Consider the following 46,388-nt stretch of genomic DNA (forward strand, 5'->3'; position numbering starts at 1 on the left):
CGATCCCCTCCGCGCCGCCGTGCCCGAGGACCCCGGCGACCTCCGCCTTCACCGCCTCGACGACGATCCGCAACCGCTCGTCGCCGGCGAGCCCGGCGAGCCGCTTCGCCAGCGGCTCGGCCGCCTGCGTGTCCTGGGCGGCCCGGCGGCGCGTGGTGCGGACGAGCTCCCGGAACAACGGCGGAACCTGAGGCTGTTCGCGTACGGCGGCCAGGTCGAGCGGCGAGGCGACCAGGGCCGGACGGCCGAGACCGAGTGCCAGATCGAGCACGGCCGGACCCGACGCCTCCGACAGCGGGAGGAAGCCGCCCCGGGCGATGCGCCGCAGGTCCCGCTCGCTCAGATCGGCGGACATGCCGCCGTCCTGGGTCCACAGACCCCACGCGACCGAGGTGGCGGGCAGCCCGAGGACCGCCCGCTTCTCGGCGAGACCGTCGAGGAAGGAGTTGGCGGCCGCGTACGTGGACTGCCCCGGGCCGCCGACGAGCGCCGCGACCGAGGAGAACAGCACGAACGCCGCGAGGTCCGTCCCCGCCGTCAGCTCGTGCAGATGCCAGGCGGCGTCGGCCTTCGCACGGAACACGTCCGCGAGCCGCTCCGGCGTCTGGGAACCGATCAGGCCGTCGTCGCGCACACCGGCCAGATGGATCACGGCCGTCAGCGGATGCTCGGCCGGTACGCCCGCCAGCAGCGCGGCCACGTCCGCCCGGTCGCCCACGTCGCACACCTCGATGGCGACCTGCGCCCCCGACTCCTTCAGCTCGGCGACGAGTTCGCTCGCTCCGGGCGCCTGCTCACCACGCCGACTGGCCAGCAGAAGCTGCCGCACCCCGTGCCGACGGACCAGATGCCGGGCGAACAGCGCGCCGAGCGAGCCGGTGCCACCGGTGATGAGCACGGTGCCATGGGGGCCGATCTTCGGAGCGGGGGCGGTCGGTGCGGCCGGTGGAGCCAGAGTGGTCGAAGCGCTCGGTGTGGCCGGTGTGGCCGAAGCCGGTACGGCCGGAGAACCCGGTGCGGTCACGGGACCCGAGGCCACCGAAGCAGGCCTCAAGCGAGGAACATGCGTCCGCCCCTCCCGTACCGCCGCCTGCGGCTCGTCCAGGCCCCACACCGTCTCCACGGCCGCCGTCGGATCGTCCTCGTCGGTGTCGACGAGCAGGACCCGGCCCGGCGCCTCCGACTGGGCCGACCGCAGCAGTCCCCAGACCGCCCGTACGCCGGGATCGCACACGTCCTCGTCCCGCACCCGGACCGCGTCGCGCGTCACGACCACCAGGGGTACGTCCGAGAGCCGCTCCTCCGCGAGGTGGCGCCGCACCGTCTCAAGGACCTCGCCCGCCGCCCGGTGCACCGCCGCCATGTCCTCGGCGCGCGGCGGCCGGTGGACGAGCACCAGGGCGTCCAGGGGAGTGCCCGCGAGCGCGTCTGCCGCCTCCTCGACCTCGGCGAACCGGGGCCCCGGCAGCCCCTGGGGCGCATCGCCGAGCAGGCCCCAGCGCACCGGCCGGCCGGACGGCACGCCGGGCAGGGCGGTCCAGCCGACCTCGAAGAGACTGTCGGCGGGCCTGGCCGCCGCCTCGGCGATCTCGCCCGGCGCCAGCGGACGCACGGTGACGGAGTCGACCGAGGCGACGGGCAGCCCCGCCCGGTCGGTCAGCGCCAGCGAGGCCGTCCCGTCACCGGTCACGGCGAGCCGGGCCCGTACGGCACCGGCCCCGTGCGCCAGCAGCCGTACGCCCTGCCATCGCGTCACGGTCCCCGGCCCGGCTTCCGGCCCGTCGTGCGCGAGCGTGCGCCCGGCGTGCAGGGCGGCGTCGAGCAGCGCAGGATGCAGCAGGTACTCCGCCGCCGCCGAGGGCTCGGGCAACGCGGCCTCGGCGAACACGGCTTCGGCGTTCCGCCAGACCGCGCTCACCTCCTGGTACACCGGCCCGTACCACTCGTCGCCCGGTGCGAGGAGCACCCTGGCGTCCGCCGGGTCGACGCGCTCGGCGCCGGTCGGAGGCCAGGTCGCGGAGGTCGCGGAGGTCTCGGCGGGGCCGGGCGGGCGCGTGCCGAGCCGCCCGTGGGCGTATCGCGTCCACGGCACGTCGGCACCGTCGGGCCGGGCGTGCACGGTCACGGCGCGTCCGTCCGGCCGCTCGCCGCCCACCCGGACCTGCACCTGGAGTCCCGAACCCGTGGGCAGGACGAGGGGCGGTGCGGTCTCCAGCTCCTCCAGGACGGTGCAGCCCACCTCGTCACCCGCGCGGACCGCGAGTTCCACGAGCACCGACGACGGCAGCACCTCGGCCCCCTCCACGAGGTGGCGGGCCGGCCAGGGGCGTACGTGCGGCGAGAGACGGCCGGTGAACAGCACCTCGTCGGAGCCCGCCGGTCGCACCGCGGCGCCCAGGAGCGGGTGTCCGCCGGGGTGCAGCCCCAGTCCCGCCGCGTCCTGTCCGTTCTGTGCCTGCGGCTCCACCCAGTAGCGGCGGCGCTCGAAGGCGTACGTGGGCAGGGTCGTGCGCCGGGCCCCGGTGCCCGCGAAGAACGCCGCCCAGTCCACCGGCACGCCCCGGTTGTGGAGCCGGGCCAGGCCCGCGACGGCGGTCTCCGCCTCGGCGTGCCCCCGCCGCAGCAGGGACGGTCCGGTCAGACCGTCGTCGGTCTGGGCGGCCAGCGGTACGAGCACCGCGTCCGGGCCCAGTTCGACCAGGGTGGCGGCGCCCTCGGCACGCAGCGCCCGTACGGCGTCGGCGTAGCGCACCGTGCCGCGCAGCTGCGCGGTCCAGTAGCCGGGGCTGCGCAGGTCGTCGCCGCGGGCCGGTTCGCCGGTGAGGGTGGAGATCACCGGGATGCGCGGGGCGTGGAAGGTCACGCGTGCGGCCACCGCGCGGAACTCGTCGAGGACGGCGTCCATGTGCGGGGAGTGGAAGGCGTGGCTGACGTCCAGGAGGCTGGTCCGGTGACCGCGCTCGGCGAGCACGGCGCGGACCTCGGCCGCCTCCTCGGCGTCCCCGGCGATCACCACGGACGTGGGGCCGTTGACCGCGGCGAGCGCGAGGCCCGGCCGCCCGGCGAGGAGTGCGGTGACTTCCGCCTCCCCGGCCTGCACCGCCACCATGACGCCGCCGCGCGGCGCGGACTGCATCAGGCGGCCTCGGGCGGCCACCAGCGCCGCCGCGTCCGCCAGGTCGAGGACACCCGCCGCGTGGGCGGCGGCCAGCTCGCCCACCGAGTGCCCGGCCACCAGGTCGGGCCGTATCCCGAGGGATTCGAGGAGGCGGTGGAGGGCCACTTCGACGGCGAAGAGCGCGGGCTGGGCGGCCTCCGTCTCCGTGAGGCCCCGGCCGTCGCGGATCGTCTCCGCCACCGGTCGCGCGAGATGCGGGTCGAGGGCGGCGGCCACCTCGTCGAAGGCGGCGGCGAAGGCGGGGAAGGCCTCGTACAACTCCCGCCCCATGCCGACGCGTTGCGATCCCTGGCCGGTGAAGACATAGGCCAGCCGGCCGTGGCCTCGGCTGTCCCGCAGCAGGCGCGGGTCCTGCCCGCCGGAGGCGAGGGCCGTCAGACCGGCCACCAGGTCCTCGCGGCCGGTCCCGACGACGGCGGCGCGGTGGGCGTGGGCGGCGCGGGTGGTGGCGAGCGAGTGGGCGAGGTCGAGATCGCGGGCGGGGTGGGTGTCGAGGTGGGCGAGGAGGCGTTCGGCCTGGGCGCGCAGGGCCGTCTCGGTCTCGGCGGAGAGCAGCCACGGCAGGACGGGCGGCGCGCTCGCCTCAGTCGCCTGAGCCGTCCCGGTGGTCCCGGTCGCCTCGGTCTCCTCGCCGGTCGGGGACGCGGGGAGGTCGGGGGCTTGTTCCAGGATCACGTGCGCGTTGGTGCCGCTCACCCCGAAGGCGGAGACGGCGGCGCGGCGGGGGCGTCCGGTCTCGGGCCAGTCGCGCTGCTCGGTGAGGAGTTCCACCGCGCCGGAGTCCCAGTCGACCATGGGGGTGGGCTCGTCGATGTGGAGGGTGCGGGGGAGGACCCCGTGGCGCATGGCCTCCACCATCTTGATCACACCGCCGACCCCGGCCGCCGCGACCGTGTGCCCGATGTTGGATTTGAGGGAGCCGAGGTGGAGGGGGTGGGGGGTGGTGCGTTGGCCGTAGGTGTTGAGGAGGGCTTGGGCTTCGATGGGGTCGCCGAGGCGGGTGCCGGTGCCGTGGGCTTCGACGGCGTCGATGTCGTCGGGGTGGAGTTGTGCGTCGTCGAGTGCTTGGCGGATGACGCGTTCCTGGGCGGGTCCGTTGGGTGCGGTGAGTCCGTTGCTTGCGCCGTCTTGGTTGACGGCGGATCCTCGGAGGAGGGCGAGGACGGGGTGGCCGTTGCGTTGGGCGTCGCTGAGTCGTTCGAGGACGAGGATGCCGACGCCTTCGGACCAGGAGGTGCCGTCGGCGGTGGCGGAGAAGGACTTGATCCGTCCGTCCGGCGCGAGCCCCCGCAACCGCGAGAAGTCGACGAATCCGCTCGGCGTCGCCGTCACGGTCGCTCCACCCGCGAGCGCGAGGGTGGATTCGCCGGAACGCAGCGAGCGCGCGGCGAGGTGGAGCGAGACCAGGGACGAGGAGCAGGCGGTGTCCACCGAGACGGCCGGTCCCTCGAAACCGAACGTGTAGGAGAGGCGCCCCGAGGCGACGCTGGACAGCTTGCCGGTGAGCAGATGGCCCTCCAGCTCCTGCGGCCCCTCAAGCCCCAGATAGCTCTGCTCGATCACCCCCGCGAACACACCGGTGAGGCTGCCCCGCAGGGTCGCCGGATCGATCCCGGCGTCCTCCAGGGCCTCCCATGCCGTTTCGAGGAGCAGCCGCTGCTGCGGGTCCATGGCCTGGGCCTCGCGAGGCGAGATGCCGAAGAACGGCGCGTCGAACAGGGGCGCGTCGTGCAGGAACCCGGCCTCCTTGGTGTACGTGGTGCCCGGCCGGTCCGGGTCGGGGTCCCAGAGCCGGTCCAGGTCCCAGCCCCGGTCGGTGGGGAACGGCGAGATGGCGTCGACGCCGTCGGCGACCAGCCGCCACAGATCGTGCCGGGAGGCGACACCGCCGGGAAAACGGCAGGCCATGCCGACGACGGCGATGGGCTCGCTCGCGCCCTCCTCCAGTTCCGCGATGCGCTGCCGGGCCTTGTGGAGGTCGGCGGTCACCCACTTGAGGTACTCGACGAGTTTCTTTTCACTGGGCTCGTGGGACATGCGTGAACGATTCTCCTCGGCAGACATGGGGGGTGGACTCGGGACGAGGTCAGGACGAGGACCGGCCGAGTTGGGAGTCGATGAAGGAGAAGAGCTCGTCGGTGGAGGCGGACTCGATCGCCGCCGAGGCGTCCGCCGGGCCGGCGGCTCCATCGACGCCCTCCGTGCGGGAACCCCCGCCGGGACCGTCCGAACGGAACGCTCCTGAGCCGTCCGCACCGCCCGCCGGAGCGTGCAGGTTCGCGGCGAGGGCGCGGAGCCGCTCGGCGATCTCCACCCGCCGGGCGGCCTGCCGGGGCGGTGCGGCGAGCAGGGACGCCAGCCGGTCGAGCCCTGCCTCCAGCTCCCCGGCCGAGCCGTCGTCCTGATGCGCCGCCAGTTCGAGCAGCCGGGCCGCGAGCGCGGCCGGTGTCGGGTGGTCGAAGACGGTGGTCGCCGGCAGCGGGATCCCGGCCGAAGCGCTGAGCCGGTTGCGCAGCTCGACCGCCGTCACCGAGTCGAAGCCCAGCTCCTGGAAGGGCCGCTCCGGTGCGACGGTCCCGGCCGAGGAGTGGCCGAGGACGGCGGCCACCTCCGTACGCACCAGGTCGAGCGCCCGGCGCTCCCGCTCCGCCAGGGGCAGCGCGGCCAGCCCGCCGCCCGACGGCCGGTCGCTCTCCGAGGCGGCCCGGGGCCGCACCGGACGGGCCGCTCCCGCCGCCGTCTCCCGGGAGACGTGGAACTCCTCGGCCCCCAGATCGGCGAAGCGGACCCCGTCCACCGTGGCCACCAGCGCCCCTGCGGGGTCGGTGAGCCGGACGGAGACCGCGCCCGCCTCCCGCTCGACGACCTCGGCGCGTACGACGGTGGCGCCCTCGGCGAGCAGCTGCACGCCCTGCCAGACGACCGGCGCGGCGACGCTGTCCGGGGCGGTGCGCAGCGGTACGGACCGCAGGGCGACATCGAGCAGATACGGGTGGACGCCGTAGAGACCGGCTTCCTCGGCCCGCTCCTCGGGCAGCCGGATCTCCGTCCCTCCGGAGGAGACGGCCCACAGCTCGGCGACGGGCGCCTCCGGCAGCAGGACGCCCTCGGCGTGCAGGGTCCACGGCGCCCCGGCCGCACCCGCGGGCCGCGCGTGCACGGTCAGTTCGCGTCCGCCGTCCGGACCCGGCCGCCCCGCCCGCACCTGGACCTCCACCGCACCATCGGGCGGCAGCACCAGGGGGGCGCGCAGACGCAGCTCCCCGACCCCCGCGAGGCCGGTCTCGTCGGCGACGCGCAGGGCGAGTTCCACGAGCGCGGGCGCCGCGACGACCTCCGCGCCGAACACCTCGTGCCGGTACGGCGACGGGCTCGTGCGCCCGGAGACGCGCCGGGTGAAGAGGACCTCGTCCTGCCCCGCGACGGCCGTCGCGGGTCCCAGGAGCGGATGGCCGGTGGCCCGCCCGGTGGAGACGGTCCCGTCGTCGGCCACCGGTTCGAGCCAGTGCCGTTCGCTGTCGAAGGCGTACGTGGGCAGGTCCACCCGCTGCGCCCCGGTGCCGTCGAACAAGGCCGCCCAGTCCACCGCGCCACCCTGGACGGACACTTCCGCCAGAGCGGTCAGCAGGGCCGGGGCCTCGGGCCTGTTCCGGCGCAGCGAGGGCGCCGTCACCCGGCCCGCCGGCTCGCGGAGGCAGTCGGCCGCGAGGGCGGCGCAGACGTTGTCGGGTCCCACTTCGAGGAAGGTGGTGACGCCCGCCTCCTCCAGGGTGCGCACCGCGTCCAGGAAACGGACGGGCTTGCGGATCTGCTCGGTCCAGTAGTCGGGCGAGGTCCACTGCCCCGGTGCGACGGCTCGCCCGGTCACCGTGGAGACGGCCGCGATCCGGGGCTCGTGGTAGGTCAGCCCGGCGGCCACCGTGCGGAACTCGTCGAGGACGCCGTCCATGTGCGGGGAGTGGAAGGCATGGCTGACGGTCAGACGGCTGGTCCGGTGGCCTGCGGCGCGGAGCCGGAGCGCCACCTCCTCGGCGGCCTCGGCGTCCCCGGCCAGGACCACGGCGCGCGGCCCGTTGACGGCGGCGACGGCGAGACGGCCCGCGTGCTCCGCGACGAGGGAGAGGACTTCCTCCTCGCTCGCCTGTACGGCGATCATCGCGCCGCCGGGCGGGGCGCTCTGCATGAGCCGGCCCCGCGCGGCGACCAGGGCGGCGGCGTCGGGCAGGTCGAGGACTCCGGCGACGTGGGCGGCGGCGAGTTCGCCGATGGAGTGCCCGGCCACGAAGTCCGGCCGTACCCCGAGGGATTCGAGGAGGCGGTGGAGGGCCACTTCGACGGCGAAGAGCGCGGGCTGGGTGACCGCCGTCTCGTCGAGCCGGTGCCCGGTGCGCAGCGCCTCGTCCAGGGGGCCGTCCAGGTGCGGTGCGAGCGCGGCCGCCACGGCGTCGAAGGCATGGGCGTAGACGGGGAAAGCCTCGTACAACTCCCGTCCCATGCCGATGCGTTGGGCGCCCTGCCCGGTGAAGAGGAGGGCGGTGCGGCCGGTGCCGGCCTCGGCCCGGACGAGTCCGGGCGCCGTGCCGCCCGAGGCCAGCGCCCGTACGCCCGCCGTCAGGGCGTCGCGGTCCGGGGCCAGGACCACGGCCCGGTGCCGGAAGAGGCTCCGGGTGGTGGCGAGCGAGTGGGCGAGGTCGAGATCGCGGGCGGGGTGGGTGTCGAGGTGGGCGAGGAGGCGTTCGGCCTGGGCGCGCAGGGCCGTCTCGGACTTGGCGGAGAGCAGCCAGGGCAGGATGGGCGGCGCGGGCCTGGGCGGCGCGGCGAGGGGGGCGGCGGTGAGGGTGTCGGGGGCGGTGGTGAGGGTGACGGAGGTCCGCTCCGGCTCCCGTGCCGCGTCGGACTCGGCGGCGGCGGAGGTCCGTTCGGGCTCCGGCTCCCGCGTCGTGCCGGGCTCGCCCTCGGTGGTGGGGGCCTGCTCCAGGACGACATGGGCGTTGGTCCCGCCGAAACCGAAGGCGGAGACGGCGGCGCGGCGGGGGCGTCCGGTCTCGGGCCAGTCGCGCTGCTCGGTGAGGAGTCGCACCGCGCCGGAGTCCCAGTCGGCCATGGGCGTCGGCTCGTCGACATGCAGGGTCCGGGGGAGGACCCCGTGGCGCATCGCCTCCACCATCTTGATGACTCCACCCACCCCGGCGGCGGCCTGGGCGTGCCCGATGTTGGATTTGAGGGAGCCGAGGTGGAGGGGGTGGGGGGTGGTGCGTTGGCCGTAGGTGTTGAGGAGGGCTTGGGCTTCGATGGGGTCGCCGAGGCGGGTGCCGGTGCCGTGGGCTTCGACGGCGTCGATGTCGTCGGGGTGGAGGTGTGCGTCGTCGAGTGCTTGGCGGATGACGCGTTCCTGGGCGGGTCCGTTGGGTGCGGTGAGTCCGTTGCTTGCGCCGTCTTGGTTGACGGCGGATCCTCGGAGGAGGGCGAGGACGGGGTGGCCGTTGCGTTGGGCGTCGCTGAGTCGTTCGAGGACGAGGATGCCGACGCCTTCGGACCAGGAGGTGCCGTCGGCGGTGGCGGAGAAGGACTTGATCCGTCCGTCCGGCGCGAGCCCCCGCAACCGCGAGAACTCCGTGAACGCCACAGGCGTCGCCATCACGGTCGCTCCACCCGCGAGTGCGAGGGTGGATTCGCCGGAACGCAGCGAGCGCGCGGCGAGATGCAGGGCGACAAGCGACGAGGAGCAGGCCGTGTCCACCGACACGGAGGGCCCCTCGAAACCGAACGTGTAGGAGAGCCGCCCCGAGGCGATGCTGCCCGCGCTCCCGCTGAACAGGTAGCCCTCGGTGTTCCGCGCCGCCAACCCCGGCCGGGAACCGTAGTCGTTGTACATGAGACCCGTGAACACGCCCGTACGGCTGCCCTGGAGATCGCGCGGAGCGATCCCGGCCCGCTCCAGCGCCTCCCAGGAGGTCTGCAACAGCAGGCGCTGCTGCGGATCGGTCGTCAGCGCCTCACGGGGCGACATGTCGAAGAACGCCGGGTCGAAACGGTCGGCGTCGTGCAGGAACCCGCCCTCGCGGGTATGGCTGGTGCCCGGCAGGTCGGGGTCCGGTGCGCCGAGCGCGTCCAGGTCCCAGCCCCGGTTCTCCGGGAACGGCGTCACCGCGTCGACACCGTCGGTCACCAGCCGCCACAGGTCGGCGGGGGAGGAGACGCCGCCCGGATAGCGGCACGCCATCGCCACCACGGCGATCGGCTCCCGCTGTCTGTCCTCCACCTCGCGCAGCCGTTCGCGTGCCTCGCGTGCCTCGACGATGGCTCGCTTGAGGTAGTCCCGAAGTCTTTCCTCGCCCGCCATGGTGTTCAGCTCCCGAGGTGAAGTGAGTGTGCACGACTATTACGTGGTACCGGGTTGCCGACCCTAATGAACGCCCGATAATGCGCCGGTAATTGAAAGACGCGTGAGGGCTGCCGGGCGTCGATTACCTGACAGTGAGCGTCCGGTTGTTCGCTCCTCGTTACCCTTCGGCGGGAGTTACGGAAAGTGAAGATGTCCGGCCGACGCGGAAAATGAAGGAGACAGCGAACATGGCGCAACTCACGCAGGCCGTGGAAAAGCACACCGCTCTCTACGTCGAGGCGTTCAACGCCGGCGACGTCGACGCGGTCAATGCCATGTACACGGAAGAAGCCGTCGCCATCTGGGAGCCCGGCAAGCCGCTGACCGGGCAGGCCCGTATCGACTCGGTGCGCGAGTTCCTCGCCCACGGGCCGCGGATGACGGCCGTGCCGCGGCAGACGTTCGTCACGGGCGACACCGCCCTGCTGGTCGTGGACTGGACGATCGACACCACCGACGGCGACGGCAACACCGAACACCTCGCGGGCGTGGGCCTCGACGTGCTGCGGCGCGGCACGGACGGCAACTGGCGCTACGCGATCGACGAACCGTACGGCCAGAAGTGAGCCGTACCGCCCGGCCCATCGACCAGCCAAGCCAACCGGAGGTTTTCCCGTCATGAGCTTCACCGTCGACATCGACTTCGACAAGCCGGACCTCACCGACGACACCTACACGCAGAACGAGATCTTCCTCCAGGTGTTCAACTCGGGCGACGGCGAACTCTTCGACCGGCTCTACCGCGCCGACGCCATCTCGAACTTCTCGGGCGAGCCCCTCACCGGCGAGGCCCGCAAGACGTTCTTCAAGGAGTTCCTCGCCCCCAAGCCCGTGCTCCAGGCGGAGGTCACCCACTCCTGGGTGGCCGGTGACGTGGCCCTGATCGGCGTGCGCTTCGTCATCGACGGCACCGACGGCGACGGCGAGCCGCTGCACATCGAAGGCACCTGCACCGACGTTCTGCGCCGGGTCGAGGACGGCAGGTGGCTGATGGCCATCGACCGTCCCGTCGACGGCGGTCTGGTCGCCGGCTGACACCCGGCGCGGAAGAACCCCCCCCGGAGACCGGTCGCCCTCCGGCCCGGGGGCCCGGTGGGGCCGTCCGCCCGCCCCCCGTCGGGCGGACGGCCCGCCACCCTCACCAGGGACGGCCGATTCCGCACTCCGCATAGGGACCGGCCGTTTGTGAACGGGTGGTTTCGCAAGAGTGAAAACATATTCCCATGGAGGCAGAGTGAGCCCGCTCGGCACGGAAGAACAGCAGGTTCTGGAAGCGGTCAAGGAAGCGGTTCCCACGCTTCGCCGCAATGGAATGGAAACCGAGAAGCAGCGCTGGCTCCTCGAAGAGAACATCGAGCTGCTTGAAAAGGCCGGAGTTTTCCGCGCGGCGGTTCCCGAGCGATTCGGCGGGCTCGACCTGCCCCTGGCCGAACAGGCCGAGATCCTCCAGACGATCGCGCGGGGCTGCGGCTCCACGGGCTGGGTGTCCATGGTGTGGCTCTCCAGCACCTGGATCGTCAGCCTCTACCCCGACCGCGCCCAGGAGGAGGTCTTCGCGGGCGGCTCGGTGCGCGTCTCCGGCGGCTTCACCCCGTCCGGCACCCTCACCCCCGTCGAGGGCGGCTACCGGCTCAGCGGCAGCTGGCGGTTCAACACCGGTGTGCCCGGGGCCCAGTGGAACATCCACGCGGCCGTGGCCGAGCACCCCGACGGCACGCACGAGGAACTCTTCGCACTGGTCCCCGCCGAGGACATCACCATCGCGGACGACTGGGACGTCTTCGGCGCCGCGGGCACCGGCAGCGCCACCTCCACGGTGAAGGACGTCTTCGTCCCCGCGCACCGCGTGGTCGACGCCTCCGTCTACGAGGCGGCCACCGGCGACCGCTGGAACGCCGAGGCCAAGGGCCGCAACTACAACCTGCTCAGCTACATCGTGGCCACCTGCGCCCCCGTGTACCTGGGCATCGCCGACTCCGCCCTTGAGCTGTTCGCCGAGCGGGTCGCCGGCAAGCCCATCACGTACACCAACTGGACCGACCAGCGCGAACACCCCTACACCCAGGTCACGGTGGGCCGCGCGGCGAACCAGATCGCCGCCTGTGAGGCGCTGTCCCGGGACTGGCTGCGGGTGATCCAGGAGCGTGCCGACCGCGGCGAGCGGCTGACCGTGGAGGAGAAGGCGACCATCCGCGGACAGGTCGGATACGTCGTGGAGGCCACCAAGGACGCGGTGCAGATGCTCTTCGACATCAGCTCGGCCTCCACCATCGTGCGCAGCAACCACTTCCAGCGCGCGTTCCGCGACATCTCGGCCCTGTCGCTGCACGGACTGCTGGCCCCGACCGGCTCCCTTGAGGCGCACGGTCGCGTTCTCCTCGGTCTCGAACCCGGGACCGACTACCTCTGAGCCGCCGTCTGGAGGCCACCATGGGCACTCTCTCCGATGCTCCCGCGCTCTTCGATTCCGCGTACTACCGCGATCCTTACGCGGTCTACGACTGGCTGCGCGTGCACGACCCGGTCCACCGCTTCCGGTTCCCCGTCGGTGACGTGCCGATGGTGTTCCTCTCCCGCTACGACGACGTCAAGACCCTGCTCAGCGACCAGCGTTTCAGCAACGACGGCGGTGCCTGGGGCAGCGAGGAGTTCCGCCGCTCCGGCATGATCTTCGGCGCCGGAACGCTGATCGGGCGCATCCTCACCGTGCTCGACCCGCCGGACCACACCCGGGTGCGGCGGCTCGCGATGGGTGCCTTCACCCCGCGCCGGGTGGCGACCTGGAAGGAGCCGGTGGACCGGATCGTCGCCGAGTGTCTGGCGCGCCTGGAGAAGTCGGACGCGCCGGACGTCATGGAGTACGCCGGCCGTATCCCCGCCGACGTCACGGGCGAGATCCTCGGATTCCCGCTCAAGCGGTTCGGCGACATGCTCGACGCCATCGAGCGCGCGTTCCACGCCGACCCCGACAACCCCGACCACGAGGCGGAGGTCGCCGCGGCGTTCGAGGAACTCGTCGACTACGGCCGTGAGCTGATCGTCGAGAAGCGCCGCAACCCGGGCGACGACCTCACCTCCCACTTCGTCCACGCCAGGGACGGGGAGGACCAGCTGACGGAGGACGAACTCGTCTCGCTGGTGGCCGTGATGATCATGGCGGGGATCGACACCACCCGCAATCTGATCGGATCGGCGGTCCTCGCCCTCCTCGACCACCCCGACCAGCTGCGGCTGCTGCGCGAGCGCCCCGAGCACGCGCCGACCGCCGTCGAGGAGTTCCTCCGTTACGACGGGGCCTTCTGCGTCGGGCTGTTCCGGCTCGCGAAGGAGGACCTGGAGATCGGCGGGGTCCACGTGCCCGCGGGGACACCCGTGGTGGCCGGTCTCCAGTCGGCCAACAACGACCCGGAGAAGTACGCCGATCCCCGGCGGCTCGACATCACCCGCTCCGGCCAGCGGCACCTGGCCCTGGGGCACGGGCTGCACAACTGCATGGGGGCGGCGCTGGCCCGCCTGGAGACCGGTGTCGCGGTCCCCGCGCTGCTCGAACGGTTCCCGCGGATGCGCCTCGCGGTGCCCCGCGAGGAGATCCTGTTCGAGGAGAACTGGCTGCTGCGCAGCCTGCCGTCCCTGCCGGTGGAACTGTGAGCGGACGGAGCGGGGACGTGTCCGGCACGCGGGAGACCGGGGAGCGGGGCAGGCGGCTGCTCCTGTCGATCGACGCGGCGGCGTGCACCGGCGCGGGGACCTGCGAGGCGATGCACCCGGAGCTGTTCCGGGTGGGCGCCGAGGGCTACGCGGTGGTGAGCCGTACGGAGCTGACGGACCCCGGGGACATCGAGGCGGCGTCCGGCGTCCTGGACGTGTGTCCGACGGAAGCGGTCCGGCTGAGACGGGCCGACGCGGCGGGGGAACAGGAGGAGAGGGCGCGGTAGTCGCCCGGATCCGAGCGCCGTGAGGGGCGCCGTACGTGCTGTCGGCTCAGGGCGGCGGCACGTACGGCGCCCCTTGTACGTGCCGTACGCCCTGCCGGGGAAGCTCCGGGGTCTGCTGTAGGGCCTGCTCCGGGACTTGCTCCGGAGCGGTCTCCGAGGGCCGCCGTTCTAGAAGCCACCGTTCTAGGACGGTCGTTCTTTTTGGTGAAATGAGCCGGTTCTTGCGGAAACACCCAGAGTTCGATGAAGCGTGCCCAGGGTCTGGTGAAACGCCCAGGGCCCTCCTGGCCCAGGCGACGACGGTCGGGACGTCGCCAGGGTCGGAAGGGCTCGGGGGCGGTGCTGTCAGGCCGGGGCCTGAACGGTCACGCGGACTTCTTCAGCAGCTCGACGATGCTGGAGAAGCTGTCGGCGGCGTGGCCCGCGTCCATCGCGCGGCGGAACAGGTCCACCACCGCGTCCTGGAAGGAGGTGTCCACGCCCGCGTCGCCGATGGTGTGCTTGACGTGCTCGACGCTCGCCAGGCCCATGGCCAGACGGTCGACGTCGCCCGCGTGGTTGCCCGCGTCGATGCGCTCCGCGTAGAAGCCGAGGAAGTGCGGCATCGCGAGCATCGTGTCGTTGGCGTGGGACAGGATGTCCGCGGCCTTGAGCCCGTTCGCCTCGGCCAGGGCGATCGCCTGCCAGTAGCTGAGCATCGACGGCCAGAACATGGCCATGCCGATCTGGTACATGAGGGCCGCGAGGCCCGGCTCCTCGCCGCGGAAGTCGGTGCCGGTGAGCACCTCCAGGCTGGTGCGGTGCCGGTCGAAGGAGGCACGGGGGCCGCTGTAGAAGGTCTTCGACTCGGGCTTGCCGATGCCCGCCGGCGGAACCGTCACGCCGCCGGTCAGGTGCACGCCGCCGCGCTCGGTGATCCAGCGGGAACCGGCCCGCGTCTTCTCCGGGGTGTCGGAGCTGAGGTTCACGAAGACGTGGCCGCCCAGGACGTCGGCCGCGGGCTCCAGGACGGTGTACATGGCGTCGTAGTCAGTCAGGCTGAGGATCACCAGCTCGTTGGCCTGGACGGCGTCCTCGACGCTCTTGGCCAGAACGGCGCCACGGGCCACCAGGGCGTCGGCCCGGGAGGCGGTGCGGTTCCAGAGGGTGACCTCGTGTCCGTTCTCGAGGAAGGCGTCGGCCATCGCCTGTCCCATGGGACCGAGGCCTATGACGGTGACGGACTGGCTGCTGCTCATGAGAGGGGAACCTCCGTTGGTCCGGCTGTAACGAGCGCTCTAGATGCGCGCGAGAAGAACGTAGCACAGTTCCTAGGATGAACGCTCTAATTAGTTGAAGGCTTGTTAGATCGTCATCCCGGAGCAGAGGGAGACGGCGAGGAAGTACGGGAGAAGCCCGGCTCGGCCCGGATGTGAGCGTGCGGAACGGGTCCGCCCGGGGTGTCGTGGGCGGGCCCGTTCCGGGGGAGGTCGCGAGGCTAGGCCAGGACTCCGCCGAGCACCTGGTCCACGAGGCTCATCGCGTCGGGCTCCGTCATCACCTGGCGGAACAGGGCCGACCGTGCCAACACGGGCCCGATCAGGGCGTCGACGACCAGCCTCGGGTGGGTGTCGGCCCGCAACCGGCCGGTCCTGATGTCGTTTTGCTATCGCAAGGAACTGGCGGGGGTGTTGCGGGGGCACGCCGGAAGCCTGGACTTCGTGGGCTCGCTCCGGCACGGCGACGGCGATTTCGACGGTGACCACGAGGGCCACTCGGGCTGACGGATCGACGAGTTGACCGACAACGGATACCCGGCCGGAGACCTCGACGGCTGGCTCCCCGCCGCGAAACCCAACGTGATCACGCTGATCGCGGGCACCAACGACCTCAACCGGGGTGAGCCCACGACACCCGAGCAGGCCCGGGACCGGATGGACAGGCTCCTCGGCAAGATCCACGCGATGTCACCGGACATGACGGTGCTGCATCGCCGCTGCCTGCGCCGAAGGGCTCGCGCGGGCGGCCGAGGACGAATGGGTCCATCAGACCGACGTGGACGGCGACGGCAAGGCGGACTACGTGGTCGTGGGCGACCACGTAGAGGTGACGGCCTATCTGAACAGGGGCGGCGACGGCAACGGCGGGTTCGTCGAGTCCGAGTTCGCCTCCGGTCCCGCCGGAAACGGCTCGGGACACCGGGTCCGCTTCGCCGACATCGACGGCGACGGCCGGGCCGACTACCTCTCTGGTGGGCGACGGCGGCTCGGTGCAGGCCTGGCTGAACAACGGTGGAAACAGCGGAGGCTGGATCGATCGGGGTGCCTTCGCCGCAGGCGTCGCACCCGCGGACCGAGTCCACCTCTAGTACGGCGACGGCGCACACCGTGGTGAGTAGTACGGCGATGGTGTGCGCCGTGGTGAGGCCGCAGCGCTCCGGCCGCGGCCTCACCACGCGTCAACGAGGCGCGGTCACCGGCTTGAAGACCACCGATCCGAACCGCAGACGCTCCCTGGCGAGACGCCACCCCAGCTCACCGGCCAGCTCGTCGAGCCCTCCGAGTCCCAGTCCGCGATAGGCGCTGACAGGGAGCGTGATCGTCCCGTCGGGGTGACCAGGGCCCTGTGCGATAGCCCGCCGCAGGGCGAAGCCCGCACGTTCCCGCCACTGTTCGGGGGTCCCGGTCAGTTCCAGTCGGTACTGACGCCGGGACAGAATCACGCTGTCACCGTACGGATCCTTCGGCACGCCCTTCCGCGTACCACCGAACGGCCCCGCCCCGGCGCCGCCGAGGAGAGACACGGCCAAACCCACGGCGACACCGACGGGCACATAGACCCACTGAAGGAAGAACTGGCAGCGCAACCCCAGGACCGAGCGCGGCGGCAGCGGTCCGTACACGATCTCGTCCGATGCCCTCGCCCGCACATCCCCACCCTTGAACAGCCTCTGCTTCCCACCCGGCGCACCGCTCCCTGCGCACATCGTGCCCGGCGCAGGGCGAAGCGGAGAGCCGGTGCCCTCGGCCGCTCGACGACGAGGAGCATCCCGCGATCGTACGGGAGGGGTCCCGGCCATTCTGCCTGTTGGCGGCTGCGACGGGAGACCTGGAGTGGCACGGGAGACGCTTGAACGAAGTACGCGGGGGCGGGGAGGGCCGTGCGGTGGGGCCGTCACGGAAGAGGACCGGCACATCGAAGCTGTCGGCGTAGGTGAGCGGCGCCTGGTCGGGGGATGCTCTCGGGGAACATGGGGCTCATAGGGGGCCACCCTGGCACTGGCCCGGAGCCTCCCGGGCGCGGGGTGGTGGAACGCTGCTCGGTACGGCGCCCGGCGTCGGGGCGCGATCGCGCCACGCACGTCGGCGACAGGCGTCGTCGGACAGGCGCCCGCTCACACCCGGCTCGCACCCGCTCACACCCGATCAGGTCCGGTCAGGCCCGCTCGGGCCAGAAGATCGACGAGGGGAGCCGGACGGAGGGCAGGCGTACCGTCCGGACCGGTCCGAGAGCGGCCGCGACGGCATCGAGGGCTTCGTCGTGGGTCCCGCTTCCGAGGACCTCGGCAGTACAGGCAGGGCAGTCTCCCGGGCGGCGGATGTGGCCGGCGCTACGGTCCCCGGAGCCCCGGACGTGTGCGAAGGCGTCGTCCGGGAAGTCGGCCCGCACGGCATGCCACACCCCGCCGCGTTCGTCTTCGGGCAGTCCGGCCGCCACCGCCGGTCGCATCGGCGGCAGCAGACGCCCCCGGTCCTGGACGAGGAACACCCGATCGGTGAAGTCGACGCTGTCCCCCTCGGGGCGCTCCTGCTCCAGCCAGGCTCTGGCCTCCTCGCGGGATCCCGGCCCCCACAGATAGTCCGTCGGGAACCGCGTGGTCTCGTAACGGGTGTCGAACTCGGCCCAGTGCTCGTCATCCCAGCGACCACCCGGCCCGAAGGGGACGGCCCGCACCACGACGTGCTGGTAGTCGTCGCTCTCCCGACCTTCCGCCGGACCGGGAACGGTGAGCGCTTCGGCGGGCTCCATCCGCGACCGGCCGGAACCGTTCCAGCTCAGCACGGCGATCTCCCGGCGCAGAGGTGCCGGGTACAGGCGCCCGTCGCGCGTGGGCTGCCCCCACAGCTGGTTGATCAGCTCCGCCAGATCGCGCACCGTCCGGGCCGCCTCGACGGGAGTGTCGACATGGTGGCCGGAGGGGTGGGTGACATGGTTGCGCAGCTTGGCCAACGCGTCTTCGACCGGGCGGCTGCGCCGCCCGCGGAGCAGACCTGCCGCACGAGCCCACAGGCGGAGGCCGTGCAGCATCCCGTTGAACTCGATGGTGCGGGCGGCGACGACCAGCTTCGCGCGTTGGCGCGACATCTTGTCCGCACGCTTCTTGACGTCGTCGTACGAGGTGACGGCGGAGGAGACGTCCGAGCCGGCGGGGAGACGGAAGGTGACGGTGCCGGCGCACCACTCCATGAAGCGGTCGCGCAAGGCCTGCTCGTAGATCAGGAGCGTCTGGTCGCCGACCATGGTGTACACGTCGTAGCACAGCACGCCGTAGGCGAAGACGGTGCGCAGTCGCTCGAAGGAGTCGCGCGTTCCCGCCGCGACACCGTCCACCAGGTCGCAGTCGGCGATCTGTCGCTGCTGGAACTCCGCGGCGTCCTCGGGCCTCATACGGCCGCCGAGCCCGTACGGGTTGAACGCCAGCGACAGATCGTCTGCGGCGCGCAACTCCTCAAGCGGCCGGATCTCCATGCACTTCTCCTCACGGTGGGAAACAGGCCAGGATGCCCTGGCGGGCCCCGGTCGGCCACCTCTTTCCTTCCGGTGCCCTCGCGAGGTCGACCCGAGATGCCTCGGGACAGGGAGCGGGCCGGGAACGGCCCTGCCGGACCGCGCCTCGTCCCTGCGTCTCGTACCCGCGCCTCGTACCCCCGCCTCCACCGCGCCGGGAGCCGGGGCGTCCGTCGTGACCTTGGCGAGGCGATAGCGGGCACGCGTTCCCTGTGATCACCCTGAGTTACTATGCTGACTTCATGCCGTAGGTCGGCAGAGCGGGGGAGCGGCGCCCATGGGGGACTGCCGGGGAAACAGGGGGAGCGGCGTTTCGGTGGAGACTCCCCGGATTCTCCCCGGCGTCGTCCGCCGTGATTCTCCCCGCCGCACCCTCAAGGCGGCGGCCATGGATTGCGATATTGAAGAGAAGGGTGGCCTGGGAAAGTGCTGCAAGAGGTCGTAGCGACCCGCTATGTCACGCCCCTGCGTGAAGGCGGCTCGCTTCCCGGGATCGTCGAGGCCGACGATCTCGGCACGTACGTCATGAAATTCACCGGCGCGGGGCAGGGGCGCAAGACCCTGGTCGCCGAGGTGATCTGCGGGCAGCTCGGGCGGAAGCTCGGGCTGCGGGTGCCCGAGCTGGTCACGATCCAGCTCGACCCGGTCATCGGGCTCTCCGAACCCGACCAGGAGGTGCAGGAGCTGCTCAAGGCGAGCGGCGGGCTCAACCTGGGGATGGACTTCCTGCCCGGCTCGCTGGGCTTCGACCCGCTGGCGTACGAGGTCGACCCGGCGGAGGCGGGCCGGGTCGTCTGGTTCGACGCGGTGATCAACAACGTCGACCGGTCCTGGCGCAACCCGAACACGCTGGTCTGGCACGGCGACCTGTGGCTGATCGACCACGGCGCCACCATGATCTGGCACCACAACTGGCCCGGGGCCCAGGCGTCCGCCGCCAAGCCGTACGACGCCTCCGACCACGTGCTGGCCCCCTTCGCGCCGGACATCGCCGCTGCCGCCGCCGAGCTGGCACCGCTCGTCACCCGCGAGCTGCTCGACGAGGTCGCCGCCGACGTCCCCGACGAGTGGCTCGTCGACGAGCCCGGGTTCGCCGGCACCGACGAGCTGCGCGCCGCGTACGTCGAGGCGCTCCTGCCGCGCGCCGCGACCATCCACGAGCGGATCACGCTCGGACCGCGCAAGGAGAACCGGCCGCAGCAGCCGCCCGGCTGGCTCGCCGAGCGTCTCGCGCCCCGGACGCACCCCATTGAGAAGGCCAGCACCGAGAAGGACAGCACCCCGTGACCGACCGCGATGTCTTCGAGTACGCGCTGCTGCGCGTGGTGCCGCGGGTCGAGCGCGGCGAATGCTTCAACGCGGGAGTGGTCGTCTACTGCCGTGCCCGTTCCTACGTCGCCGCCCGCATCCATCTGGACGAGACGAAGCTGACGGCGCTCGACCCGGCGGCCGACACGGCGGGGGTCCGCGCCGCGCTGCGGGCGATCGAAGGGGTCTGCCTCGGGGGAGAGGCGGCGGGCCAGGCGGCGGGGGACGACGCCGGGCGGCGCTTCCGCTGGCTGATCGCGCCGCGCTCCACGGTCGTTCAGCCGGGCCCCGTCCACACGGGTCTCACGGCCGACCCCGAGGCGGAGGTGGAACGCCTCCTGGGGCTGCTGGTGCGCTGAGCCTCGCCCGGAGGACGCTCGGCGCCCCCGTCCGGGGACAGGGAGTGACCAGGTGCACCCGGTGGGCCGTTGACACCGGGTGCCCGTGCTTCTAGCGTCTCGTTCTGCGGACGATACTAAGCGGTCGCTCACGTGCGGACGCGGGAGCGGGGAGACAGGTTCGGCCGCCACCAGGGACGATCCAAGGGCGAGGAGAACCAAGCATGTCCACCACCGAGCAGCGCGTAGCCGTCGTCACGGGTGCCGCACGGGGCATCGGCGCCGCCACCGCGGTCCGCCTGGCGGCCGAGGGCCGCGCCGTCGCCGTACTCGACCTCGACGAGGCGGCCTGCAAGGACACCGTCGAGAAGATCACCGCCGCCGGTGGCACCGCCCTCGCGGTCGGCTGCGACGTCTCCGACGCGGCTCAGGTCGAGGCGGCCGTCGCGCGGGTCGCCGCCGAACTCGGCGCGCCGACGATCCTCGTCAACAACGCGGGCGTCCTCCGGGACAACCTGCTCTTCAAGATGTCCGAGTCCGACTGGGACATCGTCATGAACGTGCACCTCAAGGGTGCCTTCCTGATGGCGAAGGCCTGTCAGAAGCACATGGTGGACGCGGGCTTCGGACGGATCGTCTCGCTCTCCTCCTCCTCGGCCCTCGGCAACCGCGGCCAGGCCAACTACTCGGCGGTGAAGGCCGGTCTCCAGGGCCTCACCAAGACGCTCGCCAAGGAACTGGGCAAGTTCGGCGTCACGGCCAACGCCGTCGCCCCCGGCTTCATCGTCACCGAGATGACCGCGCAGACCGCCGAGCGCGTCGGCATGGGCTTCGAGGACTTCCAGGCGGCCGCCGCGTCCATGATCCCGGTGCAGCGGGTCGGGCGCCCCGAGGACGTCGCGAACGCGATCGCGTTCTTCGCGGGCGACGACGCCGGTTTCGTCTCCGGCCAGGTCATGTACGTGGCCGGCGGCCCGCTCAACTGACGTCCGGCAGCGAGAGGAGCGAGCCCATGACCGCACAGGAACGGCCGGAGCCTTCCGGCAAGGTGGCCCTCGTCACCGGCGCGAGCCGGGGCATCGGCTACGGCGTCGCCGAGGCGCTCGTCGCCCGGGGCGACCGGGTCGTCATCACCGGACGCGGCGAGGAGGCCCTGAAGGAGGCCGTCGAGCGCCTCGGGACCGACCGGGCGATCGGCGTCCCCGGCAAGGCCCACGACGAGGCCCATCAGGCGGTCGCCGTCGAGGCGGCGATGGACGGCTTCGGCCGCCTCGACTTCCTGGTGAACAACGCCGGTACGAACCCGGTCTTCGGCCCCCTCGCGGACCTGGACCTCGGGGTGGCCCGCAAGGTCTTCGAGACGAACGTGATCTCCGCGCTCGGCTTCGCCCAGCGCAGCTGGCACGCCTGGCAGAAGGAACACGGCGGCGCGATCGTGAACATCGCCTCCATCGCCGGGGTCTCCGCCTCGCCGTTCATCGGCGCGTACGGAATGAGCAAGGCCGCCATGGTGAATCTGACCCTCCAGCTGGCGCATGAATACGCGCCACTCGTGCGGGTCAACGCCATTGCCCCGGCCGTGGTGAAGACGAAATTCGCGCAGGCGCTCTACGAGGGCCGGGAGGCGGAGGCGGCCGCCTCCTATCCGCTCGGCCGCCTCGGCGAACCCGAGGACATCGGGGGCGCGGCCGCCTTCCTCACCTCGGCGCAGTCGGAGTGGATCACCGGACAGACGCTCGTCGTCGACGGCGGGATTTTCCTGAACGCCGGAGTCGGATGACCGTTATCCGGACACTTCCCGGATCGAGTGTCCGGGTTGGGCCCGGTTCCGCGTCGAATGCCTCAAGTGCCCCGTCAGGCCTGGCGATTGACCTGACGGGGCGCTGCGGTATCGTCGGCCGACCCCTGGCTGAACGAGGAGCGTGCACGTGTTCAACCGGACCAGTCTGCAGGCGGCTGCAGCCCTTGTGTCCATATCCCTGGTATCCGGATGCAGTGTCTTCTCGGACAGTGAATCCACCGGGGACCAGAGAATCGTCATCGGTACGACGAGTTCTCCCACCACGCTTGACCCGGCCGCCTCCTGGGACAATTCCTGGGAGCTGTTCCGGAATGTCTTCCAGACCCTGGTGAGTTTTCCGACGGGCAGTACGACTCCGCAGTCGGACGCCGCCGAATGCAAGTTCACCGACACCGCCAGCCGGGTCTTCGAGTGCAAGCTCCGGGAGGGCCTGGCCTTCTCCAACGGGCACAAGCTGGACGCCGACGCGGTGCGGTACTCGATCGAGCGCATCCGCACGATCGACTTCAAGGGCGGCCCCAACGGCATGCTCGGTTCGCTCGACAGGATCGAGACCGTCGGCGACCGGACCGTCGTCTTCCGGCTCAACAAGCCGGACGCGACCTTCCCGTTCATCCTCGCCACCCCCGCGATGTCGCTCGTGGACCCGGCCGAGTACCCGGCGAACAAGCTCCGCAAGGACGGCAAGGTCGTCGGCTCGGGACCGTACGTCCTCGACTCGTACGACGAGCGCAAGAAGGCGGAGCTGACGAAGAACCCCACCTACAAGGGTTTCGCGGACCGCAAGAACGGCGGCGTCACCATCCGGTACTTCGACCAGTCCGACGCGCTGGTCGCCGCGCTCAAGAACAAGGAGATCGACACCACCTACCGCGGTCTCACCGCCGAGGAGGTCGTCGCCCTCCAGGACGACAAGCCGGAGAACAAGGGGCTCCAGGTGGTCGAGATGACGGGCGCGGACATCCGCTACCTCGTCTTCAACACCCAGGACCCCACGATCGCCAAGCTGCCCGTCCGCAGGGCCATCGCCCAGCTCGTCGACCGCGAGGAGCTGGTCAACAAGGTCTACCAGGGCACCGCCGAGCCCCTGTACTCCATGGTGCCCAAGGGCATCGCGGCTCACACCACCAAGTTCCTCGACCGCTTCGGCGACCCCAGCGCGAAGAAGGCCGAGGAGATCCTCCGCGCCGACGGCATCACCGACCCCGTCGAGCTGACCTTCTGGTACGCGACGGACCGCTACGGCTCCTCGACCGCCGCCGAGTTCGCCGAGCTGAAGCGGCAGCTGGAGGCGCCCGGACTCTTCAAGGTGACCCTGCACGGCAAGCCCTGGAAGGAGTTCCAGGAGGACGTCCAGAAGGGCCGCTACTCGGTCTTCGGCCGAGGCTGGTTCCCCGACTTCCCGGACCCGGACAACTTCGTCGCGCCGTTCCTCGGCAAGGAGAACGTCCTCGGCACCCCGTACCTGAGCCCCAGGATCACCGGCGAACTGCTTCCGAAGTCCCGTCGCGAGAGCGACCGGGGGACCGTCACGAACGAGTTCGTGGAGGCCCAGGAGATCATGGTCCAGGACGTCCGGCTGCTGCCGCTGTGGCAGGGCAAGCTGTACATCGCGGCCCGGGAGGACATCGGCGGCGGCGAGCGCTGCCTCGACCCGCAGGCGGTCATGCAGTTCTGGGAGCTGAGCCGCCGGGCCAGCTGGTAGCGGGACGGCCCCCGGGGGCCACTGTCAGTGGCCCCCGGTAGGTTCTGGAACGTAGACAGGAACGTCCACCGGAGGTTGACCGTGACCGACACCACCATGCTGCCCGAGTCCTGGCGGGGTGTCCTCGGCGAGGAACTACAGAAGCCCTACTTCGCCCAGCTCGCCGAGTTCGTCGAGGAGGAGCGGGCCAAGGGGCCGGTCTTCCCGCCGAAGGACGAGGTCTTCGCCGCCCTCGACGCCACCCCGTACGACAAGGTGAAGGTCCTGATCCTCGGTCAGGACCCGTACCACGGCGAGGGGCAGGGCCACGGGCTCTGCTTCTCCGTCCGGCCCGGGGTCAGGACCCCGCCCTCCCTGCGGAACATCTACAAGGAGATGCAGGCCGAGCTGGGCCACCCCATCCCCGACAACGGCTATCTGATGCCGTGGGCCCAGCAGGGCGTCCTCCTGCTGAACGCGGTCCTGACGGTCCGCTCCGGCGAGGCGAACTCGCACAAGGGCAAGGGCTGGGAGAAGTTCACGGACGCGGTGATCACCGCCGTCGCCTCGCGGCCCGACCCGGCCGTCTTCGTCCTCTGGGGCAACTACGCGCAGAAGAAGCTGCCCCTCATCGACGAGGAGCGGCACGTGGTGGTGAAGGGCGCCCACCCCTCGCCACTCTCGGCGAAGAAGTTCTTCGGCTCGCGCCCCTTCACACAGATCGACGAGGCCGTCGCGGCCCAGGGGCACGAGCCGATCGACTGGCGCGTTCCGGACCTCGGCTGAGCCTCGGCCCGATCCGGCACGGGGGCGGCTAGCGTCGGCCTCCCAGTGGGCGAAGCGGGCGGAGGCGCGGTGACCGAGCGGCGGCGGGTGTCGGACGACGGGGTCATGACCAGGATCGGGCAGGCCAGGATGCTGCTCCACGGCGGTGACCGGGAAGAGGCCCGCAACCGCTTCGGGGTGCTGTGGCAGGAGATCGGTCCTGAAGGGGACCCCCTCCACCGCTGCACCCTCGCCCACTACATGGCGGACGCCCAGGACGACCCCGATACGGAGCTGGCCTGGGACCTGAGGGCCCTGAGCGCGGCCGAGGGCCTGGCCGGAGAGCGGCTCGCCGCCCATGGCTCGGCGGCCGCGCTCCGGGCCCTGTACCCCTCCCTCCATGTCAACCTGGCCGCCGACTACGTCAAGCTCCGGCAGCCCGAGGCCGCCCGGATCCATCTGGACCGGGCCCGCAGGGCCTCGGACCACCTGGACGACGACGGCTACGGCAACGGGGTCCGGGCGGCGATCGAACGACTGGAGCTACGGCTCGGGGACGAGTGAGGGAAGGGGCGCGCGGGGCGGGCTCAGCGGCCGTACGTGTCCCGGCAGATCTTGGACGGGGCACTGCCGACGACCCAGCTTCCGTACCGCTCGCCCAGCCCGCACACATCCGCCCGGGTCAGCGGGGGATGCTGCGCGAGGTCCCGCGAGGGCGGCTCGGGGAGCGCGGGCCGGACCGCCGGATGCGGCCGTTGTTCCCACCGCGGGTGTACGTCCTGCGGGCGCACCGGGGCCGGAGGGCGGTGGCGCGCTTCGGGCGGGGGCGGGGTGGACGGCGGGGGAGCGGGCAAGGCGGCTTCGAGCGCCTCGCGGGCCGGACCCTCGACGATCTGCGGGGCCACGCGCTGGGTGGGGCGTACGGTCTCCGCGGCGGGTGCGGGCGCGGGCCGGGTCGGCGGGGCCTCCACCGACACGCATCCGGCGAGGGCGGCCACGGCCGCCCCGACCAGGATCTTCGCTGTGGTTCGTGTTCCATGCACTACGCAACTCTGCTGGTCCGAGGGCTGCCCGCGCGCCCCTACCGGCCGGGAATGCCCCGCATGGGTGAGTGCGAAGACGGCGGGCCTTGACCCGATCCGGGGCCCGGCCCGCCGGGGCGGCGCCCACCGGGCCTCACGGGGCGGTGCCCGACCGGGCCTCGCGGGGTGGTGACGGCCAGGGGTATGTCTAGTCGCCGGTCACGCCGTCCACCCGCTCGCGGAGCAGGTCCGCGTGGCCGTTGTGGCGGGCGTACTCCTCGATCATGTGGAGATAGATCCAGCGCAGGTTGATGGGCCGGCCGTTGCGGGTCCTGCCGGCGGCGACGTCGTCGAGTTCACGGGCGGCGGCCAGGCTCCGCGCGTGGGCGATCTCCTTCTGCCAGGTGGCGAAGGCTTCCTCGTAGGTGTCCTCGTCGGTGGCGTGGATGTCCCGGTCGATGTCCTCGTCCGTCGAGTACAGCCACGGGGCCGGCTCGTCGGCGAGGGCCTTGCGGAACCAGCCGCGCTCGACCTCGGCCATGTGCCGGACGAGGCCCAGGAGGTTCAGGTCGGAGGGCGGGGCGGAGGGGGTGCGCAGTTGGGCGTCGGTCAGCCCCTCGCACTTCGACGCGAGGGTCGCGCGATGGTAGTCCAGCCACTGTTCCAGCGCCTCGCGCTCGCCCGTGGTGGTGGCGGGATCGACTCGGGGCACGGATGCGACGCGTTCGGTTGTCATGCCCGCATCGTGCCGTAGCCGTCCCGGGCCCGCCACTGCTTTCCCGCGCCCGGCCGTCCTGGTCCGGGACCGCTCCGACGTAAGCTGACCAGCGTGAACGGCCGCCGTGCGAAGGGCCGGTGGACTCGGGCGAAGGAGAGCGCATGAAGGTCGGCTGCATCGGACTCGGCGACATCGCGCAGAAGGCCTACCTTCCCGTCATCGGGGCCCTCCCCGGCGTCGAGCTGCATCTCCAGACGCGTACCGCCGCGACGCTCGAACGAGTCGCCGACACCCTGCATCTGCCCGCCGAGCGGCGCCACCGCGACCTCGACTCGCTGCTCTCCGCCGGGCTCGACGCGGCGTTCGTGCACGCGTCGACCGCCGCGCACGCGGAGATCGCGGAACGGCTGCTCGACGCGGGCGTCCCCACCTACGTCGACAAGCCGCTCGCGTACGAGTACGCCGACGCCGAGCGGATCGTGGAACTGGCCGAGAAGCGCGGCGTCTCCCTCGCGGTCGGCTTCAACCGGCGCCTGGCCCCCGGCTACGCGCAGTGCGCCGAGCACCCGCGCGAGCTGATCCTGCTCCAGAAGAACCGGGTGGGGCTGCCCGAGGACCCGCGCACCTTCGTCTTCGACGACTTCATCCACGTCGCCGATACCCTGCGGTTCCTCGTCCCCGGCGAGATCGACCACGTCGACGTGCGGGCCAGGGTCAAGGAGGGCCTGATGCACCACGTGGTGCTCCAGCTCTCCGGCGACGGCTTCACCGCCATCGGCATGATGAACCGGATGAACGGCTCCACGGAGGAGATCCTGGAGGTCTCGGGCCAGGACGCCAAGCGGCAGGTGCTCAACCTCTCCGACGTGATCGACCACAAGGGCCAGCCGACCCTGCGCCGCCGTGGCGACTGGGTCCCGGTGGCCCGCCAGCGCGGCATCGAACAGGCGGTCCTCGCCTTCCTCGACGCCGTACGGGAGAACAGGCTCCTGAGCGCCCGGGACGCCCTGGCCACCCATGAACTGTGCGAGCGGGTCGTACGGGAGGCACTGCTCCAGGCTTCCTGACGGGCACCGCCGGGGGCGGGGCGATGCGGGGCCGGACCGGGGACGGTCGGGACCACACCGGGGCGGACGCGCGCCGGGGGCGGGGAGACGGCGGAAGGCCCGCCCGGCTGATGCCGGGCGGGCCTTCCGCCGAGTGGTCCCGAGTCCCCGCTATCCCGCGGCCTCACCCGCGTGCGGGCTCAGCACACCCATGCCGACCAGCACGATCAGCAGGATGCCGAGCAGGACGCGGTAGATCACGAACGGCATGAAGGACTTCGTGGTGATGAACTTCATGAACCATGCGATGACCGCGTATCCGACGGCGAAGGCGATGAACGTCGCGAAGATCGTCGGGCCCCAGGAGACGTGTCCCTCGCCCGCGTCCTTCAGTTCGAAGACGCCCGAGGCGAGGACGGCGGGGATCGCCAGGAGGAAGGAGTAGCGGGCCGCCGACTCGCGGGTGTAGCCCATGAGCAGACCGCCGGAGATCGTCGCGCCCGAGCGGGAGACGCCGGGGATCAGGGCCATCGCCTGGCAGACGCCGTAGATCAGGCCGTCCTTCACGCCCAGGTCCTTGAGCGTCTTGCGTTCGCGGACCACTCGGTGGCGGCCGCCGATCTCGTCGCGGGCGGCGAGCCGGTCCGCGATGCCGAGGACGATGCCCATGACGATCAGGGTGGTGGCGATGAGTCGAAGATCGCGGAAGGGGCCTTCGATCTGGTCCTTGAGCGTGACGCCGAGGACACCGATCGGAATGGAGCCGACGATCACCAGCCAGCCCATCTGGGCGTCGTGGTCGGAGCGCATCGCCTTGTTCGTGAGCGAACGGAACCAGGCCGAGATGATCCGGACGATGTCCTTGCGGAAGTAGATCAGTACCGCCGCCTCCGTGCCGATCTGGGTGATCGCGGTGAAGGCCGCTCCCGGGTCCTCCCAGCCGGCGAACGCCGCGGTGAGGCGGAGGTGCGCGCTGGAGGAGATGGGAAGGAACTCCGTCAGCCCCTGGACGAGTCCGAGGATGAACGATTCGAACCAACTCATGGGGCTAGGGCCGTCCCGTTATGTACGTGTGCGGTCAGAAGGTCGTGCGCAGCGTACCTTCCCAAGATGTCGGGCCCGTGGTCAGGCCTCTCCGGGAGTCGCCGGGCCGGTCGCGGTCCATCCCGGGCTCCGGACATGGACCTTGAGGGACTCCCTGTCGGCCTCGTCGCCGCAGTGCGCGCAGACGACCCGGGGAGTGAGGATCTCGCCGCATCCGTGTTCGAGGACGACCGGGCGGTCGTCCGTGTTGAGGTGCCGGTCGCCCCAGGCCATCAGGGTCACCAGAACCGGCTGGAGGTCCGCCCCGGCGGGCGTGGCCCGGTACTCGAAGCGCGGCGGGTGCTCGTTGTACGGCACCTTCTCCAGGATCCCGGCTTCGACCAGGCGCTTGAGGCGGGCGGTGAGGATGTCGCGGGGAGCGCCCGTGTTGCGGGCGATCCGGTCGAAGCGGTGCACGCCGAGGAAGACCTCGCGGAGCACGAGCAGCGAGTACTTCTCGCCGACGAGCGTGAGGGTGTCGGCGATCGAGCAGGGGCGGGGCGCGGCTTTCATGGAGCCAGGGTAGGGCAGCGGACGCCTTGTGGGTCCGGAAAACCAATCGACCCGCTCGTGAGGGTTTGAAAATCAATCTGACTGGGTTAGGTTACCGATGAGTGTCGGTCCATTTCTCCAACCGAGGGGGCTCGGTCATGCGTGACGCCGTCATCGTCGAAGCCGTACGGACGCCGATCGGGAAAGGAAAGACCGGCGGAGCCCTCTCCGAGGTCCACCCCGTCGCCCTCCTCTCGCACACCCTGCGCGCCCTGATCGCACGCTCCGGCATCGACCCCGCCCTCGTCGACGACGTGATCGGCGGCACCGTCGACCAGGTCGGCGAACAGGCAATGAACACCACCCGCTACGCCTGGCTCGGCGCCGGATTCCCCGAATCGGTCCCCGCCACCACCGTCGACCGCCAGTGCGGCTCCTCCCAGCAGGCCGTCCACTTCGCCGCCCAAGGAGTGCTCTCGGGGGCGTACGACATCGCCGTGGCCTGCGGAGTCGAGTCGATGAGCCGTGTCCCCATGTGGTCCAACGTGCCCCCCGGCGCCGACCCCTTCGGCCCCGGCGTCGCCGAGCGCTACCCCGAGGGCCTCGTCCCACAGGGCATCAGCGCCGAACTCGTCGCCGCCAAGTGGTCCCTCGGCCGAGAGGCCCAGGACGCCTTCGCCGCGGCCTCGCACACCAAGGCCGCCCACGCCTGGGACGCCGGACTCTTCGACGCCGAGGTCGCCCCGTACGGAACCGTCCGTCGCGACGAGTCCGTACGCCCCGCCACCACCCCCGAGATCCTCGCCGGGCTCCGCCCCGCCTTCGAGGACCCCGGCTTCGCCGCCCGCTTCCCGCAGATCGACTGGTCCGTGACCGCGGGCAACAGCAGCCCCGTCAACGACGGCGCCTCCGCCGTGCTCGTCATGGCCGCCGACACCGCGCGGAGCCTCGGACTGCGCCCTCTCGCCCGGCTGCGCTCCTTCGCGGTCACCGGCTCCGACCCGCTGCTCATGCTCACCGGCGTCATCCCCGCCACCGAGAAGGTCCTGCGCCGCGCGGGCCTCTTGCTCGCCGACATCGACCTCTTCGAGATCAACGAGGCCTTCGCCGGCGTGGTCCTCGCCTGGCAGCAGGAGACCGGCGCCGACCCGGCCAAGGTCAACGTGCACGGCGGCGCCATCGCCCTCGGCCACCCCCTGGGCGCCAGCGGCACCCGGCTCACCACCACCCTGGTGCACGCCCTGCGGGCCCGGGGCGCCCGCTACGGACTCCAGGCCATGTGCGAGGCGGGCGGCCTCGCCAACGCGATGATCGTCGAAGCCCTCTGACCCCGCACGTCAGTGGGCGCCGCCCACCGGCTCGGCCGACCCGCCGGAGGGGGAACCCGAGGCCGGGGCCTGGGACGCGGCCGGGACCGCAGCCCGCAGCCGGTGCCGCTTGAGCCAGGCCACCACCGCCGCGCCGAGGCCCGAAAGGACGATGAAGCCCGTGGAGACGAGGAAGGCGGGGGAGCCCGGCTCGCCCGCCCGTGCCCCCGCCACCACGTACGCCGCCGTGTTCGGCACCGAACCGAGCGCCGTCGCCACCAGGAACGGCACGTACCCCATCCGCGAGACCGCCGCGCAGTAGTTGGCCGCCACGAAGGGCACCCCGGGGAACAACCGGATCGCCAGCATCGAGCGGAACCCGTGCCGGCTCAACTGCCCGTCCGCCGCCGTCAGCCAGCGCCCCCGCACCAGCGGCCGCAGCGCGTCCTGCCCCAGGAACCGGCCGAGCGTGAAGGAGATCCCCGCGCCCAGCACCGTCCCCGCGAGCGCCGCCGTCAGACCGAACGCCGAGCCGAACAGCGCCCCCGCCGCCAGATTGAGCACCGGACGCGGTACGAGCGCCGCCGTGCACACCCCGTACGCGAGACCGAAGAGCAGCACCGCGTCCGCACCGCCCGTGTGCGCGGGCCAGCCCGAGGAGAGCAGCCGCTGTGGCTCGTAGAGCAGGACGAGCGCCGCCGCGGAGAGCAGCAGCAGGGCGAGCAGCGAGAGCCGCGAGCGCGGTGAGAGCAGGGCCCGGGAGCAGCGCAGGGCGAGAGAGCCCGGCGGCCGGGGCACGGGATCGAGCATTCGGGGAGAGTAACCGACGCGCCCGTATGATCGCCGTCATGTGCGCCACGTCCGCCCCCGGTCCACTCCGGAGCGCCCCGGGAAGGGAGGACGCGTGACCGATTCGAGGCCGAAGGGCACCGGCTCGGACGGCACCGGACCCGACCCCCGCACCTCGGGCCCCGCCCCCGAAACCCCCACGACCCACGCAGCCCGGGGGTCCCACGCGGCTGCCGGAAACCCCGCGCTCCCCGTCCCCCACAGCCCCCTCGCCGATACCGTCCTGGAGCGGCTCACCGCCGTCTACCCCACTGCCGGGGACCCCTTCCGGGCCCAGGAGATGACCGCGTACATGAAGGGGATCGCCCCCTTCCTCGGGCTGCGCGCCGCCGAGCGCCGGGCCCTCGCCCGTACCGTGCTCGACGGCGTGCCCCGGCCCGAGGAGCGGGACTGCGCCGCCGTCGCACTGCGCTGTTTCGCCCTGCCCGAGCGCGAGTACCACTACTTCGCCGTCGACTATCTGCGCCGTCACGTCAAGCGCTGTTCCTCCGGGTTCCTGCCCGTGGCCCGCCGTCTCGTCACCACGGTCTCCTGGTGGGACACGGTCGACCACCTCGCCGTCCACGTCGTCGGCGGGCTCGTCGCCGCCGATCCCGCGCTCGGCGCCCGGATGGACGAGTGGATCGGGGACGAGAACCCGTGGGTGGCCCGTACGGCCCTCCTCCACCAGCTTCGCTTCCGGCAGGACACCGACGCCGAGCGGCTCTTCTCCTTCTGTCTGCGCCGCGCCGCAGACCGGGACTTCTTCCTCCGCAAGGCCATCGGCTGGAGCCTGCGCGAGTACGCCAAGACGGCCCCTGCGGAGGTCCGCGCCTTCGTCGACGCCCACACGGACGTGCTCTCCCCGCTCTCCGTGCGCGAGGCGACCAGGCACCTCTGAGCCCCCGGCCGGGACGCGCGGGGCGCTCGGCACAATGGGGGAGTGAACGAGCACCTTCCCGTCCTGCGCGAGACCGACCACGGCACCGCCCGCCTCATGCCCGACGTGGACCGGGAGCACGCCTGGCTCCTGACGGTCGACGGAGCGCCCCAGTCGTACGTCGACCTCGACGACCCCGCGTATCTGGAGTTCGAGTACGCGCGCAGGCTCGCCCATGTCGTCGACGGCGCCGCCGCAGAGGGCGACCCGCTGGACATCCTGCACCTGGGCGGCGGGGCGCTGTCCCTGCCCCGGTACGTCGCCGTGACCCGGCCCGGCTCCCGCCAGGACGTCGTCGAGGCCGATCGCGGACTGATCGCCCTGGTCGCCGAACACCTGCCGCTGCCCGAGGGGTCGGGGATCGCGGTGCACGGCGCCGACGCCCGGCGCTGGCTCGAAGCGGCGCCCACCGGCTCGGCCGATCTGATCGTCGGCGACGTCTTCGGCGGCTCGCGCGTGCCCGCCCACCTCACTTCCGCGGAGTACGCGCGCGAGGTACGGCGCGTCCTGCGCCCCGGAGGCGTCTACGCGGCCAACCTGGCCGACGGGGCGCCCTTCCCGTTCCTCCGCTCCCAGCTGGCCACCTTCGCCACCGTCTTCCCCGAGCTGGCGCTCGTCGCCGAACCGGCCGTGCTGCGCGGCCGCCGCTTCGGCAACGCGGTCCTCGCCGCCTCCGACCGCGAGCTGGACATCGCCCGGCTCGCCCGGCGGGCGGCGGCGGACGCCTTCCCCGCGCGCGTGGAGCACGGGGAGGCGCTTCGCCGGTTCACCGGCGCCGCGGAACCGGTCCTCGACGCCGGGGCCGTACCCTCACCCGTTCCGCCGGAGGGCGCCTTCGGCATCGGCTGACGCGGACCCGGACCCGGCTCCCGGCCCGGTGCCGGATACGGACCCGGTGCCGGATACGGACCCGGGCCCGGCCACCGGCCCGGTGGCACCGGAGAGCACCGCTTCCGCCACGCCCGCCCCGCCGCCGCTCTCCACCGTGTGCGTGCGCCGCGTCAGGTTCCGTACGTCCGGCACCAGCAGGACGAGCGCGGTGACCAGGGTCATCAGGGCCGCCGCGCCCCACAGCGAGGCGCTGCGGCCGAAACCGCTCTCCGCCGGGCCCGCGAGCGCGGTCGTCAGGGGCAGCAGGGCCGTCGAGCCGAACCAGTCGTACGCGGCGACCCGGGACAGCTTCTCCTCAGGGATCTCCTGGTGCATGGTCGTCATCCATGAGACGCCGAAGACCTCGATGGCCACGCCGCTGACGAACATCGCGGCGGCGAGTCCCATCGCATTCAGCGGCACGGCGAGCGCGGCCGAGGGCAGGGCGATCGGGAAGACGCACAGCGTTCCGACGAAGAGCAGCCTGCGCGGTTTCCACCGGGTCATCAGGACCGCGCCCGCCACGGTCCCCACGCCGTACGCGGCGAGTGCGACGCCCCAGGGGCGCGGGCCGCCCAGCTGGTCCCGGGCGACCAACGGTCCGAACACCGACTCGACCGCCCCGATCAGGCCCACCACCACGGAGAACTGGGCGACGATCGACCACAGCCAGGGCCGGCCGATGAACTCCTGCCAGCCTTCGCGCAGGTCGGCGAAGAGCCCGCCGCCGGGCGCGCGCTCCGGAATGCCGCTCACGTCGAGGAAGGCCCGCAGCCCGCCCGCCACGGCGAACGCGATCGCGTCGATCAGGAGGACCCAGCCGGGGCCGACGAAGGCGACGAGGGCGCCGCCGAGCGCGGCGCCGCCGATCGACGCGCCGTGCATGGCCATCCGGTAGAAGGCGAAGGCGCGGCTGGCCTGCGCCCCGCTGACGCTGGACATCAGCATGCCCTCGGCCGCCGGGTTGAAGAACGCCTGGCCGGTGCCGCAGAGACCGGTGAGGATCATCATCTGCCAGATCCGCGCCTCGCCGGAGAGGACGAGGAGGGCGAAGGCGGCTTGCGAGACGCAGTTGAGGGCGTTGGCGGCGACCATGACCCGGTGCCGGGGGATCCGGTCGGCGACCGCGCCGCCGATGAGCAGGAAGAGGACGAGCGGCAGGAAGCGCGCCATGGCCACGAGGCCGACCTCTCCCGGACCGCCGCCGGACTCGAACACCGCCCAGGTGGTGGCGATCAGCGCGCCGTGCGTGCCGAGGTTGGTCACGATGGTGGCGGCGGTGAGGAGCACGTAGTTGCGGCCGGCCCACTCGGGCCGACGGGAGCGATGGGGGGTGGGACCGGGGGAGGCGGCGGGATTCTTCACTCCCGGACTATCCCTGGCGGGGGCTCCGGATGCCAACCCGATATCCGGCTCGGACGGAGCCCCCGGGCAGGTCAGAGCGCCGGGGGCCGTCTCGTGGGAGTGTCGGGACTCCGGGGGCCGAGTGGTTCCCCGGGCCCGTTCGGTGGGGGAGTGTCAGGATCCCGGGGCGAGCCGGACCGTGGCGAGGATCTGCCGGACGACGGCGTCCGGGATCTCGTCGGCGACCCCGGCTGCGCCGTAGAGCACCCAGGTCGAGAAGTCGCCCTGCGCGTTCTTGAAGGTGAAGGCGTACGACTTGCCGTCCGACTCGCACTTGTTGCGCTTCTTGACGTTCGGCGCCTTGGCCGTGGCCAGGCTGCCGGTGAGACCCGAGGTGGTCGTGTACGGCACGGGCTTGGTGATCTGGATGGTGCTCTGCGGCATGTGCTGCGCGTAGCCGCCCCACACCCAGGTGCCCGCCTCGCTGCGGGCGGCGTCGGCGGTGTTCTTGGCGCCCTGGCCGCCCTTGGTGCCCGCGGTGCTCAGGCCCCAGTTCTCCACGACGCCGTTCTTGTCGCTGTCGAACGTGCACCACTCGCTCTTGAGGCGGGTGGGGCTCGACATGGTGATCAGCGGGGAGCCGTCGTTCTTCTTCTCGTCCTCGAAGAAGGTGACCGACCCGGGCTTGAGCACCTCCCACTCCGGCGGTACGTCGAAGAGGGTGCCGTACTTCGGGTTGTAGACGACCTTCCAGCCGGGGATGGTCGGCTGCTGGGCGGCGCCGTCCCGGGGGTTGTCGAGCGTCGGCGGCGAGCCGGGGTCCGTCGGCGGCTCACCGGTGGGGGTCGCGGGAGTGGAGGCGCTCGTGGGCGGCTTCTCCTCGGCGACGTTCTTCTTGTCGTCCTTTTCCCCGCCGAGGAGGAGGAAGGCGGTGGCACCGGCCGCGACGACCACGGCGCTCGCGGCGACGATCGCCACGAGGCGGGTCCGCTTCTTCTTGCCGTCCCCGGGTCCGCCGGGTCCGCCGGGCTGTCCCGGAGCCGGTACCGCGTACTGCGGCATGGTCGGCTGCTGGTACGGGTTCGGCTGGCCGTACCCGGGCTGCTGGCCGTACCCCTGCTGCGGGTAGCCGGGCTGGGCCGGCTGCTGCGGCTGACCCGGCTGGGTCGGCGGCTGCTGGTACGGGTTGGGCTGCTGGTACCCCGACTGCTGGTAGGGGTTCTGATTCTGGTCCTGCGGGTTCTGCTCGCCCCCGGGCGGCTGCTGTCCTGGCCACATGGCCAGTAACGATAGAGGTGCCGGGGCGTCCCGACCACGTCCGCCCCCGGGGCACGCGCGCGTGGAGCGGTCCGCGCGGCCGGAGCCGGGGGATGGCCAAGCTTGCTACTGACCGGTAACGTCAGGGTGCATGACCGCAGACCAGATGTCCGTCGGCGAGCTGCTCGCCGCCACGGTTCCCATGGCCGGGACCCTGAACCTGGAGTTCCTGGAGACCACCGCCGAGCGTGCCGTCGTCCGCCTGCCGGACCAGCCCGCCTTCCACAACCACGTCGGCGGCCCGCACGCCGGTGCGATGTTCACCCTGGCCGAGTCGGCCAGCGGCGCCATCGTGCTCGCCGCCTTCGGCGAGCAGCTCGGCCGCGCGGTACCGCTCGCCGTCAGCGCCGAGATCGGCTACCGGAAGCTGGCCAAGGGCGTCGTCACGGCCACCGCCACCCTCGGCCGCCCCGCCGCCGAGGTGGTCGCCGAACTCGACGCCGGGCAGCGCCCCGAGTTCCCGGTCCGCATCGACATCACCCGCGAGGACGGCGCCGTGACCGGCGAGATGACCGTCGTCTGGACCTTGCGGCCGAACGACCCGGGGAAGTGATCCGAGGCTCGGACGCCGAGCACCCGCCGGTCACCCGTCCTCGGGGATGCCGCGAACTCGGCGTCCCCGGGGACGGGGGTGCGTGGGTGATCCCCGAACCCTGCTCCCCGATCCCTGACCCCTGCCCCCCGATCCCTTATCCCTGATCTCCATCGACGATCCCGGACCCCCTGCCTCCGTCCCCCCGGCCTCAAGGGGTGAGGTGCCGTCGGATGAACGGCGCCATCCCCAGGACGAGCGCCGCGAAGGCCGTCAGTCGCTGAAGGCCGGGCTGCGCGGCGAGGCCGCTGTGCTGGATGCCGTAGGCCGCGTACCAGTTGGCGGCGAGGTCGGTCGCCATGATCGCGCAGGCCAGGTCGATTCCCCGGCGCCTGCCCCGGATCAGGAACACGGCGGCGAGTACGTCGAACAGCGCCAGCGACGACCAGTAGAGATTGAGCCACCCGGGTGCCCAGTCGTACGGGCGCAGACCGTGGCCGAGCAGGTCGGACAGGTGCGCGGAAGCGCCGACGAGCAGCAGGACGGCGGCGATGCCGCAGGCCGATAAGGCCGCCCAGCGCGGGGTGTGGCGCATCCATCCGATCATGCCGCGGATCCTCCCATCCACGGGCGCCGTCTGTCAGGCCGCCGGTCCGATGGTCGTACCCCTCTGCCCTGGCGGACCCGGCGAGGCGCCGAGGGCGCGTTCCAGGAGGTCGGCGGGCACGGGACGTTCGCTTCGACCGGGTAGGCTGCACCGGCGTGCCCGCGTGGTGCACGACGGTGCCCCGCCCCCGACCACGGGCCGGGCGGAGAAGTCGCGACAGATCAGTCGAAACGGGAGGAAACCACGTGCACGTACAGGAGTGGCTGGAGACGATCCCCGCGGTCGCCATCTACGTCCTGGTGGGGGCGGTGATCGGGCTGGAGAGCCTGGGCATCCCGCTGCCTGGCGAGATCGTCCTCGTCAGCTCGGCCCTGCTCGCCTCGCAGCACGGTGACATCAACCCGTATGTACTCGGCGCCTGCGCCACCGCCGGTGCGATCATCGGCGACTCGATCGGCTACGCCATCGGCCGCAAGGGCGGCCGCCCGCTCCTCGCCTGGCTGGGGCGGAAGTTCCCCCGGCACTTCAGCGAGGCCAACATCGGGCTCGCCGAGAGTTCCTTCCAGAAGTGGGGCATGTGGGCGGTCTTCTTCGGCCGCTTCATCGCGCTCCTCCGCATCTTCGCCGGACCGCTCGCGGGCGTCCTGCGGATGCCGTACTGGAAGTTCCTCATCGCCAACGTCCTCGGTGGCATCCTGTGGGCGGGCGGCACCACGGCCGTCATCTACTCCGTCGGCGTCGTCGCCGAGGCATGGCTGAAGCGCTTCTCCTGGCTCGGTCTCGTCCTCGCCGTACTCATCGGCCTCGCCTCGATGCTGGTGATCAAGAACCGCGCCAAGAAGGCGGCGGCGCAGCGGGCGGCCGAACCCGCGCCCGTCCCGGCGGCCGACTGAGCGGTACGCCAGTGCACCCTGCACGTCCGTACGCGGAAGGCGGCACCCTGCGAAAGGGTGCCGCCTTCCCGTGCGTACGGATCGGCCGTTCCGTGCGTACGGATCGGCCTTCCCGTGCGTACGGATCGGCCGTTCCGCCGTGTACGGCTCAGTCCCCGAACGCCTCGCCGTGGATCTTGGCGAGGTGCAGATACATCTCCGCGTTCAGCCGGATGCCCGCCTGCTCCTCCTCGGTCAGCGGACGGCGCACCTTCGCGGGGACGCCCGCCACCAGCGAGCCCGGCGGGACCTCCATCCCCTGGGGGACGAGCGCCTGCGCGGCGACCAGCGAACCGGCGCCGATCCGCGCGCCGTTGAGGACGGTTGCGCCCATGCCGACCAGGACGTCGTCCTCGATGACACAGCCGTGCACGGTCGCGTTGTGGCCGATGGTCACGCGCGCGCCGATGGAGACGGGGAATCCGGGGTCGACGTGGACCGTGCAGTTGTCCTGCACGTTGGCGTCCTCGCCGACCACGATCGGACCGCAGTCCGCCCGCAGCACCGTGTGGTACCAGACGCTGGCCCGCGCGCCCAGGGTCACCTCGCCGAGCACCACGGACGTGGGGGCGGTGAAGGCGGTCGGGTCGACGCTCGGTTCCTTGCCGCCCACACCCTTGATCAACGCCTCTGTCATGCTTCGCTCCTGATCGTCAGCCGTCGTGTCGCGCCCGGGGAGTGCCCCGGCCGCAGACTAGCCGTGCCCATGACGGACATCACAGGGGAGCGCACTGAACAGGCACGACGGCGCCGACTACGGTGGCCGGGTGCCCAGGAACAGAAACACGTTCTCATCCCTGTCCGCCTGGCGGCGCCGGGCCCTCGCCCAGGCCGTACAGGGCGGCTGGCGCTGGGCGCAGCGGGCCGGATCCGTCACCGCGGAACAGCCGGGGAAGCTCAGGTTCCGCCGCCTCGGCGCGGGCACCCGGCTGGCCTTCCCACAGGGCACGGTCTTCGGCGAGCCGTGGATCGAGATCGGCGAGTGCTGCATCATCGCCGAACAGGTCACGCTGACGGCCGGGATGCTGCCGGATCTCGACCTGGGGACGGAGACCGTCCTGACCCTCGGCGACGGCGTCGTCCTCGGCAGGGGCAGCCATGTCATCGCCGACGCGCGGGTGACCATCGGCTCGGACACCTATTGCGGGCCGTACGTCTACATCACCTCCACCAACCACAGTTACGACGACCCGGACGAGCCGGTCGGGCGCCAGTGGCCCCGCTCGGAGCCGGTCTCCATCGGACCCGGCTGCTGGCTCGGCACCGGCGCGGTGATCCTCCCCGGCGCCCGGCTCGGCCGGAACGTGGTCGTCGCGGCGGGCGCCGTCGTACGGGGCGAGGTGCCGGACCACTCGGTGGTCGCCGGCGCCCCGGCGAAGGTCGTCCGCAGGTGGGACCGGGAGAAGGGCTGGCAGCCCCCGCTCCGCACCCCGGCCCCGGTGCCGATCCCGGAGGACGCGACCCCGCAACAGCTCGCCGCGCTCGCCGCGTGGGAGACCGAACGGGCGGGCTGAGCCCCGCGGCCGGTGTCGCCGTGTGGACGGGCCGAGCCCGGCCGGAGCCTCCGTACGAGGGTGGGCTGAGCGGCGCCGGGACCGCCCGAGGCCACGGGCCCCGGGCCCGTACCCTCCCTCCCATGGGAGAGACCTTCGAACACACCCCCGTCGTCTGGACCGTCGGCCGGCTCCGTGAGGCGCTCAAGGACGTCCCCGACGACACCCCCGTCCACGTCGCGGTCGCACCCCGCCCGGCCGCGTGGGACTTCGACGACCACGTCCTGGTCGCCTACGCGCCCATCACCCGCCACCGGCCGCCCACGGCGTCGGAACCGGCCGGGGCGTCGGAACCGGCCGGGGAGGAGGTCGAGCACACCCTGTTCACCGACTGGCCCGCGGGCCGGTACGACGCGCCGGAGCAGTGGCCGGACTGCGGTGACGAGGGCGACGAGTGAGATGAGCCGGGCCCTCGGGGGAGGGGGCGGAGCCGGGGTCGTGCGCGCTCAGCCGCCGGGCTGCGGGCGGACGGTGAGGATCTGCTCGGCGCGGCCCACGGGCCCGTCCACGTCGTGCAGGACGCTGCTGGTGAGGCCCTGCCCCGACGGGCCGAAGGTGACGGTCGTGTCCAGACCGGTCCACCGCCCCCTCGGCTGCCGGTGCAGATGGATCGTCAGATCGAGGTTGGGGAACATCCAGGTGGCCGGATCCTGCTGTACGGCGATGCCGTTCGCCGTGTCCACGAGCGCGATGTACGAGGCGAGCGGCCCGATCTCCTCGCCCGCGACCAGGGCGACGGGCGAGGACAGCCACGCGGTGGTGCGCCCCTTGCGGACCGGGGGAGTCCGGCGCACCTCGATCGAGGAGACGTAACCGCCCTCCCAGGCGTCGCCCATCGGCCAGGGGGCGAGTTCCCCGGGCGCGGGCAGCGGCGCCACGGGGCTGTCGGCGACGGCCGAGGTGTCGAGCGAGGCGAGCAGCCAGGCGCGGGCGCGGACGACCGGGCGGCCGTCGATGGTCACGGTCGCTTCGAGGAGTTCGATGGTCCGGCCGGGGCGGACGGTCGCCACGCTGATCTCGCACTCGTCGAGCGCGATCCGGCCGAGGATGTCGTAGCTGATCCGGGAGAGGGCGAGGGGCCCGTGCGCGGCCTCGGGGCGCGCCGCGAGGTGCTGCTCCAGGGCGTGCGCGACCAGTCCCGCGAGCGGGCTGAAGTGCTGCTCGTCGGCGCTCCACGCGCCGCCCGCGTGGGCCGTGGGCTTGAAACGGTGCTCGCCCGTCCGCTCGTAGTAGCTCGCGGGGGCGAGGGCGCCTGTGGTCACGTGATCGGTCTCCTCGGGCGGGTGCGCAGGGCACGCGGGGGACGACGGGGTGCGGGGTGACAGGGGATAGCTGTACCCATCACGCATCGTAAGGAGCCTCACCCCGGGTAGGGGTGTGATCTGCCGCACAGGGCGGAGCCCGGTCCGCCCCCCTCGTCGCCCTCCTCGGCCCCCCTCGTTCCGCCCTCGCTCCGTCGTCCTGGCGGGCCGATTCACCCTTGAGTGTCTTCCCCGGGGAATTTCCGGAGTCGGTCCGATCGGCGGACTAGCGTGCAATCGTTCCGCGCCGACGGGCGCGGCCCTGTGAGGAGGACTCCTGTGCCATCCCCCTGTGACCCCCGGCGCGCGCCCGCCGGAGACGTGAGCGCGGCGCTTCTGGTGGTCGATTCCCGTCTCAAGGCCGTCTATGAAGGAAAGGCCCCGGACAGCGCCGAACAGCGGCGGCTGAACAAGCAGTTCGTGGAATCCCTGGGCCCCGGCGGCGCCAAGGACCTGCTGGACGGAGCCTGCACGCTCGTCTTCATGTACATGAAGTGGCTGCGATCCGCCTGCGAGGAGCACGACAAGGACATCGTCGAGTTCGTGGTCACGCCTATGGTGGCCACGATGCGGAAGATGTCCCGCAGCATCCGCCCCGAGACCATCCCCACCATGGCGGGTCTCGTCATCGCGGCGGGCATGGGCCTGAGCCCGAGCCTCTGGCGTCAGCAGTACGGAGAGTGGACACCGGAGGAGATGAACTCCCTGGAGGCCACGATCTTCCTGCTCGCGGAGCTGATCAACCGGATCACCGAGGACCGGGAGTTCGCCACCCGTCTGGTCGCCAACGCGCTGACCGCGGCCGGACGCTGAGGCCGAGGAGCCCAGGAGTCGAGGAGTCGAGGGGGAGCGCCGGCGAGGCGAGTGGGCCGGGCGGGGAGGTGTCGGTGGCCGTATGTGCGGTGCCGGGCGGGGAGGTGTCGGTGGCCGGGCGGGCAGTACAGTGCACTGAACCTCGCGGTACAGCTCACCGTATTCACCGCAGAGACCCCTGTCATCCAGGACATTGGACGGAACGTGTCGGACCTCGACCAGCTCACGCAGTCGCTCGCCCGGAACCTGAAGCGCTGGCGCAAGGAGCGGGGGCTCACCCTGGACGCCCTCGCCGCACGGGCGAGCGTCAGCCGGGGCATGATCATCCAGATCGAGCAGGCCCGTACGAACCCGAGCGTCGGCACCACCGTCAAGCTGGCCGACGCCCTCGGCGTCTCCCTCGCGACCCTCCTCGACCACGAGCAGGGCCCCCAGGTCAGGCTCGTCCCGCCGGAGCAGGCCGTCCGGATGTGGTCCACCTCCACCGGCAGCCACACCACCCTCCTCGTCGGCGCCGAGGCCCAAGGGCCCCTGGAACTGTGGTCCTGGACCCTCATGCCGGGCGACGGTAGCGCCTCCGACCCGCACCCGGACGGCACGGTCGAGCTGCTGAACGTGACCTCCGGCGTCCTCACCCTGGTCGTGGACGGCGAGGAGCACACCCTGCCCGCGGGGACCTCCGCCGTCTTCGAGGCCAACGCGGCACACACGTACCGCAACGACGGGACCGAGCCGGTCGAGATGACGATGGCCGTCTCCATCCCGCCCGTGCGCTGAAGGAGGGGAGGCGGCGGGACCGCGCGGGGGCCGGTTGTAGCGTGGAGCGCATGCTCGCACCCATCGGTTCCTTCGAGGACGCCGCCCCCGCCGCCGACCGCCTCGACCTGCTGACCGGCCCCGTCGCCGCAGCCGTCCGTTCCTGGACGGGGCCCGTCCCGGTGGACCAGCTGCTGTACGTCGACACCGATCCGGCCATCGCCGACACGGCCGTCTTCCTCGAACACCACGGGCCCGAGCTGCTCGACGCCTCCGCCAACTGCGTGGTCGTCGCGGGCCGGAGGGGCGAGGCGACGACCCTCGCCGCCTGTGTCGTGAAGTCCGCGGCCCGGGTCGACGTCAACGGGGCCGTACGCAAGCACCTCGGCGCCCGCAAGGCCTCCTTCGCCCCGATGGACACCGCGACCGGCGAGACAGGCATGGAGTACGGCGGCATCACCCCCGTCGGCCTCCCCGAGGGCTGGCCGCTCCTGGTGGACGCCGCCGTCGTCGACACCGCATGGGTCCTCGTGGGCAGCGGACGCAGGCGCGGCAAGCTCATCCTGCCCGGCAAGGCCTTCGCCCAGCTGCCGGGCGCGGTCGTCCTGGAAGGCCTCGGCGTCCCGGCCGCCTGAGACCGGGACGGGAACCGGCGCCTCGCTCCTCCCGTGGAACGAGGGGAGTGGGTGCGCGGGGGACCGCCGGAGCGGGAAGCGGGGAAGCGGGGAAGCGGGCGGGCGGCGGATCAGCCGAGGCGCGGTATCTCGATGGCGGGGCAGCGGTCCATCACCATCTCCAGACCTGCCGCGCGGGTGCGGTCGAAGGCCGCCTCGTCGATCACGTCCAGCTGGAACCAGACGGCCTTGGCGCCGATCGCGACCGCCTCGTCCGCGATCGCGCCCGCCTGCTCGCTGTTGACGAACACATCGACGACGTCGACCGGGAACGGGATGTCCGCCAGGGAGGCGTACCCCTGCTCGCCGTGGACCGTCTCCGCCTTCGGGTGGACCGGGACGATCCGCTTCCCGAAGCGCTGAAGGACCTCCGCCACCCCGTACGCCGCCCGCGCCGTGTTGGACGAGAGGCCCACCACCGCCCAGGTGTCGCCCGTGGACGTGAGGATCCTGCGCACCGCGTCCGACGCCGAGTAGCCGGCCGGCCCGCTGGTCGTGGTGTCGACGCTCATCGCTGCTGCTGCCTCTCCTCGGTGCGGCCCGTCCACACGTCCGCCGTTCTCCCCGACAACGAACGCGCCCGCCCCGGGATTCCCGGGAGGGATACCACTTCCGGGGGAACGTAGGCTGGTCGGATGCAGGAGCAGTACCGTACGCCGGCCCGCGAGGGCGTCCACGAGACCGAGATCAACCGCTCGCGCTTCCTCTGCGCGCTCGCGCCCGTCGCCGACGAGCGGGAGGCGCAGGAGTTCGTCGCCCGCGTCCGCAGGGAGCACCCGACCGCCACCCACAACTGCTTCGCGTACGTACTCGGCGCCGACGCCTCCGTGCAGAAGGCCAGCGACGACGGCGAACCCGGCGGCACGGCAGGGGTGCCGATGCTCCAGATGCTGCTGCGCCGGGAGATGCGGTACGTCGTGGCCGTCGTCACCCGCTACTACGGCGGGGTGAAGCTCGGCGCGGGCGGTCTCATCCGGGCCTACGGCGGAGTGGTCGGCGAGGCCATCGACGCGCTCGGCACGGTGACCAGACAGCGCTTCCGGCTCGCCACCGTCACCGTCGACCACCAGCGGGCGGGCAAACTGGAGAACGACCTGCGGGCCACCGGCAGGGCCGTCCGCGAGGTGCGGTACGCCGAGGCCGTGACCATCGAGATCGGCCTCCCCGACGCGGACGTCCCCGCCTTCCAGGCCTGGCTCGCGGATGCCACGGCCGGCGCGGCCTCGTTCACACTCGGCGGCGAGGCGTACGGGGACGCGTGAGGTTCGCGCCGGGGGCGCGTGGCACGGCCGCGCAGGACCGGGGGCGCACGCGCACCACCGCGCGCCCCGCACCGGGGCGTGCGCGCGGGACCGATCACGCCCCTCGGGGGGATAGCGTGAAGACGTACGACGACGGGAACCAGCGGCGAGGAGCGGCGCACATGCGGGGTGGATCGGCATCGTGAGGCTCCTGCACACCTCGGACTGGCATCTCGGCCGGTCCTTCCACCGGGTCGGCCTCCTCGGCGCACAGGCCGCCTTCCTCGATCACCTCGTGGCCACCGTCCACGCACACGGGGTCGACGCGGTGCTCGTCGCCGGTGACGTCTACGACCGGGCCGTGCCTCCGCTGCCCGCCGTCGAACTCTTCGACACCGCCCTGCACCGCCTCGCCGAGGCGGGCGTGCCCACCGTCATGATCTCCGGCAACCACGACTCGGCCCGCCGCCTCGGCGTCGGCGCCGGACTCATCGGACGGGCCGGAATCCACCTCCGTACCGACCCCGCGGGCATCGGCACCCCCGTCGTCCTCGCGGACGAGCACGGCGAGGTCGCCCTCTACGGCCTGCCCTATCTCGAACCCGCCCTCGTCAGGGAACAGCTCGGCGCGGAGAAGACCGGGCACGAGGCCGTCCTCGCCGCGGCGATGGACCGGGTCCGCGCCGACCTCGCGACCCGGCCCGCCGGGACCCGCTCCGTCGTCCTCGCCCACGCCTTCGTGGCGGGCGGCGAGCCCAGCGACAGCGAGCGCGACATCACCGTCGGCGGGGTCGCGGCCGTCCCCGCCGGAATCTTCGACGGTGTCGACTACGTGGCCCTCGGACACCTGCACGGCAGCCAGACCGTCACCCCGCGCGTCCGCTACTCCGGCTCCCCGCTCGCGTACTCCTTCTCCGAGGCCGACCACCGCAAGACCATGTGGCTCGTCGACCTCGGCCCCGCGAAGGACCCCACCGGGAACGTCACCGGGGACCCCACTGGAAGCGCCACGGACGACCCCATCAGGAACGTCTCTGAGGGCCCCACTGGAACCGCCACGGACGGCCCCACAGGAAAGGCCGCCGCGATTCCCACCGGGAGCCCCGTCGCGAGGGCCGTGCAGAGCCCCGGCGCGGACCCGGGCGCGGACGCCCAGGCACCCGCCCCCGCCCGGACTCCCGCCCCGGCGCGTGCGCCCCTCTCCGCCGTACGTCTCGACTGCCCCGTCCCGCGCCCCCTCGCCCGGATCAGGGGCCGGCTCGACGATCTCCTCGCCGACCCCGCGCACGCGCGCCACGAGGAGTCCTGGGTCGAGGCCACCCTCACCGACCCCGTACGCCCCGACGAGCCGATGGCCCGGCTCACCGAGCGCTTCCCGCACGCCCTGCACCTCGTCTTCGACCCCGAGCGCTCCGACGACGGCCCCGCCGTCTCCTACGGCGCCCGTCTCAGGGACCGCACCGACCAGCAGATCGCGGAGGACTTCGTGGCCCATGTGCGCGGCGGCGCGACCCTCGACGGCGCCGAGCGGACGGTCCTGTACGGCGCCTTCGACGACGTACGGACCGACACGGCCGAGCGCGAGGGGGACCGGTGAGACTGCACCGCCTGGAGATCACCGCCTTCGGCCCCTTCGGCGGCCACCAGACCGTCGACTTCGACGCCCTGTCCTCCGCCGGGCTCTTCCTCCTCCACGGCCCGACCGGCGCGGGCAAGACCTCCGTCCTCGACGCCGTCTGCTTCGCCCTGTACGGAAGCGTCCCCGGCGCCCGCCAGACCCCGGGCGCACCCCTGCGCAGCGACCACGCGCCCGTCGGCACCCCCACCCAGGTCGTCCTCGAACTGACCGTGGGCGGCCGACGTCTGGAGATCACCCGGCGCCCGGCCCAGCAGCGCCCCAAGAAACGCGGCGACGGCTTCACCACGGAGAAGGCCCAGACCTGGCTGCGCGCGTACGACCCCGCCACGCGCGCGTGGCAGGGCCTCAGCCGGTCCCACCAGGAGACCGGCGAGGAGATCACCCAGCTCGTCGGCATGAGCCGGGAGCAGTTCTGCCAGGTCGTCCTTCTGCCACAAGGCGACTTCGCGCGGTTCCTGCGCGCCGACGCCGAGGCCAGGGGCCGCCTCCTCGGCCGCCTCTTCGACACCCGCCGCTTCGCCGCCGTGGAGGAGCGCCTCGCCGAACTGCGCCGCCACACCCAGCGACAGGTGGAGGAGGGCGACGAACGCCTGCTCGCCCTCGCGCACCGGATGGCCCAGGCAGCCGGTGGCCTCGGCGCCGCCCGTACCGCCGTGGACGGCCGCCCCGGCGACCCCGGACTGGCCGACGCCGTCCTCGGCTGGGCCGCCGTCGCCCGTACGGAGGCCAGGGAAACCCTGGACATCGCCCGCGTCCGGCTCGACGCGGCCGAACTCCGCCAGAGCGCCGCCCGCGCCGCGCTCGACGCCGAGAACGACCTCGCCGCCCGCCAGGAGCGCCGAGCCGACGCGCTCCGGCGCAAGGAGCGCCTGACCGCGCACGCCCCGGAGCACGACCGGCTCCAAGCCGCCCTCGACCGTAGTCTCAAGGCCGAGCGGGTCGCTCCCGCGCTCGCCCTGCGCCAGGAGGCCGAGCGGGCGCACGCCGGAGCGCTCGCGGCCCGCGCGCGCTCCTGTTCCCCGCTTCCGGCCGAACTCGCCGACGCCGGATCCGAGCGGCTGACCGTCCTCGGGGACCGGCTGCGCGAGGAACTGGGCGGCCTTGAGGCGGCCCGCCGTGCCGAGCGCCGGGCCACCGTGCTCGCCGGGGAGCGCGCCGTCCTCGACCGCGAGGCGCGTGCCGACGAAGCCGTCCTGCGCGACGCCTCGGAGT

At 72.3% G+C, this 46,388-nt stretch carries 43 protein-coding genes and 2 pseudogenes (1 of these 45 only partly in view); 29 read left to right on the forward strand and 16 right to left on the reverse strand.

Features of this window, described 5'->3' with window-relative positions; translation table 11 throughout:
• Both BU197_RS03625 and BU197_RS03630 read right to left on the reverse strand, forming a co-directional pair.
• Window positions 1-5,167, reverse strand: the 5' portion of a protein-coding gene (locus BU197_RS03625) for a thioester reductase domain-containing protein (protein ID WP_411158433.1). The gene continues 1,361 nt to the left of window position 1, outside the view; 5,167 of the gene's 6,528 nt are visible here — the first part of the coding sequence; the start codon lies at window positions 5,165-5,167; the stop codon falls past the left edge of the window.
• A gap of 97 nt (window positions 5,168-5,264) precedes the next feature.
• Window positions 5,265-9,482, reverse strand: a pseudogene (locus BU197_RS03630) (type I polyketide synthase); the annotation flags it as partial.
• 269 nt (window positions 9,483-9,751) lie between these two features.
• Here BU197_RS03630 and BU197_RS03635 point away from each other — a divergent pair.
• The 5 genes from BU197_RS03635 to BU197_RS03655 all read left to right on the forward strand — a co-directional run bounded on the left by BU197_RS03635 (window position 9,752) and on the right by BU197_RS03655 (window position 13,498).
• Window positions 9,752-10,129, forward strand: coding sequence for a YybH family protein (locus BU197_RS03635; RefSeq protein WP_188266705.1), 378 nt, complete (start codon window positions 9,752-9,754; stop codon window positions 10,127-10,129).
• A gap of 52 nt (window positions 10,130-10,181) precedes the next feature.
• Complete coding sequence (locus BU197_RS03640) at window positions 10,182-10,598, forward strand: YybH family protein (protein WP_188266706.1); 417 nt, start codon at window positions 10,182-10,184, stop codon at window positions 10,596-10,598.
• Between the two features lie 199 nt (window positions 10,599-10,797).
• A complete protein-coding gene (locus BU197_RS03645; protein WP_188266707.1) occupies window positions 10,798-11,973 on the forward strand; it encodes an acyl-CoA dehydrogenase family protein in 1,176 nt (391 codons plus the stop codon).
• 20 nt (window positions 11,974-11,993) lie between these two features.
• Entirely contained in the window at window positions 11,994-13,211 is a 1,218-nt protein-coding gene (locus BU197_RS03650; RefSeq protein ID WP_188266708.1) for a cytochrome P450 family protein, read from the forward strand.
• A 17-nt stretch (window positions 13,212-13,228) separates the two neighbouring features.
• Entirely contained in the window at window positions 13,229-13,498 is a 270-nt protein-coding gene (locus tag BU197_RS03655) for a ferredoxin (RefSeq protein WP_188266709.1), read from the forward strand.
• Window positions 13,499-13,863: 365 nt separating this feature from the next.
• Here the strand turns inward: BU197_RS03655 and BU197_RS03660 are convergent, their stop codons facing one another.
• Complete coding sequence (locus tag BU197_RS03660; RefSeq protein WP_188266710.1) at window positions 13,864-14,736, reverse strand: NAD(P)-dependent oxidoreductase; 873 nt, start codon at window positions 14,734-14,736, stop codon at window positions 13,864-13,866.
• Between the two features lie 369 nt (window positions 14,737-15,105).
• Between BU197_RS03660 and BU197_RS03665 the strand changes: the two genes are divergently transcribed.
• The 3 genes and pseudogenes from BU197_RS03665 (at window position 15,106) to BU197_RS31430 (ending at window position 15,871) form a co-directional block, all read left to right on the forward strand.
• A complete protein-coding gene (locus BU197_RS03665) occupies window positions 15,106-15,261 on the forward strand; it encodes a hypothetical protein (protein WP_188266711.1) in 156 nt (51 codons plus the stop codon).
• A gap of 12 nt (window positions 15,262-15,273) precedes the next feature.
• Window positions 15,274-15,537: pseudogene (locus tag BU197_RS31425) on the forward strand (GDSL-type esterase/lipase family protein); the annotation flags it as partial.
• The gene (locus BU197_RS31430) at window positions 15,533-15,871 is read left to right on the forward strand and encodes an FG-GAP repeat domain-containing protein (protein WP_188279211.1); all 339 of its coding nucleotides are present in this window, start codon (window positions 15,533-15,535) and stop codon (window positions 15,869-15,871) included. The pseudogene BU197_RS31425 and the gene BU197_RS31430, both read left to right, overlap by 5 nt.
• Before the next feature lie 64 nt (window positions 15,872-15,935).
• On the opposite strand, the gene BU197_RS03675 is transcribed toward BU197_RS31430, so the two are convergent.
• Together BU197_RS03675 and BU197_RS03680 are read right to left on the reverse strand one after the other, a co-directional pair.
• Entirely contained in the window at window positions 15,936-16,199 is a 264-nt protein-coding gene (locus BU197_RS03675) for a hypothetical protein (protein WP_188266713.1), read from the reverse strand.
• A gap of 713 nt (window positions 16,200-16,912) precedes the next feature.
• Entirely contained in the window at window positions 16,913-18,226 is a 1,314-nt protein-coding gene (locus tag BU197_RS03680) for a hypothetical protein (RefSeq protein WP_188266714.1), read from the reverse strand.
• Window positions 18,227-18,691: 465 nt separating this feature from the next.
• Between BU197_RS03680 and BU197_RS03685 the strand changes: the two genes are divergently transcribed.
• The 7 genes from BU197_RS03685 (at window position 18,692) to BU197_RS03715 (ending at window position 24,725) form a co-directional block, all read left to right on the forward strand.
• On the forward strand, window positions 18,692-19,552 hold the full coding sequence (locus BU197_RS03685) for a HipA family kinase (protein ID WP_188266715.1): 861 nt from the start codon (window positions 18,692-18,694) through the stop codon (window positions 19,550-19,552).
• Complete coding sequence (locus tag BU197_RS03690; RefSeq protein ID WP_188266716.1) at window positions 19,549-19,932, forward strand: DUF3037 domain-containing protein; 384 nt, start codon at window positions 19,549-19,551, stop codon at window positions 19,930-19,932. Before BU197_RS03685 ends, BU197_RS03690 begins: the two co-directional genes overlap by 4 nt.
• A 203-nt stretch (window positions 19,933-20,135) precedes the next feature.
• Window positions 20,136-20,897 carry a 3-oxoacyl-ACP reductase FabG gene (fabG, locus tag BU197_RS03695; protein ID WP_188266717.1) on the forward strand — a complete coding sequence of 254 codons (762 nt, stop codon included), beginning with the start codon at window positions 20,136-20,138 and terminating at the stop codon, window positions 20,895-20,897.
• A 26-nt stretch (window positions 20,898-20,923) separates the two neighbouring features.
• The gene (locus tag BU197_RS03700; protein WP_188266718.1) at window positions 20,924-21,691 is read left to right on the forward strand and encodes an SDR family oxidoreductase; all 768 of its coding nucleotides are present in this window, start codon (window positions 20,924-20,926) and stop codon (window positions 21,689-21,691) included.
• 148 nt (window positions 21,692-21,839) lie between these two features.
• Entirely contained in the window at window positions 21,840-23,417 is a 1,578-nt protein-coding gene (locus BU197_RS03705) for an ABC transporter substrate-binding protein (RefSeq protein WP_188266719.1), read from the forward strand.
• 81 nt (window positions 23,418-23,498) lie between these two features.
• Window positions 23,499-24,182 carry a uracil-DNA glycosylase gene (gene ung, locus BU197_RS03710; RefSeq protein ID WP_188266720.1) on the forward strand — a complete coding sequence of 228 codons (684 nt, stop codon included), beginning with the start codon at window positions 23,499-23,501 and terminating at the stop codon, window positions 24,180-24,182.
• 105 nt (window positions 24,183-24,287) lie between these two features.
• On the forward strand, window positions 24,288-24,725 hold the full coding sequence (locus BU197_RS03715; RefSeq protein WP_223183947.1) for a hypothetical protein: 438 nt from the start codon (window positions 24,288-24,290) through the stop codon (window positions 24,723-24,725).
• A gap of 23 nt (window positions 24,726-24,748) precedes the next feature.
• Here BU197_RS03715 and BU197_RS03720 read toward each other — a convergent pair whose 3' ends face one another.
• Together BU197_RS03720 and BU197_RS03725 are read right to left on the reverse strand one after the other, a co-directional pair.
• Window positions 24,749-25,204 (reverse strand): hypothetical protein, encoded by a 456-nt coding sequence (locus tag BU197_RS03720; protein WP_188266722.1) that lies wholly within the window; start codon window positions 25,202-25,204, stop codon window positions 24,749-24,751.
• Window positions 25,205-25,391: 187 nt separating this feature from the next.
• Window positions 25,392-25,919 (reverse strand): DinB family protein, encoded by a 528-nt coding sequence (locus BU197_RS03725; protein WP_188266723.1) that lies wholly within the window; start codon window positions 25,917-25,919, stop codon window positions 25,392-25,394.
• A gap of 143 nt (window positions 25,920-26,062) precedes the next feature.
• Here BU197_RS03725 and BU197_RS03730 point away from each other — a divergent pair, with 143 nt between their 5' ends.
• Window positions 26,063-26,968, forward strand: a complete 906-nt coding sequence (locus BU197_RS03730) for a Gfo/Idh/MocA family protein (RefSeq protein WP_188266724.1) — start codon at window positions 26,063-26,065, stop codon at window positions 26,966-26,968.
• A 150-nt stretch (window positions 26,969-27,118) separates the two neighbouring features.
• Here BU197_RS03730 and BU197_RS03735 read toward each other — a convergent pair whose 3' ends face one another.
• Both BU197_RS03735 and BU197_RS03740 read right to left on the reverse strand, forming a co-directional pair.
• On the reverse strand, window positions 27,119-27,991 hold the full coding sequence (locus tag BU197_RS03735) for an undecaprenyl-diphosphate phosphatase (protein WP_188266725.1): 873 nt from the start codon (window positions 27,989-27,991) through the stop codon (window positions 27,119-27,121).
• Window positions 27,992-28,072: 81 nt separating this feature from the next.
• Window positions 28,073-28,543 (reverse strand): winged helix-turn-helix transcriptional regulator, encoded by a 471-nt coding sequence (locus BU197_RS03740; protein WP_188266726.1) that lies wholly within the window; start codon window positions 28,541-28,543, stop codon window positions 28,073-28,075.
• 137 nt (window positions 28,544-28,680) lie between these two features.
• Between BU197_RS03740 and BU197_RS03745 the strand changes: the two genes are divergently transcribed.
• Window positions 28,681-29,850, forward strand: a complete 1,170-nt coding sequence (locus tag BU197_RS03745) for a thiolase family protein (RefSeq protein ID WP_188266727.1) — start codon at window positions 28,681-28,683, stop codon at window positions 29,848-29,850.
• Window positions 29,851-29,859: 9 nt separating this feature from the next.
• Here BU197_RS03745 and BU197_RS03750 read toward each other — a convergent pair whose 3' ends face one another.
• On the reverse strand, window positions 29,860-30,639 hold the full coding sequence (locus tag BU197_RS03750) for a TVP38/TMEM64 family protein (RefSeq protein ID WP_188266728.1): 780 nt from the start codon (window positions 30,637-30,639) through the stop codon (window positions 29,860-29,862).
• Window positions 30,640-30,901: 262 nt separating this feature from the next.
• Between BU197_RS03750 and BU197_RS03755 the strand changes: the two genes are divergently transcribed.
• Window positions 30,902-31,558: a DNA alkylation repair protein gene (locus BU197_RS03755; protein ID WP_223183946.1), complete on the forward strand. Its 657-nt coding sequence runs from the start codon at window positions 30,902-30,904 to the stop codon at window positions 31,556-31,558.
• Window positions 31,559-31,600: 42 nt separating this feature from the next.
• Complete coding sequence (locus BU197_RS03760) at window positions 31,601-32,446, forward strand: spermidine synthase (protein WP_188266730.1); 846 nt, start codon at window positions 31,601-31,603, stop codon at window positions 32,444-32,446.
• On the opposite strand, the gene BU197_RS03765 is transcribed toward BU197_RS03760, so the two are convergent.
• Together BU197_RS03765 and BU197_RS03770 are read right to left on the reverse strand one after the other, a co-directional pair.
• Complete coding sequence (locus tag BU197_RS03765) at window positions 32,408-33,832, reverse strand: MFS transporter (protein WP_317452325.1); 1,425 nt, start codon at window positions 33,830-33,832, stop codon at window positions 32,408-32,410. The genes BU197_RS03760 and BU197_RS03765 overlap by 39 nt on opposite strands.
• Before the next feature lie 153 nt (window positions 33,833-33,985).
• Window positions 33,986-35,089: a hypothetical protein gene (locus BU197_RS03770; RefSeq protein WP_188266732.1), complete on the reverse strand. Its 1,104-nt coding sequence runs from the start codon at window positions 35,087-35,089 to the stop codon at window positions 33,986-33,988.
• A 130-nt stretch (window positions 35,090-35,219) separates the two neighbouring features.
• On the opposite strand from BU197_RS03770, the gene BU197_RS03775 reads away from it, so the two are divergent.
• Window positions 35,220-35,681: a DUF4442 domain-containing protein gene (locus BU197_RS03775; protein ID WP_188266733.1), complete on the forward strand. Its 462-nt coding sequence runs from the start codon at window positions 35,220-35,222 to the stop codon at window positions 35,679-35,681.
• A gap of 190 nt (window positions 35,682-35,871) precedes the next feature.
• Here the strand turns inward: BU197_RS03775 and BU197_RS03780 are convergent, their stop codons facing one another.
• On the reverse strand, window positions 35,872-36,267 hold the full coding sequence (locus BU197_RS03780; protein ID WP_223183927.1) for a hypothetical protein: 396 nt from the start codon (window positions 36,265-36,267) through the stop codon (window positions 35,872-35,874).
• A gap of 245 nt (window positions 36,268-36,512) precedes the next feature.
• Here BU197_RS03780 and BU197_RS03785 point away from each other — a divergent pair, with 245 nt between their 5' ends.
• A complete protein-coding gene (locus BU197_RS03785) occupies window positions 36,513-37,160 on the forward strand; it encodes a DedA family protein (RefSeq protein WP_188266734.1) in 648 nt (215 codons plus the stop codon).
• Between the two features lie 148 nt (window positions 37,161-37,308).
• Here the strand turns inward: BU197_RS03785 and BU197_RS03790 are convergent, their stop codons facing one another.
• Window positions 37,309-37,836: a gamma carbonic anhydrase family protein gene (locus BU197_RS03790; protein WP_188266735.1), complete on the reverse strand. Its 528-nt coding sequence runs from the start codon at window positions 37,834-37,836 to the stop codon at window positions 37,309-37,311.
• Window positions 37,837-37,966: 130 nt separating this feature from the next.
• Between BU197_RS03790 and BU197_RS03795 the strand changes: the two genes are divergently transcribed.
• Entirely contained in the window at window positions 37,967-38,713 is a 747-nt protein-coding gene (locus BU197_RS03795; protein ID WP_188266736.1) for an acyltransferase, read from the forward strand.
• 122 nt (window positions 38,714-38,835) lie between these two features.
• Window positions 38,836-39,150 (forward strand): DUF6225 family protein, encoded by a 315-nt coding sequence (locus BU197_RS03800; protein WP_188266737.1) that lies wholly within the window; start codon window positions 38,836-38,838, stop codon window positions 39,148-39,150.
• Between the two features lie 48 nt (window positions 39,151-39,198).
• Here BU197_RS03800 and BU197_RS03805 read toward each other — a convergent pair whose 3' ends face one another.
• Entirely contained in the window at window positions 39,199-40,014 is an 816-nt protein-coding gene (locus BU197_RS03805) for a thioesterase family protein (RefSeq protein WP_317452324.1), read from the reverse strand.
• A 318-nt stretch (window positions 40,015-40,332) separates the two neighbouring features.
• Here BU197_RS03805 and BU197_RS03810 point away from each other — a divergent pair, with 318 nt between their 5' ends.
• The 3 genes from BU197_RS03810 (at window position 40,333) to BU197_RS03820 (ending at window position 42,257) form a co-directional block, all read left to right on the forward strand.
• Window positions 40,333-40,866 (forward strand): hypothetical protein, encoded by a 534-nt coding sequence (locus BU197_RS03810; RefSeq protein WP_188266739.1) that lies wholly within the window; start codon window positions 40,333-40,335, stop codon window positions 40,864-40,866.
• 204 nt (window positions 40,867-41,070) lie between these two features.
• A complete protein-coding gene (locus BU197_RS03815; RefSeq protein ID WP_188266740.1) occupies window positions 41,071-41,643 on the forward strand; it encodes a helix-turn-helix domain-containing protein in 573 nt (190 codons plus the stop codon).
• A gap of 50 nt (window positions 41,644-41,693) precedes the next feature.
• Window positions 41,694-42,257 (forward strand): YbaK/EbsC family protein, encoded by a 564-nt coding sequence (locus tag BU197_RS03820; RefSeq protein ID WP_188266741.1) that lies wholly within the window; start codon window positions 41,694-41,696, stop codon window positions 42,255-42,257.
• 110 nt (window positions 42,258-42,367) lie between these two features.
• On the opposite strand, the gene BU197_RS03825 is transcribed toward BU197_RS03820, so the two are convergent.
• The gene (locus BU197_RS03825) at window positions 42,368-42,808 is read right to left on the reverse strand and encodes a CoA-binding protein (RefSeq protein WP_188266742.1); all 441 of its coding nucleotides are present in this window, start codon (window positions 42,806-42,808) and stop codon (window positions 42,368-42,370) included.
• A 123-nt stretch (window positions 42,809-42,931) separates the two neighbouring features.
• Here BU197_RS03825 and BU197_RS03830 point away from each other — a divergent pair, with 123 nt between their 5' ends.
• The 3 genes from BU197_RS03830 to BU197_RS03840 all read left to right on the forward strand — a co-directional run.
• On the forward strand, window positions 42,932-43,558 hold the full coding sequence (locus BU197_RS03830; protein ID WP_188266743.1) for a YigZ family protein: 627 nt from the start codon (window positions 42,932-42,934) through the stop codon (window positions 43,556-43,558).
• 181 nt (window positions 43,559-43,739) lie between these two features.
• Window positions 43,740-45,134, forward strand: a complete 1,395-nt coding sequence (locus BU197_RS03835) for an exonuclease SbcCD subunit D (protein WP_188266744.1) — start codon at window positions 43,740-43,742, stop codon at window positions 45,132-45,134.
• Window positions 45,131-46,388: AAA family ATPase (locus BU197_RS03840; RefSeq protein WP_188266745.1), on the forward strand; the 1,258-nt coding region annotated here is incomplete at its 3' end. The genes BU197_RS03835 and BU197_RS03840, both read left to right, overlap by 4 nt.

It is taken from the genome of Streptomyces sp. CBMA291, assembly GCF_014596525.1.
In the GTDB taxonomy this organism is placed as follows: Bacteria; Actinomycetota; Actinomycetes; order Streptomycetales; family Streptomycetaceae; genus Streptomyces.

Excerpts from the sequence above, each read along its gene's own strand:
- BU197_RS03750 (WP_188266728.1), bottom strand. The coding sequence starts at position 30,639 with ATGCTCGATCCCGTGCCCCGGCCGCCGGGCTCTCTCGCCCTGCGCTGC.
- BU197_RS03770 (WP_188266732.1), bottom strand. The coding sequence starts at position 35,089 with ATGTGGCCAGGACAGCAGCCGCCCGGGGGCGAGCAGAACCCGCAGGAC.
- BU197_RS03745 (WP_188266727.1), top strand. The coding sequence starts at position 28,681 with ATGCGTGACGCCGTCATCGTCGAAGCCGTACGGACGCCGATCGGGAAA.
- BU197_RS03780 (WP_223183927.1), bottom strand. The coding sequence starts at position 36,267 with ATGATCGGATGGATGCGCCACACCCCGCGCTGGGCGGCCTTATCGGCC.
- fabG (WP_188266717.1), top strand. The coding sequence starts at position 20,136 with ATGTCCACCACCGAGCAGCGCGTAGCCGTCGTCACGGGTGCCGCACGG.
- BU197_RS03640 (WP_188266706.1), top strand. The coding sequence starts at position 10,182 with ATGAGCTTCACCGTCGACATCGACTTCGACAAGCCGGACCTCACCGAC.
- BU197_RS03730 (WP_188266724.1), top strand. The coding sequence starts at position 26,063 with ATGAAGGTCGGCTGCATCGGACTCGGCGACATCGCGCAGAAGGCCTAC.
- BU197_RS03740 (WP_188266726.1), bottom strand. The coding sequence starts at position 28,543 with ATGAAAGCCGCGCCCCGCCCCTGCTCGATCGCCGACACCCTCACGCTC.
- BU197_RS03735 (WP_188266725.1), bottom strand. The coding sequence starts at position 27,991 with ATGAGTTGGTTCGAATCGTTCATCCTCGGACTCGTCCAGGGGCTGACG.
- BU197_RS03825 (WP_188266742.1), bottom strand. The coding sequence starts at position 42,808 with ATGAGCGTCGACACCACGACCAGCGGGCCGGCCGGCTACTCGGCGTCG.
- BU197_RS03700 (WP_188266718.1), top strand. The coding sequence starts at position 20,924 with ATGACCGCACAGGAACGGCCGGAGCCTTCCGGCAAGGTGGCCCTCGTC.
- BU197_RS03680 (WP_188266714.1), bottom strand. The coding sequence starts at position 18,226 with ATGGAGATCCGGCCGCTTGAGGAGTTGCGCGCCGCAGACGATCTGTCG.
- BU197_RS03715 (WP_223183947.1), top strand. The coding sequence starts at position 24,288 with ATGACCAGGATCGGGCAGGCCAGGATGCTGCTCCACGGCGGTGACCGG.
- BU197_RS03800 (WP_188266737.1), top strand. The coding sequence starts at position 38,836 with ATGGGAGAGACCTTCGAACACACCCCCGTCGTCTGGACCGTCGGCCGG.
- BU197_RS03650 (WP_188266708.1), top strand. The coding sequence starts at position 11,994 with ATGGGCACTCTCTCCGATGCTCCCGCGCTCTTCGATTCCGCGTACTAC.
- BU197_RS03790 (WP_188266735.1), bottom strand. The coding sequence starts at position 37,836 with ATGACAGAGGCGTTGATCAAGGGTGTGGGCGGCAAGGAACCGAGCGTC.
- BU197_RS03660 (WP_188266710.1), bottom strand. The coding sequence starts at position 14,736 with ATGAGCAGCAGCCAGTCCGTCACCGTCATAGGCCTCGGTCCCATGGGA.
- BU197_RS03820 (WP_188266741.1), top strand. The coding sequence starts at position 41,694 with ATGCTCGCACCCATCGGTTCCTTCGAGGACGCCGCCCCCGCCGCCGAC.
- BU197_RS03635 (WP_188266705.1), top strand. The coding sequence starts at position 9,752 with ATGGCGCAACTCACGCAGGCCGTGGAAAAGCACACCGCTCTCTACGTC.
- BU197_RS03725 (WP_188266723.1), bottom strand. The coding sequence starts at position 25,919 with ATGACAACCGAACGCGTCGCATCCGTGCCCCGAGTCGATCCCGCCACC.
- BU197_RS03830 (WP_188266743.1), top strand. The coding sequence starts at position 42,932 with ATGCAGGAGCAGTACCGTACGCCGGCCCGCGAGGGCGTCCACGAGACC.
- BU197_RS03775 (WP_188266733.1), top strand. The coding sequence starts at position 35,220 with ATGACCGCAGACCAGATGTCCGTCGGCGAGCTGCTCGCCGCCACGGTT.